Below are 57,671 nucleotides of genomic sequence, written 5' to 3'. Positions count from 1 at the left end.
GTCGTACGGGGTGGCGTATGCCGTGTCGACCGTCGCGTCAGACGGCGGCGGTCACGAGGGGGCTCAGCCCCACCGAGCGCTGCACGGCCGCGGTGTCGCCGCACAGCGCGAGGAAGTTGGCGAGCATGCGGTGGCCGCCCTCGGTCAGGACGCTCTCGGGATGGAACTGCACCCCGTGCAGCGGGAGGTCGCGGTGGCGCACTGCCATGACGAGACCCGAGTCGGTGCGGCCCGTCGCGACGAGCTCGTCGGGCAGGGTGGCCGGGTCGATGGTCAGCGAGTGGTAGCGGGTCGCGGTGAAAGGGCTCGGCAGTCCCTCGAGGACTCCGGTGCCGTCGTGGTGGACGAGCGAGGTCTTGCCGTGGAGCAGCTCGGGCGCGCGGCCGACGACCGCGCCGGCGACGACGCCGAGCGCCTGGTGCCCGAGGCAGACGCCGAACATCGGCTTCGCGATGCGGGCGCACTCCCGGATGATGTCCATCGACACACCCGCGTCCTCGGGAGTCCCGGGGCCGGGCGAGACGAGCACGCCGTCATAGTCCGAGGCGTCGGTCGCCGGCACGGCGTCGTTGCGCACGACGGTGCAGTCGGCACCGAGCTGCTCGAGGTAGCCGACGATCGTGTAGACGAAGCTGTCGTAGTTGTCGACGACGAGGATGCGGGTCGGTCTGGTCATGCGGGGCCTCAGAGTGGTGGTGGGGCGCGCTCAGCGGATCGGCGACGCGTACTGGAAGTCGACCGAGCCCGAGTATGCCGGGAACTCGATCGAGCTGTGCGTGTGCAGGGCGTAGCCGAGGCCGACGGCGTCGACGTACTGCTTGTAGATGTTGACGGAGGCGTCGGCGTCGAGCCCCTGCTGCATGCGGTCGACGTCGCCGATGGCGGTGATCCGGTAGGGCGGGGCGTAGACGCGGCCCTGGAGGATGAGGGTGTTGCCGACGCAGCGAACGGCGCTCGTCGAGATGACCCGCTGGTCCTGGATCATCATCGCCTCGGCGCCGGAGGTCCACAGCGCGTTGACGACGGCTTGGACGTCCTGCTGGTGCACGACGATGTCGTCGGCGTTGAAGCCGTCGGGCAGGGAGTCGGCGGTGCGCTTCGCGTCGTCGAGGGTGACCTCCAACGCAGCACCCCGGACCTTCGTCGTCGCGGCTGACGCGGCCAGCTCGTCGGCGGCGCGGGTCAGGCTCGAGAGGTGCTCGTCGGTCGGGGCGTTCGTCTTCGAGAGCGCCTCGACCTCCTTCTGGAGACCGTCGAGCACACTGGCCTTCTCGGCGACCCTCGAGTCGCCCTCCATGATCAGCTGGGGCAGGTCACGGTCTGCCCGGAGGTCCCGACCCTGCGCCGTCTGGAAGCTCATCGCGAACATGACGCCGGCGGAGGCCATGACGACCGGCACGAGCAGACCCCAGGTGAGGCGGGGCCGACGGCTGGGGGTCGACGCGGTCGCGGCAACGTCGGTGGCGTCCGAGGGGTCGCTGACGCTCTCGGCCGTCGCCGACACGGGCTGCTCGACCTGCTCGGGCTGCTCGGCGTCCTTCATGACTCGTGTCCTCGCTCGCGCGGACCCTCCGCGCCGCCTCCATTGTGCCTCGTCACGGCTCGTGGACCAGCCGGAGGTCAGGCCTCGTGCGTGGAGACCCCGCTGATCTGGGGCCCTCGCGCAGCGCGAGTGAGGCAGCGACGCGGTTGGGCACTCCGAGCTGCGTGACGAGCCGGGAGCGGGCCAGGGTCTCGTGCCAGAGCGAGCGGACGATGATGTGCTGTCCTTGCCTGCCAGCATTCCCGGTTCCGGGCTCAGGTCAACTCCAGGCCGGCGGCCCCGACTGCGTGTTCGTGCAACGGAGGAACATCCGAGGCGACACCGGCCGCCCGTCCTGTCATCCTCGATCCCGTCACCGTGTGGGGAGCGGCGGCGGGCGGGGCGCAGACAGGGGGCGCATCCGCCCGCTCGCCGTGGGCACCCGCGGAGCCACCCGTCGGGATGCCCCTCGAGACGTTCTCGCGGGGCACGTGCGAGCGCAGGGGGCAGCCCGGACAGGCCAGTCCGTCCGAGGGCACCGCCCCGACAGCCGTGCGTGCACGCATGCGCGGGGACGCCGAGCGTGTCATTGGTTACCCTTGCCTCAACTCAGAGCAAGGAGAACGCAGTGCCCGAGTCCAAAGGCCGCGACCACAAGGCGGCGGCATACACCCCGCCGCGCACGAGCAAGGCCGCCGAGCCCAACCCCACCTGGTGGGCGCCCGTCTTCATCACGCTGCTCGTCCTCGGGCTGCTGTGGATCGTCGTCTACTACGTGACCGAGTACAAGTACCCCATCGGGTCCATCGGGGTCTGGAACCTCGGCGTGGGCTTCGTCCTGCTCATGGGCGGGTTCATCATGACCATGCGGTGGCGCTGAGCGCTGCTGAACCCCGCACCACCCGCATCAGAGGGCCGCTCCCGTCACGACGACGGGGCGGCCCTTTTGCACACATCCCTCCCTGCGCCTGCGTCCACACCTGTGGACAGCCGGCGTCCTGTGTCCGCGTCCACAGCTGTGGATGACGGCCGTGCACAACCTCCAGCGCAGATCGCGCGACTTATCCACACCATTGTCCCCAGCTGGGGATGAATGACACGTGTGTAACTACATCCACAGGCTTATCCACACCCGGTGGACAACTCTCACCGTCGCGTGTGGAGAGCAGGTCCCGGAGGCCGTCGGGCCGCATCGGGAGCGCCGGTCGGGCCGAGGGCGCGGGACAGAGGCGCCGGCCGAGGTCGGGAAGAGGTCAGAGCCGCGGCAGGCCGAGCTCGGTGACGACCCGCTCGGCGGTCGCGCGCGCGTCGCCGTGCTCGTTGTCGAGGCGCAGGTGGCGGTGCCCCGCGAGCAGCTGCTCGCCGTCCCGGGCCGGGTCGGTGCTGAACCGGGCCCGCGACTCGAGGTCGACGACGTGGGAGCGCGCCCACTCGACGTCGCGCTTGCTGCGCTTGTGGTCCATCCGGTCAGCGCCACCCTCGCGCGCGAGCCGCACGTCCTGCGGCGCATAGAGCTCGACGACGTCGACGGGGGCGCCGGCTCGCTCGACCGGCTCGACGAGCTCGCGGAGCTGCGCGAGGTCACCGGGGTGGTCGAGGTCGATGGCGAAGGTGAAGACGAGACCGGGCAGATCGGCGACGACGGACTCGGCGATGACCTCGCGACGGATCATCGCGTTGATCCGCGCGAACGACGGCGTGCCGAAGTCGTAGACCCCGAGCAGCGGCTCGATCGACATGTGGTTGTGGAAGAGCCGGAAGCCCGTGAGATCGCACACGGCCCGGCCGACCGTCATCTTGCCGACGGCCGGCGGACCCGTGACGCAGACGAGGTGCATGGCGGCTCAGCCGAAGATGCTGAGCTCGCGGATGACCTCGGGGACCGTGAGGTACTTGACGACGGTGACAACGACGAGCAGCACGAGGACGGCGGCGAGCGCGGCCCACACGAGGTGGCGCACGCCCTGGCGCCGGAAGACGACGATGACCCCGGCGCAGACGACGCCGGTGACGAGGCCGCCGAGGTGCGCCTGCCACGAGATGCCGGGGTAGAAGAAGCCGAAGGCCGCGTTGATGGCGATCGTCGCGTACATCGCCGCCGAGGAGCGCCCGAGGTGCCGGTTGAGCACGAGGAGCGCGCCGAAGAGACCGAAGATGGCCCCGGACGCGCCGACGACGGGGGTCAGCCAGGCGTCGTCGAGGCCGGCCCGCAGACCGGCGATGGTCGGCGAGCCCGCGAGGAGCGTGACGGCGACCTGGCCGCCGATGCCGCTGATGAGGTAGAGCGCGGCGAACCGGGCGCGACCGAGCATCGGCTCGAGGTACTGACCGAGGCTCCACAGCGCGAACATGTTGAGCAGGATGTGGAAGATCGTCGACGGCGAGTGCAGGAAGGCCGCGGTGACGAAGCGCCACGGCTCGGTCCACCCGAGGAACGGCGCGAACGCGAAGTTCTGCGTGACGCTGGGGTTGGCGCGCTGGGCGAGGTAGGCGACGGCGCAGATCGCGATGATCGTGTAGGTGACGACGGGCGTGCCGTAGGTCGCCCGGCCGCCGAAGACGGTGCGGGCGCTGGGCGAGGTGCGCGCGGCCTCACGGACGCAGTCGACGCACTGGATGCCGACGGCGGCGGGCCGCTGGCACTCGGGGCACGCGGGCCGGCCGCAGCGCTGGCAGCGGACGTAGGCCTCGCGGTCGGGGTGGCGCGGGCACACGGACGGACCGGCAGCGGGCTGCGGGACCCCCGGCTCGAGCGGGGGCTGGCCGGGCTGGCCGCTGGGCGGGTTGTCAGACAACGGGGTTCCCCCTGCCGGTCACGTCCGTGGGCGGTGGTGCGGGTGGTGCCTTCGTGCGGTGGTGCGGTCGTGCGATGGACCGGGAGGGTCAGTCCTCGATGGTGACCGAGTTGATGACGACGTCCTCGACGGGCTTGTCGTTGGCGCCCGTGGCGACCGCGCCGATCGTGTCGACGACGTCGCGCGAAGCCTGGTCGGCGACCTCACCGAAGATCGTGTGCTTGCCCTGGAGCCACGTGGTCGCAGCGGTGGTGATGAAGAACTGCGAGCCGTTCGTGCCCTTGCCCATGCGCTTGCCGGCGTTGGCCATGGCGAGGATGTAGGGCTTGGTGAAGTCCTTGTCGGGGCTGATCTCGTCGTCGAACGCGTAGCCCGGACCGCCGAAGCCCTGACCGATCGGGCAGCCGCCCTGGATCATGAAGTTCGGGATGATGCGGTGGAAGATCAGGCCGTCGTAGAACGGGGTCGGGTTGGTCCGGCCGGCGTCGTCCTTGTACTCCTTCTCGCCCTTGGCGAGACCGACGAAGTTCTCCACGGTCTTCGGGGCCTGGTGCTCGAAGAGGTCGATGACGATGTCACCGTGGTTCGTGTGCAGGGTTGCCTTCATGGGCCCAATCCTCGCACGACCGAGCACGTATGCCGTCCGGGCGGGTATGCGCCGTGGGTGGCGGAACGCTGGGGGTGGACCCACCGTTGGCCTAGGAGAAGGATCATCCTCACAGCAGTCGAGGACGCGACCCGATGAATAGCCGGCCCCGAGCCGGCGAGGACGGAGTGCCGATGTCGTTCATGGACAAGCTGAAGAAGAAGGCCGAGGAGCTCGATCTCGAGACCAAGGCCAAGCAGCTGCAGGAGTCCGCCACGCAGGCGGCCAAGCAGGCGCGTGAGAAGGCGGGCGACTACGCCACCCAGAACCGCGAGAAGATCGACGGCTACGTCGAGACGGCCACGTCGAAGATCGACGAGAAGACCGAGGGCAAGTACGCCGACAAGGTGGCCAAGGTCAGGGAGCACGTCGACCGCGGCGTCGACAAGGTCGCCGAGGGCCACACCTCGGGTCCGACGACCGCCACGGGCGCAGCGGCAGCAGCAGGAGCCACGGACGTGACGGGTGGCGAGCCCTTCCCGGTCGACCCCGACGCCCCGGCCCCCGTCTCGGCGAGCCCGCTCGAGGCCCCGGCCCCGATCGACCGCCCGACGCCGGTGGACGAGCGCGCCTTCGACGCGGCGGCCGGCGACGTGCCGGTCCCGACCCGTGAGGCCCTGACCGACACGACGCTCGAGGACACCGTCCTCGGTCTCGACCACCCGCCGACGGCGCCGGTGGGGCACGCGGGCGCGCCGGCCCCCGAGGACGCCGATGCGGCGCCGCGGGTGCCCGGTCCGCCGCACGACGCCACGAGCTGAACGGCAGGGCGTGACCGCATACGCGATCGGCATCGGTGACGATGCCGTCCACGCACGGGAGGCATCCGTGCGGTGCGTGGCCGAAGTTGGCAGGATGGGTAAGGACGAGTGGACTTAGGAGGACGTATGTTCCGAACCAAGCAGTCCCGCACGGAGGCTGCAGTTGACCAGGCACGCTCCGCAGCGGCCGATCTCGGGTCGGCGGCAGGTGACCGGATCGGCACGCTGAGAGACAGCGCCGCTGACACCGCGAGCGATGCCGCCGCGGCCGCCAGGGATCGCGCGTATGCCGCGAAGGACGCCGCGACGCCGGCGCTCCAGGACGCCGCCGACGCAGCGCGTGAGCGGATCGTCGCGGCCAAGGCGGCGGCGACGCCCGCACTGGCGGACGCGGCGGACACGGCCCGCGAGCGCCTCTACGACGCCGCCGACCGCGCCAAGCCGAAGGTGGACGCCGCGCAGTCGACGCTCGTCGACACGGTGCTGCCCAAGGTGGGTGCCGCCATCGCGACGGCCGCAGCCGCGCTCGCGGCGGGCGCCGAGCAGGCTCGCGAGGCGGCCCAGCCGCACCTCGAGCAGGCGGCCGCCCAGGCCAAGGAGACGGCTGCCGTCGGTGGCCACCGTGCCCATGACGCCTACTCGGTGCTCAAGGGTGACGCGGTCGCGAAGAAGCGCGGCGGCAAGGGCAAGTGGCTCATCGCCATCGGCCTGACCGCTGCCGCCGTCGCGGCTGTCGCAGCGTTCCGCAAGCAGAAGCAGGCCGACGACCCGTGGGCCACGCCGCTCGACTCGCGCGCCGGCGCGGGCGCCGGTGGCTCGACGACCTCGGCCCTGGCCTCCGACGCGGCGACGCTCAAGGACAAGGCGGCCGAGCAGGTGGGCCACGCCAAGGACGCCGTCGCCGACGCCGCGAGCAAGGCCAAGGAGAAGGGCTCCGAGCTCGCCGACGCCGCCAAGGACAAGGCCGGCGACCTCGCGGCCAAGGGCCAGGCTGCGATCGCCGACGCGAAGGACCGCTCCGGCGAGGCCGTCGCGGACGCGACGGACGCTGTGGACACGGCAGCGGACGACGCAGCCGACGCGGCGGACGAGGCGACCGACGAGCTCGCCGGTGCTCCGGCGACCGCCGAGGGTGAGGTCACGGCGGTCGACGCCGCGCCCGACTCCGACGCGATCACGTCCGACGCGGTCGAGGGCGGCACGATCAACGGCGCCTCGACGAAGTCGTCCCCGCGCGGCTCGGCCAAGGCCAAGCTCGCCCAGGACAAGGGCGACAGCACGAGCTGACACCCCGGTCGGTGCCGGTCCCTCGGGGCCGGCACGGACCAGGGCACACAGAGAAGGACCCGGATGCCATGGGCATCCGGGTCCTTCTCTGCTTGAGCTGGCTCGCTCCGACAGGGGGACAGAGCGAGCCAGCACATGCAGAAGGGCTGGGCGCGGTTCGTGCGGGCCCAACCCTTCGCTACCACCAGTCTAGACCCTGTCCGGCTGGTTGCGCGAGGGGCTCGATGAAGATTGCATCACATCAAGCGGGTCAGTTCGGTTCCTTCCACGCATCATGCCCACGAGTTCCGGTGTCCCTGAAGGGACTCGGAGATTGCTGCACCACCGAGCATGGCACCAGAGGCCGGGTTGCGCCAGAGGAAGCTCCCGTGGATTCGCTGGGGGGTCCAGGACGGGTGGGAGCTCGTCCCGTCCCGTCCGATTTGCCCTGACCTCTTGACGCCCCTTTGCGCTCGCCCCTACGGTCCTACCCACAGAGGGTGACTGATTGTGAGCGAAAGGATGCTTGAATGAGCAGTTTCAAACACACAGTGCGGAGAGGGGTGGGTGCTCTCGCCGGCGCCACCGTCGCCCTCTCGGGACTCGTGCTCGTGTCCGGACCGGCACAGGCCGCGGACGCCCACCTCGGTGACGTCACGGCATACAGCCGCAGCGGCGACACGTACACGTTCGGCTCCGGCGTCGCGAAGCTGCGCGTCGAGGTCGACGACACCGACCTGCTGCGAGTGCAGGTGGCCCCCGACGGCACCTTCACCGACCCGGCGTCGGCAGATCCCGCCGACCCCGACGCACCCGATGCCGACATCGTCGTCAAGCGCGACTACGCCGGCGGCGCGTCGAGCGTGACGGACACCGGCACGGCATACGTCATCTCGACGGCGAAGGCGCGCCTCACGGTGACGAAGTCGCCGATCACCCTCCGGCTGCAGGACGCGAGCGGCGCCGAGCTGCTGCGCGAGACCGCACCGATGGCGTGGAACGCGAGCGGTATGACGCAGACCCTGGCCCGGGGAGCACAGGAGCAGTTCTTCGGCGGCGGCATGCAGAACGGCCGCTTCAGCCACCGGGACACTGCGATCACGATCAGCCGCGACTACAACTGGGACGACGGCGGCAACCCCAACGCGGCGCCCTTCTACCTCTCGAGCGCCGGCTACGGCGTGCTGCGCAACACGTTCGCGCCGGGCACCTACGACTTCCACGCGCCCGTCCGGACCACGCACCAGGAGCAGCGCTTCGACGCGTACTACTTCGTCGGTGACACCCGGCAGGTGCTCGACGGCTACACCGAGCTGACCGGCCGGCCGCTCATGCTGCCGATGTACGCGCTCGAGCTCGGCGACGCCGACTGCTACCTCCACAACGCGAACCGCGGCGAGCGGGAGACGCTGCGCGACACGACGGCCATCGCCGACGGCTACACCGCCAACGACATGCCGCTCGGGTGGACGCTCGTCAACGACGGCTACGGCTGCGGCTACGAGGACCTCCCCGAGACCCACGAGATGCTCGTCGACCACGGGTCCGAGGTCGGCCTCTGGACCCAGTCCGACCTGACGAACCAGCCCTACGAGGTCGCGAGCGGCGTGCGGGTGCGCAAGACCGACGTCGCCTGGGTCGGCCCCGGCTACCGCTTCGCGCTCGACGCGTGCGAGAAGGCGCGGGACGGCATCGAGAGCAACAGCACCGACCGCGCGACCGTCGTCACCATCGAGGGCTGGGCCGGCACGCAGCGCTGCGGCGCGATGTGGAGCGGCGACCAGTCGGGCACGTGGGACTACATCAAGTGGCAGATCCCGACGTATGCCGGCTCGACCCTCTCGGGGCAGCCGGTCACGACGGGTGACGTCGACGGCATCTTCGGCGGCAGCGCGGACACGTACACGCGTGACCTCCAGTGGAAGATGTTCCTGCCGATGACGTACGCGATGAGCGGGTGGGCGGCCAAGGACAAGCAGCCCTACCGCTACGGCGAGCCCTACACGTCGATCAACCGGAGCTACCTGCAGCTGCACGAGCGCCTGCTGCCCTACCTCTACACGCACACGGTCAACGGGTCCCGCACCGGTCTGGGGCCGACGCGTCCGCTCTACGCCAACTACCCGAAGGATCCTGCGACGTGGGGCGATGCGGCCAAGTACGAGTTCCTCGCGGGTGACGACTTCCTCGTGGCGCCCGTCTACTCCGACACGTCGGTCCGCGACGCCATCTACCTGCCCGAGGGCACGTGGGTCGACTACTGGACGGGCCGGCTCTACCCCGGCAAGCAGACGGTGAACGGCTACAAGGCGCCGCTCGACCGGCTGCCGCTCTTCGTCCGGGCCGGCGCCGTCGTGCCGATGTTCCCCGAGGGCACGCTCGACTGGAAGGCCGGCAAGGACTCCGGCCGGCTCGACGTCGACGTCTACCCGTCGGGCACGTCGACGTTCACGAACTACGAGGACGACGGCCGCTCGCAGGCGTGGAAGTCCGGCTCGAGCGCGTCCCAGCGCTTCGACGTCGCGGCGCCGACGACCGGCAAGGGTCCGGTGACCGTGACCGTCGGGTCGGTGGACGGCTCCTACGCCGGCAAGCCCGCCTCGCGGGGCTACGGCCTGGCCGTGCACACGAACACCGCGCCCTCCGCGGTCGCCGTCGACGGGGTGGATGTCGGGGGCGTGGCGTCGAAGGCGGCGCTCGATGCGGCGGCCTCCGGGTGGTTCTACGACTCGGCCACGGGCGTCATCCACGTCAAGACGGTGTCGATGTCGACCGGGGCCGCGCACACGGTGCGGATCACCGGCGCCGGTGCGGTCGGGGGCGCCCAGCCGGGCGAGCTCGACGTGGCACTGGACGTCAAGGCACCCGTCATCTCGGTGCCCGGTGAGGCGCGCGAGGTGACGGCGACCTTCACGAACTCCACGGGTAAGCCGGTCCAGGTGACGTCGACGTCGGTCGGCGTGCCGGCCGGCTGGACGGCGGTCGCCTCGGGGCCGACGACGGCCACCGACCTCAAGGACGGTGGCACCTTCACCGCCCGCTTCGGAGTGACACCCCCGGCAGGAGCGCAACCCGGGTCATATGCCGTGACGGCCTCGGCGGCATACACCGTCCGGGACGTCTCGCGGACCGTCACCGACGCGACGAAGACGCGCCTGGCGTTCCCGTCGCTCGCGAGCGCCTTCAGCAACGTCGGCGTGACGGCACTGGCGTCGCCGGCTGCTGGCGACATCGACGGTGGCGGCTCGAGCTTCATCGCCGAACGGCTTGCGGCACAGGGTGTCTCGCCCGGTGCGAAGGTGACGGCGAACGGGTTCGACTTCACCTGGCCGTCTTCGCAGCCGGGGACGAAGGACAACGTCTCCTCGGCCGGAGAGACGATCCAGGTCTCGGGGCGCGGCAACGCACTGGCCTTCCTCGGGACGGGGACGAGCGGCGCTGCTGGAGGTGCGGCGACGGTGCACTACACGGACGGCTCGTCGGCGGCGGTGACCGTCGGCTTCCCGAACTGGTGCTGCCTCGCGACCGACACGTACGGCGCGAAGACGGCCGTCACGACGATGGGCAAGAACACGCCCACCGGCGCGGCGTACCCGACGGTCGCGTACCGCCTCTACACGAAGACGGTGCGGCTCGACCCGGCCAAGGAGGTGGCCGCGGTGACGCTGCCGGCCAACTCGGCGGTGCACGTCTTCGCGATGACCGTGGGCACCGAGGACGTCGTGCCGCCGCCGATCGCCGACGGGCAGTACTCGCTCGGCAACGTCGGGTCGGGGCTCGCGCTCGAGGCGCCGGGGTCGAGCTCGGCTCAGCTCGGGACGGCGGCGGTGTCGTCGTCGTCCTCGCAGAAGTGGGTCGTGACGCTGCAGGACTCGGGTGCCTACCAGGTGAAGAACGCCCAGAGCGGGCAGTGCATGGACGTCTTCTCCAGCTCGCAGACGTCCGGGGCACTCGTCGGGCAGTACACGTGCACCGGCACGACGAACCAGCAGTGGACGATCACCCGGTCGGGCACGCAGCTGAAGCTGACGGCCAAGCACAGCGGGCTCTCGCTCGCGGTCGACGGCTCCGGCAAGGTCGTCCAGGTGACCGACACCGGCGCGGCGACCCAGCGCTGGACGGCGACGGCGAACTAGCCGGCGCCGGTCGGAGCCCCGGTCGGGCCCGGTTCGAGGTGTCGCGCGTGGAGACGCGCACGCGAACACCTCGAACCGGGCCTTGGTCCTTTGTTGAGCAGTCAAAGGTTCGTCGCGCGCGTGGCCGACGCCGCTACCATCGAGAGAAGGGGTTCCGGCGCCGTGAGGTGGGCCGATGGGGACGAGCATCGACGTGACGCTCCGCGAGCATGGAGCCGATGCCGCGCGGGTCGACCTGCTGCACCGACAGTTCCGCCAGGAGCTGCGGCACGTCGACGCCGTCGACGTCGCGCCGCTTCCGACAGGGCGCGCCGGACCGACGGAGCCCGGCGCACGCGGCCTCGACCCCGAGACGGTCAACGCCTTGGCCGTGGCCGTGATCGGCTCGGGCGGCCTCGCGGGACTCGTCTCGTCGGTGCGCGCCTGGATCGGGCGGGCTCCCAAGGAGGACAGGACAGTGCGGCTCGAGATCAGCGGCGACGTCATCGAGCTGTCCGGGGCGACCTCGCTCGAGCAGGAGCGACTCCTCGAGGTCTTCCTGGCGCGGCACGAGGCGTCCACGCCATGACTGAGACCACGCCGGCGGGCGCCCGGCGCGCGCTCATCATCGCCAACGACACCTATGACCACACGAGCCTCAGCCAGCTGCGCGCGCCCGAGGCCGACGCGCGGGCCCTCGCAGCCGTCCTCGGTGACCCGGAGATCGGCGGCTTCGAGGTGTCGATCGTGCACAACGCGGCTTCCTACGAGGTCCAGTCGCACATCGATGACCTCTTCACCGAGAGCCGTCCGGACGACCTGCTGCTGCTCCACTTCTCCGGGCACGGCCTCAAGAGCGACTCGGGCGAGCTGTTCGTCGCGGCGCGCAACACCCGCCCGGACCGCCTCGGATCCACAGCCGTGCCGGCGGACTTCATCCAGCGCTGCATGCGCACCGCGCGAGCGCGCACCATCGTGCTCTTCCTCGACTGCTGCTACGGCGGTGCCTTCGGCGAGGGTGTCACCGTCAGGGCAGCCGGCCCGGTCAACGTCATGGAGAGCTTCCCCGCAGGGCGCTTGGGTGGTGGCCGTGGGCGCGCGGTCATCAGCGCCTCCAGTGCCATGGAGTACGCCTTCGAGGGCACGACGCTGACCAGCGACCACGAGGTGCAGCCGTCGGTCTTCACCTCCGCCGTGGTCCAGGGTCTGCTCACCGGCGAGGCCGACCGTGACGAGGACGGCCTGGTGTCGCTGGGCGAGCTCTACGACTACGTCTTCGACCGGGTCCGTGAGCAGAACCCCCGCCAGACGCCCGGTCGGGACGTCGAGATGTCCGGTGACGTCTACCTCGCGAAGAGTCGGCACAAGAAGGTGCGGCCGGTGCCGATCCCGGAGGCGATCGTCGCCGCCCTGCGGGAGCCTGACCCCACCTACCGGCGCGGTGCTGTCGTCGAGCTGCGCGACCGGCTCGGGCACCCCGACCTCGGCGTTGCGCTGGGCGCCCTCGAGGCGCTGCAGGCGGTCGCCCGCGCCGACACGAAGTCCGTCGCTGACGATGCTGCCGCCGTCATCGAGGCCTCGGCACCACGGGTCAGCCCGCCGGCGTTGGACTTCGGCGAGATCGCCTACGGGGCCGCGGTCGCCGTCGAGCGCGAGCTCCACGTCAGCGGCGTACCTCTGGCCCGGGAGGTTCGGGTCGATGCCGACCCTCCGCTCAGCGCTGTCCTGGACCGTTCCGTCGTGACCGTGACCTTCTCCCCGACCGACAGGCCGTATGCCGGGAGCATCACCCTGACGAGTCCCACGGGGTCTGTCATCGTGCCGGTCACCGCCTCGGTCGGTCGCCGGACGGGGTTCCTCGAGTCACCTCCCCGCCCGCCCGAGCCCTCACCGGCCGGCGGGACGGACCCCACCTTCGACTCCGGAGCCGATGACGAGGAGTTCGTCGGGCGACGCCTCCTGCCGGTCGAGACACCAGGCGACGACGCGTCCGTTCCACGACCTGCGTCAGGGGCGTCGCCCACCGTCGTGGGACCTGCCGCTGCCACGGCTGAGCCCGGGCCGGTCCCACGGCCGGAACCGTCCGCTCCCCACGCGACACCCGACGAGCCTGCCGATCGCACCCAGCTTCCCGCGCACTCCGACCCGGTCACGCCCGCAGCCGCAAACCGCATGACGACGCCCGCGTGGCGACGGGTCGCGGGTGGGGTCACCCTCCTCGGCGGGCTTCTCGTCCTCCTGAGCACCTTCCTGCCCTGGTTCGACGGCGGGACCTACGCCGACAACGCACCCGAGCAGATCCCTGCTGCCGTCACCCGCGGCCTACTGGCTCTGGCCGCCGGCGTCACGATGCTCGTTCCCCGGGTCAGGACACCGGTGGCGGTGGCACTGCTCACCTCGACCGGCGCCGCCTGCGGTGCAGGTTCGCTCACCCTCATCGGGGTGTTCAACACGTCCGGAGCCGACCGCGTCGGCATCGGCTGGTCGGTGGCGCTGGTCGGCGAGCTGCTCGTCGGCACGACAGCTCTCGTGACCCTGCTCGCCGTGACCTCACGCACGTCGGTGCCGTTCCGCCGGTTCGACCGGCACACCTGGCCGTCGGGGGTGGCCCTGTGCGTCGGGTTCGCAACGAGTGCCGTCTTCGTCGCCTACGCGATTCACGTCGCAGAGCAGGGGTCGGCGTACTGGGCAGCCGTCGCGCTGGTCTGGGGACTGTCGACCCTGGGGTTCACCGTGTCCGCGGTACTGCTCGAGCCCGCTGTCGGGCGGGTCCTGCTCGGTGGCTGGGCCGTGGGCGCCATGAGCTACGCGGTGTCGGAATGGGTCTTCCTCAACCGCAGGGAGATCGATCCACACGCCGTCCCGGTGCTGACCTTCGGCTGCGGGCTGCTCCTTCTGGCAGCAGTCTTGCTCGGCACCAAGGCGATCGAGGGGACGTCACCTCCCCCCACCTGATCGGGCGCGACGTCGGGCACCGGATCGTGCGCTCGATGTCGTCAGGACGCGCGGGTCGCCCGATCTCGCGCTCGACGAGCGCCGTCCAGCCCGCCAGGCCCTACCCGGAACGCCGGAACGACCCCGTCCACTGGAGGACGAGGTCGTTGCTGGTGGAGCCAAGGGGACTCGAACCCATAACCCCCTGCTTGCAAACTCGGAGCACGCCCATCGCACGCCGTTGGCCTTCACTACGCCACCCCGTGAAACGACGTCTGGGCTCGCATGCTGCGGAACCCGTTGCAGTACTCCACTGCCGTATTGGCGCCATGCCTAGTTCTCGGAGGGACGTTGCGCTCCTGGCACACGGCTTCCGACGCCCGCTGAGTGCGTACGTACACATGGCGTACCGGGGGCCATGTCTGAACTCAGCGGCGTGCCCACGGCGTGTCGAACACCAGTTCGAGCTACGTTATGTCCGAAACTACCCGTCCCGTGAGGCTCGATCATGAGCGCCTGCGTGACGAGGTAGGCGTCGCCTCAGTCCGCGGATCGGTGAGGGACTGGCCTATCGGCGGGCGCGAGGCAGGCGCGGAACGTGCAAGTGTCTCTGCCGAGCGACTGCAGACGCTACCCGATGCGCGTCTTTCTTGAACGGCGCCGGTGCGTAGTCAGCCGCCTCTTCGACCGCATCCGGCAGGCAAGTGCGCAGGTGCTCGACTCGGCCCAGGACCAGTTCAGGCTGCATTTCTAGCGCAGTCCCCACACCGACCCAGTCGTCGACAGTGACGTCGCGAACCTCCCCGGCGCGCCCGACTTTCATCGAACTGTGCACGGCCTCACCGCGCTTCAAGTACGGCGCGTAGCTGGCCGCATCGTAAAGAGGCGCTAGCGCAACCCGGGGGCCTCGCAGCAGCAGACTGTAGTTCTTCGCGTGCGCGTCGGTGCCCCCGACCAGGACGTTGAACGCGAAGGCGTCGAAGAACGCCGTCCGCACCGGCTCGCGGTCGGCCAGCCCCAGCGTGCCAAGCAGCGATGCGACGTTCTTAACGCTTGGGCCCCCATCGGCCTGGTACTTCTTAGACGGCGGGTAACTCATCGCCTGCAACAGATCCTCCTGGTGAAGACGAAGCCACTGGCCATCAGGTGCGCGGCGCCGGTCGTACCGGGTGGAGACCAGCGTCTTCGCGCCGCCGAAATCTACCAAGTCGACGTCAGCGACGCGCAGCCCAAGCAGGCCGGCGGCGCGCAAACACACGAACTCGTTGACATGCAGGTCTTTGAATCGGGTGTCGGCGCGCGTGGGCTTCAGTATGTGTGTCGTCGGGGTGGAGTCGTTCGGCACGCCCCAGTTCCCGTCGTCCAGCAGGTGCAGGGCGACCTTGTTCTGCGCCCCGGCCAGGCTCCAACGTCCTGAACCTTCCCCGACTTCCCAGCCGGCATCGCGCACGGTCAGTTCCCGCAGCATGGCGCAGACCTCGTCGTGGGACAGGCGGCGTACGTCGCCCGTGCGCTGAGCGGCGTCCGGCGGGTCAACGTCAACGGGAAGGACCTGGACGGCTCCAGCGGCATCACGACCTACGTGACGCAGAAGGGCGAAGGGGTTTCGTGCCGACACCTGGAAGCGGCGCCCCCATTCCTCGCGCACGGCCGCGTTATCGGGCAGTAACCCTTCCAGCCATGCCGAGACGACACGGTTGCCGTGGCGTGCGCCGGATAGCGGCATTGACAGTGACAACGGAGTCGCGGAGCGTTGGGCGGTGTAGCTGGCGTCGTAGGTGAAGCTCAGTGCCCCACCGCTCGCCTGCTCCAGACAGCCGGCAAGGACGCCGTCGAGGAAGACGTGCATCTTGGTCATGACGGGTCCCCGAACATATCGGCAAAGGGGTCCGCGTCGGAGCGGGGCTGCGGCGATGGGCCGAGCTTGAAGGCCAGTCCGAGTGCAGCCAGGACGTCAAGCACCTTGCGGAGCTCGGCTCCGGGGTTCGTGCCGGTCTCAAGGCGCGAAAGCCACTGGCGTGACACGCCCGCGCGGTCGGCGAGCGCTTCTTGACTGAGGCCAGCCGCACGGCGAGCGTCGCGCAGGGCGGCGCCCAGGTCTCGCACCGTGGCGGTGAGCATGGCCTCTCCTTGTACAGAATTTTTCGCGATACCGCGACAATTCAGAGTGTCACGGTACCACGACAAAAGTATTTGTCACAGTTCCACGACAAAAGGTATTGTCACGGTACCGCGACAGTCTGGCCTTCCCAGCCTCCAGGCCGTCTCCGACGTAGCCGTTGACGCGGCGCGCTCCAACAGGGGCATCCAACGGGGTCCTCATCCCGGGACGGGTTGGGACCTGCGTGATCCGCGGGGACGAGTCGTCATCGACAGGCAGCCGCATCACGGTCAGCCCGTCACCAGCGACGCCATCCAAGCGCCGAGCTGTCCGCCCGGCCACTGGTCGCCAGCCCAAGCACCGCCAAGGCGATGACCACACGGCCACCGCCCTCATGGCCCTCGCGTATTCGCCCCGCTGCGCCAGGACGAAGAGCATCGTCGCCACCAGGCTCGGCAGTTCCTCGAGTCCTCTCGAGTGACCGACGATCCCACGTACACCGGCTACGTGCTCATGCTGGTCCTGGGCCTCCGTCGCGGCGAACTGCTTGGACTCGGATGGGAAGACCTCGACGTGAACGGTGGAGAGACGCACATCGCTTGGCAGGTCCAGCGAGTCGGTGGAGAGTTGGTACGCCGCCCGACCAAGACTCACTCTTCCGACGCTCCGCTCCCGCTGCCTCACACCTGTGTCGAGGCACTCGCCACCGTCGCCCGGTGCAGAACAAGTTCCGTCTCCCCGCGGGTGAGGCGTGGAACACGAGCGGACTTGTGCTCACAACCCGGTTCGGGGACGCAATTGATCCACGCAACTTCCAGCGGGCGTTCCGTTCGAGCATCCGACGGGCCGGCGTTCCGGTCATCCCCGTGCACTCGACGCGGCGCACCTGCGAGAGCTTGCTGGTGGCGCTCGACGTGCACCCGCGTGTGGCCATGGCCATCCTTCGACACAGCAAGATCGCCGTGACGATGGACATCTACTCCCAGGTGTCCGCCGCATCGACGCGAGAGGCGCTGAAGAGACTAGGGGAGGCCTTCGGATCAGGGTCTTGACGACCGGAACTGCAGTACTTACTTGCAGTACGGGCACGAAAGAGCCCCTCCCCGATGACCGGAAAGGGGCAATGACCTGTGGTGGAGCCAAGGGGACTCGAACCCCTAACCCCCTGCTTGCAAAGCAGGTGCGCTACCAATTGCGCCATGGCCCCGAGTGGGGGAGAGCGGCATCAGGACGAGGTGTTGGCCTCGTCGGTCGCCGTCGGAGCGGTGGCCGGTGCGACGGGCGCCTGCACGTCGTCGGTGGCCTGGGTCCACAGGTCCTGCTCGGCCTGCTGCTGCTTCGCCTTCTTGCGAAGGAAGACGACGCCGGCGATGGCGCCGCCGATGAGGGCGAGACGCTTCAGCATGCGAGGGATCCTCTCCGTGGTGGCGGTGATGGTGGGCCTAGGAGGACTTGAACCTCCGACCTCTTCCTTATCAGGGAAGCGCTCTAACCGTCTGAGCTATAGGCCCATCGTCACCTTCGCGCGGCCGATCCACCTCGTCAGAGATGACGACCGGACGCGAGGGGAAACGTTACCCGATGCACCTCGCCTCATACAAAACGGCCCCCGCCCGCGAGGGCGAGGGCCGCCTGCGTATGCCGTGTGGCCGCGTCCGAGACGCCGGCCGAGGACCCGCCGGGGCGGGTCTCAGTCGTCGGTGAGCGTCAGCTGCACGCCGCCGACGAGCGCCGAGCAGATGTTGTAGAGGAAGGCCATGACGGTCGCGATCGCCGTCATGAGGATGACGTCGATGACGCCGATGACGATCGAGAGCGACACGACGCGGCCGAAGCCGACGTAGTCCTTGATCGAGAACGGGTCGGACGTCGTGGTCTGGAGCGACTGGAGCACGCCCTCGATGTCGGTGAAGACGTTCATCGTCGACAGGATCATCCACAGGACGGCCGTGAGGATGACGCCGGCGATGCCGAGCGCGACGGAGAGCAGGAAGCTCATCTTCATGACCGACCACGGGTCGACGCGCGCGACGGCGAGGCGGACGCGGCGCGGGCCCTTGGGCTTGCGGTGCGCCGTCGTGGTGCGCGCACCTGCAGCGGCCGACGTCGACGCCGCCGCACCGGACTGGCCGGAGCCGACCCGCTGCGTCGGGGCGGTGCGGTTGGTGACCGCCCCCCGCGAGAGCGACGTGGCCTGGTCGGTGCCCGAGGCGCCCGACGTGCTGCCGGACGACCCGCTCGAGGCGTAGTACGAGCCGTTCTGGCCCTGGTCGTCGGTGATGCCGGAGCCGCTGCCCGTCCGAGTCGACGTGCCGGGGCCGCTCACGGAGCCCTCAGGGCTGGTCGCGCTCATTCGTCACCTCCGTTGTCGGTGTCCGACGAGCTCGCCTCGTCACCCGACGTCTGGTCCGACGGTACGCCATCGACGCCGGGAACCGTAGCGGGCGCTCCCGGAGCGGACGACGCGTCGCCGGCCGGAGCGAGGCTCTCACCGTCGGCGCCCTCGCCGTCCTCGACCTCACCGACGACGATCGCGGACTCGGCGTTGCGGGCCACGGCCACGATCGAGTCGCCCTTGTCGGGCGTCGCGAACTTGACGCCCTGCGACGAGCGGCCGGTGTGGCGCACCTCGTCGACGCGCGAGCGCACGATCTTGCCCTTCTCCATGACGACCATGACCTCGTCGGTGTCGATGACGGTCAGGGCTCCGACGAGGTCGCCGCCCTTCTCGGAGAGCTTGGCGACCTTGATGCCGAGACCGCCGCGGCCCTGGAGGCGGTACTCCGAGACCGGCGTGCGCTTGGCGAGGCCGTTCTCGAAGACGACGAAGACGTCGGGGCTCTCGCCCTCCTCGACGACCGACATGGCGAGCAGGTCGTCGCCGTCGCGGAACTTCATGCCCGTGACACCGGAGGTCGAGCGGCCCATCGGACGCAGCGCCTCGTCGGTCGCGGTGAAGCGCACCGACTGGCCCTTGCGCGATACGAGGAGCAGGTCGTCGCGGTTGGAGGCGAGGCCGGCACCGACGAGCTCGTCGCCCTCACGGAGGTTGACGGCGATGAGGCCGCCGGAGCGGTTGGAGTCGTAGTCGGCCAGGCGGGTCTTCTTGACGAGGCCCGCCCGGGTGGCGAGGACGAGGTAGTCGGCCTTGGCGTAGTCGCGGACCGCGAGCACCTGGGCGATCTGCTCACCGGGCTGGAAGGCGAGCAGGTTGGCCACGTGCTGGCCCTTGCTGTCGCGCGAGCCCTCGGGCAGCTCGTACGCCTTGGCGCGGTAGACGCGGCCGAGGTTGGTGAAGAAGAGCAGCCAGTGGTGGGTCGTCGTCGTGAAGAAGTGCTCGACGACGTCCTCGCCGCGCAGCGACGCACCGCGCACGCCCTTGCCGCCGCGCTTCTGCGAGCGGTACTGGTCGACGCGGGTGCGCTTGGCGTAGCCACCGCGGGTGATCGTGACGACGACGTCCTCCTCGGGGATGAGGTCCTCCATCGACATGTCGCCGTCGAAGGGCACGATCGTCGTGCGTCGCTCGTCGCCGTAGCGCTCGACGATCTCGGCGAGCTCCTCGCTGATGATCTCGCGCTGGCGCACGGGCGAGGCGAGGATCGCGGTGTACTCGTCGATGAGGGCCTGCAGCTCGTCGTGGGCCTCGATGAGCTTCTCGCGCTCGAGGGCCGCGAGGCGACGCAGCTGCATGTTGAGGATCGCGTTGGCCTGGATCTCGTCGATCTCGAGCAGCTCGATGAGGCCGTCGCGGGCGACGTCGACGGTGCGCGACCCACGGATGAGGGCGATGACCTCGTCGAGCCGGTCGAGCGCCTTGAGCAGGCCGCGCAGGATGTGGATGTCGGCCTCGGCCTTGCGCAGGCGGAACGTCGTGCGCCGGACGATGACCTCGACCTGGTGGTCGACCCAGTGCCGGATGAAGCCGTCGAGCGGCAGCGTGCGCGGCACCTCGTCGACGAGGGCGAGCATGTTGGCGCCGAACGTCGTCTGCAGCTGCGTGTGCTTGTAGAGGTTGTTGAGCACGACCTTGGCCACGGCGTCGCGCTTGAGCACGATGACGAGGCGCTGGCCGGTGCGGCCCGAGGTCTCGTCACGGATGTCGGCGATGCCCGAGATCTTGCCGTCCTTGACGAGGTCGGCGATCTTGAGCGCGAGCATGTCCGGGTTGACCTGGTAGGGCAGCTCGGTGACGACGAGGCACTGGCGGTTCTGGATCTCCTCGACCTCGACGACCGCCCGCATGATGATCGAACCGCGGCCCGTGCGGTAGGCCTCCTCGATGCCCTTGTGCCCCATGATCAGCGCGCCGGTCGGGAAGTCCGGGCCCTTGATGATGCCGAGCAGCGCCTCGAGGAGGTCCTCGCGCGAGATGTCCGGGTGGTCGAGGTAGTACTGCGCGCCGGCCGCGACCTCGCGCAGGTTGTGCGCAGGGATCTGCGTGGCCATGCCGACGGCGATGCCGGCGGAGCCGTTGACGAGCAGGTTGGGGAAGCGGCTCGGCAGCACGGCCGGCTGCATCGTCTTGCCGTCGTAGTTCGGGACGAAGTCGACGGTGTCCTGCTCGATGTCGCGGACCATCTCCATCGCGATCGAGGCCATCCGGCACTCGGTGTATCGCGGGGCGGCGGCGCCGTCGTTGCCACGGGAGCCGAAGTTGCCCTGGCCGTCGACGAGCGGGTAGCGCAGCGACCAGTCCTGCACGAGGCGCACGAGGGCGTCGTAGATCGCCGAGTCGCCGTGCGGGTGGTAGTGACCCATGACGTCGCCGACGACGCGCGCGCACTTGTTGTAGCCGCGGTCGGGGCGGTAGCCGCCGTCGTACATCGCGTAGACGATGCGCCGGTGCACGGGCTTGAGGCCGTCACGCACGTCGGGCAGGGCGCGACTGACGATGACCGACATGGCGTACTCGATGTAGCTGCGCTGCATCTCGGTGTTGAGGTCGATCGGCTCGACCCGGTCGTGCTGGCCGATGTCGGCCGGCACGACGACCGCGCTGGCGTTTGGGTCGCCCTCGTCCTCGTCCGCGTCGGTGGCGTCCGGGTCGGGCCCGAGGATGTCCTCGATGCTCTGGTCGGGCGTCTCGTCACCGGACGTCTCGGTGTCGGGCGTCTCGTTGACGTCGTCTCCATCGTTGGGAGGCAGGTCGTCGCTCACGTCAGATCCCTTTGTCTCTCAGTCACATTCGTACAGTTCGTGGGGCGCCGGTGATGGCGTATGCCGTCTCGCCCGTTTCACGTGGAACGTCACGTCCCAGCGGGGCGGGCCTGCCGGCATACGCCATCGGTCGGCTAGATGTCGAGGAACTTCACGTCGCGGGCGTTCTTCTGGATGAAGGAACGACGGGACTCGACGTCCTCACCCATGAGGACGGCGAAGACCTCGTCGGCCTTGGCGGCGTCGTCGAGCGTGACCTGGAGCAGCGTGCGGGTGCTCTGGTCCATCGTCGTCTCGCCGAGCTCCTGGTAGTTCATCTCGCCGAGGCCCTTGTAGCGCTGGATCGGGTTGTCCTTCGGCAGGCGCCAGCCCTTGCCCTCGCCGAGCAGGCGCAGGCCGTCCCGCTCGCGGTCGCTGTAGGCGAACTGGTGCTCGGCGTTGCTCCACCGCAGGCGGAAGAGCGGCGGCTGCGCGAGGTAGACGTAGCCGGCCTCGATGAGCGGGCGCATGAAGCGGAAGAGGAGCGTCAGCAGCAGCGTGCGGATGTGCATGCCGTCGACGTCGGCATCGGCCATCAGGACGATCTTGTGGTAGCGCGCCTTCTCGATGTCGAAGTCCTCGCCGATGCCGGTGCCGAAGGCGGAGATGAGCGCCTGGACCTCGTTGTTGGCGAGGATCTTGTCGATGCGCGCCTTCTCGACGTTGAGGATCTTGCCGCGGATCGGCAGGATCCCCTGGGTGTACGGGTCACGGGCCTGGGTGGCCGAGCCACCGGCGCTGTCGCCCTCGACGATGAAGACCTCGGAGATGCTCGGGTCCTTGCTCTGGCAGTCCTTGAGCTTGCCCGGCAGGCCGCCCGACTCGAGCAGACCCTTGCGCCGGGTCGCCTCGCGGGCCTTGCGGGCCGCCATGCGCGCGGCCGCGGCCTGCACCGACTTGCGGACGATGTCCTTGCCCTCGGAGGGGTGCGCCTCGAGCCAGTGGCCGAACTCGTCTGTCATGGCGCGCTGGACGAAGCCCTTGACCTCGGAGTTGCCGAGCTTGGTCTTCGTCTGGCCCTCGAACTGCGGCTCGGCGAGCTTGACCGAGATGACGGCGGTGAGGCCCTCTCGGACGTCGTCGCCGGTGAGGTTCTCGTCCTTGTCCTTGAGGAGGTTCTGGCGGCGCGCGAAGTCGTTGACGAGCTTGGTCATCGCCGCACGGAAGCCCTCCTCGTGGGTGCCGCCCTCGTGGGTGTTGATCGCGTTGGCGTAGGTGTGCACCGACTCGCTGTAGGCGTTGGTCCACTGCATCGCGAGCTCGAGGCTCAGCGACCGGGCCTCGTCCTCGACCTCGATCGAGATGACCTCGGGGTGGACCGGCTCGCTGCGCTTGCTGCCGTTGATGTGGTTGACGTAGTCGACGAGGCCGTTGTCGTAGCGGTAGCTGACCCGCTTGGCCGTGAGCGTCTTCTTCTCGCCGGAGCCGGAGTCGGCGCCCGTGTCGTGGGGTTCGTCGTCCTCGGTCGACTCCACGACGACCTCGAGGTCCTCGTCGAGGTCGTCGAGGTCGACGTCGCGCTCGCCCGCGGGCTGCTCGATGCGCTCGTCGACGAGGTTGATCGTCAGGCCCTTGTTGAGGAAGGCCATCTGCTGCATCCGGGCCCGGATGGTCTCGAAGTCGTAGTTGACGGTCTCGAAGATGTCGGCGTTGGCCCAGAAGGTGATCGTCGTGCCGGTCTCGTCGGTGGCCTCCTGCTTCTCCAGGGGCCCGTCGGGCACGCCGTCGGTGAAGCTCATCCGGAAGACGTGGCCCTTCTGGCGGACCGCGGCCTTGAGCCGGGTCGAGAGGGCGTTGACGACGGAGCTGCCGACGCCGTGCAGGCCGCCGGAGACCTTGTAGCCGCCGCCACCGAACTTGCCGCCGGCGTGCAGCTGGGTGAGGACGAGCTCGACGGCGCTGATCTTCTCGACCGGGTGGATGTCGGTCGGGATGCCGCGGCCGTTGTCCTTGACGCGGACGCCGCCGTCGGCGAGGAGCGTGACGTCGATGGTGTCGGCGTAGCCGGCGAGCGACTCGTCCACGGCGTTGTCGACGATCTCGTAGACGAGGTGGTGCAGACCGCGGGGACCGGTCGACCCGATGTACATGCCGGGCCGCTTGCGCACGGCCTCGAGACCCTCGAGGACGGTGATCGCGCTCGCGTCGTAGTCGACGCCGTTGGGCCGGACGTCGGCCGGGACCGCGGGTGCCGGGGGTGCCGCAGGAGGCGTGGTGTCGGAAGTCGCTGTGTCGGGTGCTGCCACGGAGTCGGATCCGGTGGAACTGGGGGTGGTGCTGGTGGTGATCGGCTCGTCAGCGTCGGACACGGCTCTCCTCGGTGGTCAGACCTCATGCGGGCGGCTCGACGTGGACGTCGAGCCGCAACCTCATCAGTCTAACGGTCCGGCGCCGGAAACCGTGCCCTCAGACGCGCGAAACGGCCACTTTCCGGCCCGAGCACCCGTGGATCCGAGGGGAGGATCACGCCCGGGGGCTCCAGCGCCCCTCAGGCACCCTCACCCGCCGCATCGCCGTCGGGCGCCTCGCGGCTGCCGCCGCCGCCCATTCTCCTCCGTACCGAGCGCGCTGACACCCGTCGTCCACAGGTCGTCCGGCTTCGCCGGAACCTCGCCGGAACCTGCCGGAACCGCGCCGGAACCTCGCACGACCCGCGCACGACCCGCGCACGAGCCCGTGACGCGCGTATGCCGGAAGGCCGGGTCCCAGCGGAACCCGACCTCCCGGCATCCGTCCTCGGTGGGGTGGACCCCCGGCGATCAGAGGATGCCGCGAGCCTGGAAGGCCGCGCGGACGGTGGCGGCGTCGGTCGAGCCGTAGAGGGCCGTCGCGGCGTCGACGGTCTTCTGCGCTGCAGCGGCCCAGGTCGTCGACGGGGCGTAGGAGAACTGGGCCTCGAGGATGATCCGGGTCGCCTTGTCGCGGCCGAGGGCCTTGTTGACGTCCCAGAGCGCGTGGCTCCAGATCTCGCCGTCGTCGTGCACCTCGCCCGTGCGGTTGGCCACGGTCTTGGTCGTGTCGAGCCGACGGATGCAGTGCGGGGTCGTCGACGTGTAGGACGTCGAGTCCCAGTCCATGACGCAGGCCCACGGGGTCGTCGCCGTGTCGGCCGAGTTGGCCTGCGACATCGTCGCCGCGAGGTAGTCACCGAAGCCCTCGCCGATGGCGCCGGCGTCCGAGCTGCTGCCGAAGCCGGGCACCTGGTCGTCCTGGACCGCGTGGCCGTACTCGTGCCACACGACCTCCTGGTCCTCGCCGTCGTCGACGCCGCCCGTGCCGATGGTGATGGTGTCCTGGCTCGGGGTGTACCAGGAGTTGTCCTGCGTCGTCGTGTTGACGCTGAGGTCCTGGGCCTCGTGGTTGACGTCGGCGAAGCCGAGCGACTGGATGTAGGTCTGCACCCGGTCGACCGCGTAGTAGCTGTTGACCTGCTCGAAGCGCGTGTCGCTGCGCGTGTAGGGGAAGGACAGCGTCGACGAGAAGGCGGCGGCGTTCTTGCCCTTCTTGCTGTTCGTGACGGTGGCCCAGCTGCCCTTGAGGTAGCCCGAGCCGTCGAGGTTGGCGAGCGTCACCGTCTTGTAGGCCGACGCCGGCACGGCCGAGTCGGCGTTGTTCGCGTCCTTGAGCGACTCGTTCTGCAGGGCGACGACCGGGTTGGGGTCGAAGACCTTGCCGGAGCCGCTGGCGAGGACGCGCTCGTCGGTGACCTTCGTGACCCGGCCGCTGCGCGCGTCGACGAGCACCTGCTTGTCCCGGTCGGTCGTGACCTCCCAGGCCAGGGTGGCCGGGGCTCCGGCGGCACCGGGCACGACGACGAGCCGGCTGGCGCGGGCGTTGCCGTGGCCCTTCGCGGCGGTCGCTGCGGACGCCCGCGCGAGGCCCGGCGAGACCGAGGTGAGGCCGGTGACGGCGCGACGACCGTCGTCGGTCGAGGCGGAGGCACCCGTCGTGTGGACGGCGTACCAGCCGCCGAGCACCGGGACGCCGCGGTAGGTCTGGGCGTACCAGCTGTGCGACCCGAGCAAGCTCTGGCGCACCTGGACGAGGGTGAGGTCCGCGGGCACGGAGGCGCCGGCGGCGGCGGGCAGGGGCGCTGCGACGGAGCCGGTGGCCGCCGTCGACAGGAGGGCTGCCACCGCGGCGACGACCGAGGCGGTGGCGATGAGAGGCGTACGACGCATGTCGAACCTTTCGAGAAGTGGGGCCAACGACACAGGCAACCACGCGCGGGAGGTCCGCGTCCGGAAAGGATTCGTAAAGACTTCCCCTCGTTTCGGCAGGGCCGACCCCCGGGTCGGGACGAGCCGGGCACATCGCTCGGATCGTGACCCCCGACAGCGCCCGGCGAACGGCTCCGCGGCGGCGGCGTCCCCGGGTCGGGCTGGTCCCGGACGGGGACGTTCTGCTGCGGGGCGAGGTGTGGCGGTGGCTCAGTCGTGGGCGAGGGTGCGCTCGAAGAGGGAGTGGATCGCCTCGGGCAGGTGCGGCTCCTGGAGCGTCACGTCGCACCCGGCCTCGTCGCAGACGACGGAGTAGATGTAGGCGTCGGGATGGGTGCGCTCGGTCGAGGCGGCGATGCGCTGGAGCGTCGGCGCCTCGAGCAGGTGCTGCCAGTCCTTGGCGTCCCGCTCGGACAGGTCGCCGAGGGCCAGCCGCCGCTCGCGCACCTGGCCGGCGAACCCGCCGGTGCGCCGGAGCACCACCTGGGTGTCGGCGCCCGGCGCCTGCCCGGAGGTCCCACCGCCGGCCGGTCCCGGCGCGGGGACCGCACCCCCGGCGCCGTCCGCCCCACCCGCCGGCCCACCCGCGTCCTCGGTGAGCACGCCGACCTGCTCCCACGCCGAGCGGACGGCCGTCTGCTCGGCCGATCCCTCGCCATGGGCGCTGCCCGCGGCGGCCACCGTGAGGCCGGCGAAGGTCGCGAAGTCGCAGTCAGCCTTGATCCCGTCACCCGACACGACGGCGTACCAGATGGCGCCCGGGCCCTCCCACGCGTTGCCACCGATCGCGTCGGCCGCGAGCACGAACGCGCGGTTGGGGATGCCGGAGTTGATGTGGACGCCGCCGTTGTCGTCCTGCGTCTCGACGTAGTCGTCCATGTGGGCCGGCTGCGGGTCCGTGCCGAGCCGTGGGTCGTCGTAGGCCGTGCCGGGGTTGCGCATGTCGCGCAGCGCTCGGCCCTTGACGGAGGCGTTGAGCAGGTCGGCGCCGACGAGCCAGTCGGCCTGCGCCGCGCTCTGCCCGAGGGACTTCTGCTTGACGAGGACCCCGAAGACGTCGGAGATCGACTCGTTGAGTGCGCCCGACTGGCCCTGGTAGAGCAGGCCGGCGGTGTGCTCGGTGACGCCGTGCGCCAGCTCGTGCCCGATGACGTCGAGGCTCTGGGTGAACCGCTCGAACACGACGCCGTCCCCGTCGCCGAACACCATCTGCGAGCCGTCCCAGAAGGCGTTGTCGTAGTTGCGGCCGTAGTGGACGGTCGCGAGCAGCGGCATCCCCTTGCCGTCGAGCGAGTCCCGGTCGTAGGCCGTCGACCACAGCTCCCAGGTCGCGCCGAGCCCGTCGTAGGCCTCGTCGACGGCGACGTCGCCGGTCGAGGCCGCGCCCTCGGTGCGCACCGTCGTGCCCGGTGTCGTCTGGGTGCCCTTGGCGTCGGCGATCGTGCGGTGCGGTCCCGTGCCGTGGGCCGTGGGCGAGCCGACGTCCTCGCGACGCGGTGCCCGGCGCGTGGTCGGGCGGGCCATGGGCGTGCGGCGCGAGGAGCGCAGGTCCTGGTCGTGACGCAGGGCCTCGCGCGCGTGGGCGGCGAGGGCCGGCTCGTCGCTGGCCGCCATGGCCTCGAGCATGTAGGGCGGGACGATCGTGCAGTGCGGCGTCCTGGTCTGCGTCGAAGGCTGCGTCGAGGTCATGACGACAGTCTGCGTCGGAACACCGACACCCGCCCTCCGAGCCGTCCTGCAGTTCGCAGCGTGATCAGGATCAACGTCGGGGGTCCGCTCGCGCTGGGGTGGATCATCATCGCCGCCACCGTGCTGCTCGTCGCCACCGTGGTCCTCATCGGACTCTCCGGGGTCTGAGCGCGGCCGACCCTCGACGCCGACCTGCCGACCTGCCGAACGGCCGGTCATCCAAACAGACCGGTCAGCCGTAGGTGTCGCGCGGTCCCCGCGAGTCGGGGGAGCGGCGGGCACCGCGGTTCCACGACGGCGCGCTCGGACCGACGACCCTGAGCTCGCTGACGGCGCCGGCCCCGATCTCCTCGTCGATCCGGGCGAGCAGCGACGACGCGAGCAGGCGCATCTGCGTGGCCCAGGCCGTCGAGTCGGCGCGCACCGTGAGGATCCCGTCGACGAAGGTGAGCGGCTCGACGTGCCCGGCGATGTCGGGGCCCACGATCTCGGGCCAGCGGCCCATGACCGAGCCGACCGCGACGTCGACCTTCCAGCCGCGGTCGAGCAGCAGCCGGTCGAGCTGGTCACCGAGTAGGGCCGGGTCGCGGCCGTCGCGTGCCGAGCCCGACAGCACCGGCGCGTTGCCGATCGGGCGGCGGCGCTTCTTCGGCCGCATCCCGGGGCGCAGCCCCTTCTCGGCCGCGCCCGCCCGCGCCCGCGCCAGCGCGGACGCCGCGGCGTCGGCGATGCGGGTGTCCTCGTCGGTGGGCTCGGGCGCGTCCTCGGAGGCACCCGCCGCCTCGGGCCCCTCGGCCCCGGGCGGCTCGTCACTCATCGTCGTCCTCCCCACCGGACTCCTCGACGACGGCATCGTCCACGACATCCTCCCCGGCATCCTCCCCGGCATCCTCCACGGAGGTCGGGGCGGACCCGGCGGACTGCACCTGACCGAGCACGACGGCATACGTGGTGCCGTTCTCTCGGAGCACGTCGGGCACGTCGGCCCCGACCGCGGCCGTGATGAGCACCTGCTCGCAGTCGGCGACGAGCGCCGCGAGCCGCTCGCGCCGCCCGGAGTCGAGCTCGGCGAAGACGTCGTCGAGCACGAGCACCGGGTCGTCGCCGAGGTCTCGCCGCAGGAGGCGGTATGCCGCGAGCTTGAGTCCCAGGGCAAAGCTCCACGACTCGCCGTGGCTGGCGTAGCCCTTGGCGGGCAGCTCGCCGAGCGAGAGGACGAGGTCGTCACGGTGCGGCCCGACGAGGGAGATGCCGCGCTCGATCTCGCTGGACCGCACGTGCTCGAGGGTCTCGAGCATCCCGGTGCGCAGCTCGTCGATCTCGGGGACCTCACCGGCGGCGAGCCGCTTGGCGAGGTCCTCGTGGAGCGAGCTCTTGTAGGTGGCGCGGGCGTTCGACGAGGCAGCACTCACCGCGTCGTAGCACTCGGAGAGGTCGGGGACGAGGTCGCGCAGCAGCCGCAGCCGCGCGTAGAGCAGCTGGGCACCGACCGAGGCCAGGTGGTCGTTCCACACGTCGAGCGTGTGCAGGGCCGCTTCGCGGGCCTCGTCGAGCGGCTGCTCGCCGTCGCGCGGCGGGCGGGGCGGTCGCCTGGACCCCTTGCGGAGCACCGGCGCCGCGGACTTGAGCAGGGCGTTGCGCTGCTTGAGGATCTTGTCGTAGTCCGACCGCACGCCTGACCACCGCGGCTGGCGCTGGACGAGCAGCTCATCGAGGAAGCGCCTCCGCTCCGACGGGTCGCCCTTGACGAGGGCGAGGTCCTCGGGCGCGAAGAGCACCGTGCGCACCGTCCCGAGCACGTCGCGCGGTCGCGAGACGGGGGAGCGCCCGAGCCGGGCCCGGTTGGCGCGCCCCGGCGTGATCTCGAGCTCGACCATCGTCTCGCGGTCGTCGCGGACGATGGCCCCACGCACGATCGCCTGCGCCGCGCCGAACCGCACGAGCGGCTGGTCGGTCGCGACCCGGTGCGACCCGAGCGTGGCGAGGTAGCCGACCGCCTCGACGAGGTTCGTCTTGCCCTGACCGTTGAGGCCCACGAGCGTGGTGACGCCCGGCGTCAGCGCGAGCTCGGCGCTCGGGTAGCTGCGGAAGTCCTTGAGGGTCAGGTGACGGACGTGCAAGGAGGGTGCGGCGCTCTGCTCAGGCCTTCTTGGCGGTCTTCTTCGCCGCGCGCTTCTGGCCGCGCGCGGAGTCGGCCATGTCGGTGGCCTGCGTGGACGACGCCCGTCCCGAGGAGGCCGCCTTCTTCGCGGCACCGACGTTGGCCTTGGACGCCGTCGACGCCGCCTTGGCGCTGGCCTTCTTCGCCGATCCGCGCTTGGCGGCCTGCTTCGTGGGTGACTCCTTGCGGGCGGAACGCTTGGCCGTCGCCGGCACGTCGCCCTGGCGCAGCTTCTCGCCCTCGGCGATCGTCATGACCTGGTGCCCGCCGAACTGGCCGCGCAGCGCCGCGACGGCCTGCATCGTGGGCGAGCTCGACTGGCGCGAGGCGAACCGCGCGAAGAGCGAGGCCGAGATGACCGGCATCGGCACCGAGAGGGCGATGGCCTCCTCGACGGTCCAGCGACCCTCGCCGGAGTCGTTGGTGTAGTCGGACACGTCGTCGAGGTGCGGGTTCTCCTCGAGCGCGTCGACCATGAGGTCGAGCAGCCAGGACCGCACGACGGTGCCGCGGCTCCACGCCTTGAAGGCGCCGGGGACGTCGGTGACGATGTCCTTCTTCTCGAGCAGCTCGTAGCCCTCGGCGTACGCGGCCATGAGGCCGTACTCGATGCCGTTGTGGACCATCTTCGTGTAGTGCCCGGCGCCGACCTTGCCGGCGTGGACGAAGCCCTCCTCGCGCGGACCCTCGGGCCGGAGCGCGTCGAAGATCGGCATCGCCTTGGTGACCCACTTCTTGTCACCGCCGCACATGAGGCCGTAGCCGTTCTCGAGGCCCCAGATGCCACCGCTCACGCCGCAGTCGACGTAGCCGATCTTCTTCTCGCCGAGCAGCTTGGCGTTCTCGAAGTCGTCGGTGAAGCGGGAGTTGCCGCCGTCGATGACGAGGTCGCCCGGCTCGAGCAGGTCGGCGAGCTTGGCCACGGTCTCACGGGTCGGGTCGCCGGCCGGCACCATGACCCACACGACGCGGGGGGCGTCCAGGGCCTTGACGAGGGCGGGCAGGGTGCGCACATCGGCGACGTCGGGGTTGCGGTCGAAGCCGACCACCTCGTGACCCGCGCGACGCAACCGCTCGCGCATGTTGCCGCCCATCTTGCCGAGACCGATGAGACCGAGCTGCATGTCGCGAGCCTTTCTGCGGGGGAGTCTGCGTGAAGCGTGCGGGGCGGATCAGGTGGCGCGGTTCGAGGCTACGCCAGCCCGGCGGCATACGGCACCGGGTGCCGGGAGGCGCGTGAGCTCGGTGCGGGGAGGGTCGTCAGGTGGTTCGTCAGGTGTGGGTCGTCAGCTGGCGAAGCGGACCGGCATGAGGACGTAGCGGTAGCTCGTGTCGGGCTCGGAGTCGGCCTCGGCCTGGCCGGTCAGGACGGCCGGGCGGCTCGGCTGGGTGAAGGACAGCCGGCTCCACGCCGTGCCGACGGCGTGCAGGCCGTCGAGGAGGAACTGGGGGTTGAAGGCGATCTGGATCTCGGGCCCGTTGAGCGTCGCCTCGACGGCCTCGGAGGCCTGCGCGTCGTCGCCGGTGCCGGCCTCGATGGCGACCTGGCCGTCGGTGAACTTCAGCAGCACCGGGGTGTTGCGCTCGGCGACGAGCGCGACGCGCTTGACCGCCTCCTCGAGCGCGGCGGTCTCGACGACCGCCTCGGTGTCGACGGAGGTCGGGAAGATCGAGGTGACCTTGGGGTACTCACCGTCGAGCAGGCGCGTCGTCGCGCGACGCTGGCCGGCCTCGAAGCCGATGAGGCCGTCGCCGCCCTGGCCGAGCGCGAGCTCGACCGAGCCGGACGCCCCGAGGGCACGCGCCGTGTCGGAGAGCTGACGGGCCGGGATGAGCGCCACGTGGCTCGCGTCGGTGGCCGACGGGCTCCAGGAGAGCTCGCGCATCGCGAGGCGGTATCGGTCGGTCGCGAGGAGCGTCACCTTGTCGCCGTCGATCTCCATGCGCACACCGGTGAGGATCGGCAGGGTGTCGCCCTTGTCGGCGGCGATCGAGACCTGGGCGACCGCCTGGGTGAAGACGTCACCGGCGATGGTGCCGCTCGTCTCGGGCGAGAGCGGCAGCGTGGGGTAGTCGGCCACAGGCATCTCGCGGAGCGCGAAGCGCGACGAGCCACAGGCGACGTTGACCTTGCTCCCGTCGGTGCTCACGTCGATCGGCTTGTTGGGCAGGTTGCGCGAGATGTCGGCGAGCAGGCGCCCGAGGACGAGGACCTGGCCGGCCTCGGCGACGTCGGCCGGCACGGTGATGCGCGCGGACACCTCGTAGTCGAAGGCGGACAGCGTCAGCGTGCCGTCCTCGTTCGCGTCGACGAGCACGCCCGCGAGCACCGGAACCGGCGGGCGCGCCGGGAGCCCACGGGCCACCCAGGTCACGGCCTCGGCCAGGACGTCTCGCTCAACCCGAAACTTCACGGTGCACTCACTTCGACAGGAACGACATTGGGGCTCAGACACTAGTGCCTGGCGGTGACTGGCACCACAGACACTCCCCGAATCGCCGACGTGGCGAAATCACGCGATTCCCCGCCAGGTCCTTCGACCCTCAGAGGCCGGGCCGGGGCGCGAGGACAGACCCTCGTTGTCGGGGCTCCCCTCTATGACTGGGATCTCGTCATAGTCATAGGTGCTGTGGATGCTGTGGACAACCCACGTCGGTGCTGGTCAGCCCGTCGATGGGGGTGTGCACGGCGTGTGGGGCCAGGTCGGACGGGGCGGCTCCGCCCTGTGGACGGATTTCGCCCGTGCACATCGTCCTCACAGGTGGCCCGGGGGTTGTCCGCAGCTTTACGCCCGTCGTCCACACGTTTCCACAGAGGCGTGTGGAAGACGGGTCTGCATATGTCCGATTTGAATGGATTGCTGACTAGTCACCTGTGCACGGCGCGAGCCCCTGCTTCCACAGAGTTGTCCACAGGCGGTGGACAACTCTGGCGTTCCCCATCCCGTCGCGTCTGTGCACCCCGGGTCACGGGGAGGTCACGCTGTGCACACAGGTGTGGACAAGCCTGTGGACAGATGTGGACGTATGCCGTGTGCCCGGCGAGGTGCGGCCGTCCCCGAACGAGGCGACTAGTCACCAACGGGCGCGATGACGCAGCGACGGGAGACGGCGAGGAGGGACTCGAAGAGGGCCTGACCGTCCGGAACGGGCCCGAGCTGGGCGAAGATCTCGCTCGTCACGGCGCCGAGCAGGAGCGTCCAGGCCGCCAGTCCCTGGGCCAGGGTGACGGCGTCGAGCCCGGTCGCCTCGAACATCGGCGACTCGAGCATGTCCCCGACGCCGGCCTCGGCGCGCGGCCGCTCCAGGCCGAGACGGTCCGGGTCGGCGAGCCGCCCGGCGAGCCGGACGTCCTCGAGCAGGGCGACGAGGAGCACGAGGACGGCGGTGCCCGGCTCCGGGGTGCGCTCGGCGGGAGCCTCGTAGTCCGGGACCGGGGAGCCGTAGATGAGGGCGAAGTCATGGGGTCGGTCGACCGCCCACGCCCGCAGGGCACCTCCGATGGCGTCCCACCGTGCCTCGAGGTCGTCACCGGGGACGGCGTCGTGGGCGCAGCGGACGGCCGTGGCGAGCGACCAGTACGAGTCGATGATGAGGCGGGTGAGCAGTTCGTCGCGGCTCTCGACGTAGCGGTAGATCCCGGACGACACCATGCCGAGGTCGCGGGCGACCGCGCGCAGGCTGAGGGCGGCTGCGCCGTCGGTCGCCAGGTGCTCGCGGGCGACCCGCAGGATGTCGGCCTCGACGGCGAGGCGGTTGCGGGCGCGCTTGCCCAGCGGCGCGGCCGGGGCGTCAGCACGAGTCTCGGCAGGAGTCTCGGCAGGAGCGTCGCCATGAGGGCCGGTGGGCGTGATGTCGAGCGGGTCCATGGGTCGAGCCTGCCACAGGTCGGGAGAAAATGTGAGCAGTGCTCTTGCTTTTGTGGTCTCGGGATGTCACGATTGAAATGTGAGCGGTGCTCACACCTTGACCGAAGGAGCAGACCATGACCCACCACCTCGTCCTCGGCGCCGGAGGCGTCGGCCGCTCGACGACCGCCGCCCTCGTGGAGCTCGGCCACACGGTGACGCTCGCGTCACGCTCGGGCCGTGTCAGCGAGCGGCCGTGGCACGACTCCCACCCCGACGCCGTCGAGGTCGTGGCCGTCGACGCGGGCGACGCAGCCGCCCTGACCGCCCTGGCTCGTGGCGCCGCGAGCATCGTCAACGCCGTCAACCCGCCGAGCTACATGTCGTGGGACACCGACTGGCCGCCCGTCGCGGCCGCCACGCTCGCCGCCGCCGAGTCCTCCGGCGCCGGACTCGTCATCATCGGCAACCTCTACGGCTACGGCGAGGTCGAGGCACCCATGCACGAGGACGACCCGATGCGCCCGACCGGACACAAGGGTCGGATCCGCGCCGACATGTGGACCGAGGCCCTGGGCCGCCACGAGGCCGGTCGCCTGCGCGTCACCGAGCTGCGCTCGAGCGACTACTTCGGTCCGGGCACGACGCCACGCACGAGCTACCTGGGCGACGTCGTCATCGACGCGCTGCTCACGGGCCGACCGCCCGTCGTGCCAGCGGGCCGCGCCGACGCGCCGCACTCCTGGACCTACGTCCCCGACGTCGGCCGCCTCGCAGCCCGGGTCGCCGCCGGTGACGACGGCTGGGGTCGCGCCTGGCACGTGCCCACCGCTCCCGCCCGCACCTTCGACGAGGCCGCCGCCGACGTTGCGCGCCTCGCCGGCGTGACACACCGCCGGGTACACGTGCTGCCCCGGCCGCTCGGCACCGCGGCGGGTCTCGTCGTCCCCTTCATGCGCGAGCTGCGCGAGACCCGGCACCAGTTCGAGCGGCCCTTCGTGCTCGACTCGGACCTCACCCAGCGCACCTTCGACCTCGCCCCGACCCCCTGGGACGAGGCACTGGCGGCGACGATCGCCGCCCGGCGGTCTGTGAAGACTGCCTCCGGGGGAGCCGCGGCCTGACGCCGACGCGGCCCGACGGCATACGCCATCGGGCCGCGTCAGCGGACGTCAGTGGGGCTGGGTGGAGCTCAGTGCGACTGCTGGCGGATCCGGTTGGTCAGCTCGGTGACCTGGTTGTAGATGGCGCGGCGCTCACCCATGAGCTCACGGATCTTGCGGTCGGCGTGCATGACCGTCGTGTGGTCACGGCCGCCGAAGTGCTGCCCGATCTTCGGCAGGCTCAGGTCGGTCATCTCGCGGCAGAGGTACATCGCGATCTGACGGGCCGTCACGAGCTGGCGCGAGCGGCTCGAACCGCAGAGGTCCTCGAGCGTCACCGCGTAGTAGGCCGCGGTCACCGCCATGATCGTCGCCGCCGTCACCTGGTTGGGCGTCTCGTTGGGCAGCACGTCCTTGAGCACGATGACCGCGAGGGGCAGGTCGACCGCCTGGCGGTTGAGGTTGCTGAAGGCCGTGACGCGGATGAGGGCGCCCTCGAGCTCGCGGATGTTCGTGCTGAAGTTCGTCGCGATGTACTCGAGGACGTCGTCCGGGACCTTCATCCGGTCCTGGATCGCCTTCTTGCGCAGGATCGCGATGCGGGTCTCGAGGTCGGGCGGCTGGACGTCGGTCAGCAGCCCGGACTCGAAGCGCGTGCGCATCCGGTCCTCGAAGCCCGACAGCTCACGCGGCGGCAGGTCACTGGTGATGACGATCTGCTTGTTCGCGTTGTGCAGCGTGTTGAAGGTGTGGAAGAACTCCTCCTGCGTCTGCAGCTTGCCCTGGAGGAACTGGATGTCGTCGATGAGCAGCACGTCGACACTGCGGTAGCGGTTCTGGAACGCGCTCGCCTTGTCGTCACGGATGCTGTTGATGAAGTCGTTGGTGAACTCCTCGGAGTTCACGTAGCGCACGCGGACGTTCGGGAACATCGTGCGGGCGTAGTGCCCGATCGCGTGGAGCAGGTGGGTCTTGCCCAGCCCGGACTCGCCGTAGACGAAGAGCGGGTTGTACGCCTTGGCCGGGGCCTCGGCGACCGCGACGGCCGCCGCGTGGGCGAAGCGGTTGCTCGCGCCGATGACGAAGGTGTCGAAGGTGTACTTCGGGTTGAGCCGGGTGTCGCCGGGCGAGCTGGGCTCGGGGCGCTGCTGCAGGCGTAGCGGCCCGCTCTCGCCACCGCTCAGCGGGTCGGGACCGAGCTCCATCCGCGTCTGCACGTCGTATGCCGGCTGGCGCGGCTCGTCGAGGTCGGCGCCGTTGAGCGCGGGCGCGCTCTCGGCGAGGTCGCGCAGCGGGTTGGCCGTCTGCCCGTGGCCGCCACCGTTGTGGTGGCCACCGATGACGCCGGAGCCGTTGCCGGCGGCAGACGTGCCGCCTCCGCCAGGACCGGCACCCTGACCGCCCGCCTGACCGCGCGAGCCGTCGTGGACCTGACCGCTCGGCTCGTCGGTGATGACGCCGAGGTCGGGCTCGAGGCTCTCGTCGACGGACACGGCGAGCTGCACCGGGTGGCCGAGCTGGCTGGCGAGGGCCTCGTGGATCTGCTCACGGACCCGCTGCTCGAGGAAGTCCTTGGTGAACGTGTTGGGCGCGCGCACGAGCGCCGTCTGGTCGAGCACGCCGACGAGGCGGCACAGCCGGACGAAGGCGCGCTCCTGGTTCGACAGGCCCACGGAGTCGAGGGTGCCGAGCGTCTGCTGCCAGATCTGCGCGTAATCGACGCCTGTCTCGGCCACCTGATCCCACCTGCCCCTGACTCAATTCCGTTGCACCTGTTGCGTTCCCGGCTCGGTTCGGCGCGAGCGCGGGGCTCGAGCCTGCCGGGTCGGACCTACGGGGTCCGTCCGTGTCCTGGTGAACGATGCCCTGTTGTCCACACGTTTGTCCACAGCCTGTGCATGGGGTGGCGAGGATCGTGAGAGTCGAAAACCTACAGCCGCAGGCTCGCTGGTGACAATCGAGTCCTCCACAGATCTTCGGCTTCACGGCGTGTCGCCTTGCAATCGCCGCGGGACCTTCGAGGATCGTGGGTTTTGGCGTCCTCGCCCGCGCGGCTCCGTCGGTTTGACCCTCTCTCGGCGGCTCCCGTATCGTTGACCGAGCGTGTCTGCGACCTCTTTCGCATGCCCATGGCCCCGAGCCCGGCCCAGCCGGACCATCTCGACCCTCCACGGGCTTGCCGATTGCGGTCGCAACGGCCACCACTAGCCCCACAACGGGAGCCGGGCTGGCGTCGTCATGACGTCGGACGGGCCCCTGCAACCTACGGAGAACCTCGTGAGCAAGCGCACCTTCCAGCCGAACAACCGTCGCCGCGCCAAGACGCACGGCTTCCGCCTGCGCATGCGCACCCGCGCCGGCCGCGCCATCCTCGCCCGCCGCCGCAGCAAGGGCCGCGCCGAGCTCTCGGCCTGAGCAGCCGGAGGCCGCGGCGTGCTGCCGGCACGTCACCGACTGCGTGAGCGGACGGACTTCACGACGGCAGTACGCGGGCCCGGCGCCAGCAGAGCAGGCGGGCGACTCATCGTCGTGCATGCCAACCGGACCGATGCGCGTGCGGAACTTCCGCCGCGCGTCGGTTTTGTTGTGTCCAAGGCCGTCGGCAACGCCGTCGTGCGCAACCGGACCAAGCGCCGGCTGCGCGCCAGCGTCGCGACCCGGCTGACCGGCATACCTGCTGGTCTCGACCTCGTCGTGCGGGCCAACCCTGCCGCGGCCGACGCGACCTGGGACGAGCTCGACCTCGCGGTCGGACGCCAGCTCGAGAAGGCGTGCCGGTCATGAGCGCCCGCCTCAACCAGGTGCTCGCAGCACCCCTGGTGATCGCGGTCAAGCTCTACCAGCGTTTCATCTCCCCCCTCTCGGGTCCCAGCTGCCGCTTCTACCCGAGCTGTTCGGCGTATGCCGTCACCGCGCTCACCCGGTTCGGCCCGGTTCGTGGTGGTTGGCTCGCGATCCGCCGGCTCGGCCGCTGCAACCCGTGGAACCCGGGCGGGGTCGACCCCGTTCCGATGACGTGGGCCACGCGCAACGACGTGCGGCCCGAGGACTTCCGCCCCGCTGGACCTGCCGATGGACCTGCCGAGGACGAGCACGACCACCAGCACGACGCGCACCCCCCGCACGCAGTCCCGCACCGGGAACCCACGACCTGACCAACCGGCATATGGTTGCCGATCAGTGGTGAGTGGCCCAGACACCTCGAGCCCGAGCTGAACCGGCCGACCCACCAGACCACAGAGGAAACACGTGATCGACTTCTTCAACACCCTGCTCTATCCGATCAAGCTCGGTGAAGCCTGGGTCATGTACGGCTGGCACTGGCTCTTCGACAAGATCGGCCTGAACGGCGACCTGGCCGGCTGGGCCTGGGCCATGTCGATCGTCGGCCTCACCGTCGTCGTCCGGATCCTGCTCATCCCGCTCTTCGTGCGGCAGATCCACTCCTCGCGGCGGATGCAGCTCATCCAGCCCGAGATGCAGAAGATCCAGAAGAAGTACAAGGGCAAGCGCGACCCGGAGTCCCAGAAGGCGCAGCAGGCGGAGATCATGGATCTCTACCGCCGCACCGGGACCAACCCGTTCAGCAGCTGTCTGCCGATCCTCATCCAGAGCCCCTTCTTCTTCGCGCTCTTCCAGCTGCTCAACAACCTCAAGGCCCAGGCCGAGGGCGTGCCCGGTCACGACGCGATCGGCCCGATCACCCGCGAGGTGGCGGCCCAGATCGAGAGCTCGACGATCTTCGGAGCCAAGCTGTCGGACTCGTTCCTGACGCCCGGCGCCAGCCTCAACGTCAAGATCCTCACGGCCGTCCTCATCATCCTCATGTCGGCCACCACCTTCACGACCCAGTACCAGCTGATGCGCAAGAACATGCCTGCAGCTGCCTTGGACAACCCGTTCGCCAAGCAGCAGAAGGTGCTGCTCTACCTGATGCCGATCTTCTTCGCGATCTCCGGCATCAACTTCCCCATCGGTGTCCTGATGTACTGGCTCACGACGAACCTGTGGACCATGGGCCAGCAGTTCTACGTCATCCGCAACATGCCGGCTCCCGGCTCCGAGGCCGAGCGCGCTCGCCGCGAGCGGATGAAGCGCAAGGGCAAGGACATGCAGGAGCTGACGGTGCCGGGCCTCGAGTCGACCGAGACGGTCCCCGACGACGCGCCCAAGTCCGGCCAGCGCCAGCAGCCCAAGGGCAAGAAGCGCACCCGCACGCAGCCGACCAAGAACCGCCGCTGAGCTTCATCCACACACTTGTCCACACTGCCTTGGGGTCTCTGAACTGCGGAAACGTGAGTTGTCCACAGATCTGCCCCCGGTGACCGAAGGAGTTTCCATGAGCGACACGCAAGCCACGGACGTCGAGACGCCCGCCGACGCATCGGCTGAGACCACGCCCCCGCAGACCGAGCAGCCCGAGCAGCGCGAGCAGCCCGAGCCCACCCAGGTGGACGACACCGCGGCGGCGGAGGCCGCCGGCCAGGCGCAGACCCCGCAGGACTCCGGCGACGCAGAGCCGGTCGAGACCGGTGAGACGGCCGACGAGTCCAGCGAGTCCAGCCACTCCGACAAGCCCGAGACGGGCGACAAGAAGACGCGCGTCCGTCAGCTCGAGCGTGAGGGCGAGGTGGCGGCCGACTTCCTCGAGACGCTCCTCGACATCGCCGACCTCGACGGGGACATCGACGTGGACGTCGATGGCGACCGCGCCGCCATCGCCATCGTCGACTCGGACGAGGGTCGCGTGCCGCGACGGCTCGTCGGCACCGACGGCAAGGTCCTGGAGGCGCTCCAGGAGCTGACCCGACTGGCCGTACAGGTCGAGACCGGTGAGCGCAGCCGCCTCATGCTCGACATCGCGGGCCACCGCGCGCAGCGCCGCACCGCGCTCGTCGAGCTGGCCAAGGTCGCCATCGCCGAGGTGCAGGAGTCGGGGACAAAGCGTTCACTCGAGCCGATGACGGCGTTCGAGCGCAAGGTCGTCCACGACGAGGTCGCCGCTGCTGGTCTCGTCTCGGAGTCTGAAGGCGTTGACCCGCACCGGCACATCGTCATCCTGCCTGCCTGACCACCCTCCCGTTTCACGTGAAACGGGACTCGACCCGCTGCATCCGAGACGGTATCCACGAGGAGTGAGAGCGCGTGACCCACGATGCTCTCGACCCGGCGGAGCTGCCCGCCACCCCGGCAGCCGCGCCCGCCGTCTTCGGTGACCGGCTCGACCTGGCCGAGCACTTCGTGGCGATCCTGGCCGACACCGGGATCAGCCACGGCCTCATCGGTCCCCGTGAGACGCCTCGGCTCTGGGACCGCCACGTGCTCAACTGCGGTGTGGTCCACGAGGCGATCCCACGCACGGGGGAGGCCCAGCAGGTCGTCGACGTGGGGTCGGGTGCCGGCCTCCCCGGCCTGGCTCTGGCCATCGCCCGTCCCGACCTGGACCTGCACCTCGTCGAGCCGCTCGCCCGGCGCACCGGGTGGCTCTCGGGCACCGTCGCGCAGCTCGGCCTGACGAACGTCACGGTGCACACGGCGCGGGCCGAGACCATGTGGGACCGGCTCCATGCCCCGTGGGTCACGGCCAGGGCGGTGTCGCGCATCGTCCAGCTGGCCGAGTGGACCCTGCCGTTGCTCGAGGCGGGCGGCAGCCTGCTCGCTCTCAAGGGGAGCCGTGCCGCGGAGGAGCTGGCGGAGGGTCGCACGGCGCTGACCCGTCTCGGCGTCGTCGAGGCCGAGGTGCACGAGTACGGCGGCGACCTGCTCGATGAACCCACCATCGTGCTTCGAGCCACCGTCGGTGAGGTCGTGGACCGGCGGCGGTTCCGCTCTCGCCAGCCTTCCAGCGCCGGATCGGCCCGACGACGGGCTGATCGCCCTCGCGGTTCGCGACGCTCCGGCCCGGAAGCGGGCGGGCGTCCGCGCCATCAGCCATGATCGTGTCCAGACCATTTCGATGGACGCCCCACGCAGATCTCGTCGCGGGCCGTCCCTCAACCCCGGAGGTGCACTCCCTGTGACGATGTCGACCAACCTGGGCTGGCCGAGCGAACCCGAGCCGGGACCGGAGCACCGACGTCTCGGGTGGCTGGCGCGCATGTTGGGCGTTTCACGTGAAACGAACGACGCGACTCAGGCTGAGGCGGGTCACGAGACCCCGCAGGCGACCAAGGACGAGACAGCAGCTGCGCTGGAGCAGCCGACCACCTCCAGCACCGTCGAGGAGGAGTCCCCGGTGGACACCACGACGGAACGGGACGACGAGGAGACGCCGGCCGCTGACGACGTCGTCCACGCCGAGGACGGACTCGAGGCCACGGCTGACGGCGGAGCTGCCTCGGCAAGCCTCGAGTCTCCAATCGAGCCGGCGGAGCCGACGGGCGACGGGACGGTCTCGGACACCGAGGCGCCCGGCGTGCAGCCCGCCCCGGTCGAGTCTGCTCATGACGCGGTTCCGGCGGACGACGCTCCGCCCCCGGCCGAGATGGTGACGGCGGTCGACAGCTCGGACCCGGCTCCGACCGACGAGGCGGACTCCGACGCGGGATCCTCGAGTGAGGCCCCGCCGTCCGACGAGGCCGGTGGCGCGACGCCCGAGGCCGGCCTGCCGGAGGTCGGTGACGCGCAGTATGCGGCTTCCGCACCTGTGGACAACGCGGTGGACGACTCTTCGGGAAATGCCCGCGTTGAACGGGAAAACACTGCGAACGAGGCTGGGGACAACGTTGTGGACGAAGCCAGGCGCGCCTCGGAGCTCACGGCAGATCATGCGGATCGTGAGGCCCTCGCCGCAGCCATCCCGACTGCCGGTCAGGACACGCCCCTGGCGATGGAGCTCGCCGAGAACGCCCGTCGGCGCATCCAGCTGACGGGTCGTCCGTTCCCGAAGCCGGTGGGCCCTCGGGTGCTCACCGTGGCCAACCAGAAGGGCGGTGTCGGCAAGACGACCACGACGGTCAACGTGGCCGCAGCGCTGGCGCAGTCGGGACTCAAGGCACTCGTCATCGACCTCGACCCCCAGGGCAACGCCAGCACCGCCCTCGGGATCGACCATCACGCCGAGGTGCCGTCCATCTACGACGTGCTCGTCGACGGGACCCCTCTGCTCGACGTGGTGCAGCGGTGCACGACGGTCGAGAACCTCTACTGCGCGCCGGCCACGATCGACCTCGCCGGCGCCGAGATCGAGCTCGTGTCGCTCGTGGCACGCGAGTCGCGTCTGCAGAAGGCGATCGCCGCAGCCGCGGAGTCGGGGCACGAGTTCGACTACATCCTCATCGACTGCCCGCCCAGTCTCGGGCTGCTCACCGTCAACGCGATGGTGGCGGCCAGTGAGGTCTTCATCCCGATCCAGTGCGAGTACTACGCCCTCGAGGGCCTGTCCCAGCTGCTCAAGAACATCGACCTCGTCAGGCTCCACCTCAACCCGGCGCTCCACGTCTCCACGATCCTGCTGACGATGTACGACGGCCGCACTCGCCTTTCGGCTCAGGTCGCCGACGAGGTGCGCGAGCACTTCCCCACGGAGGTCCTGCGCACCTCGGTGCCGCGCTCGGTCCGGGTGTCGGAGGCGCCGAGCTTCGGTGAGACCGTCATGACCTACGACCCGGCGAGCAGCGGCGCTCTCGCCTACCTCGAGGCGGCGGGGGAGATCGCTGACCGTGGCGCGGCGGGTCGCACCTGACGGACCGGACACCATCTTCTCGCGGGGCCGTCACCATCGGGTGGCGGCCTCGTTTCACGTGAAACGCACGGATCGCCTCGCGCGGGTCCAGACGCGTCCACAGGGAGAGGAGCGGCGCGATTCGTGCGGACGTGTTTCACGTGAAACGAGGACGTGACGTGGTGGTCACAGCGCACCTGCCAGGAGCGCCGCTCGACTGTACGGGTCGTTTCACGTGCAACTCAATCGAGCGTCGGTGACGGCCGGGGGTCCGAAGATCGTCTAGCGGCTGACGTCGCACCCAGAGGCTCGAAGGGCACCCACAGGCACGCGACGAGGCCGAATGTTCCACGTGAAACGTCGTGTCCATACCGACACCGGCAGCGTTCCACGTGAAACGTGAGCCGCTGACGCCCCACGATGCGGCGCGACATGGCGCCGGGTGCGCAAGCTCGCCGCTCGCCAGCACCTAGACTGACCGACGGACGCGATGGCCGCGTCGGAGATGACGAGGGGTTGTCGAATGGCGGAGAAGCGTCGAGCACTGGGTCGAGGCCTCGGGGCACTCATCCCGAGCGCGCCGAGCGGAGGCGCGGGTCGACCCGTTGACGTCTTCTTCACCGAGCAGAAGCAGGCAGAGCCCGCCGTGGCCGGCGCCGCGCACGGTAGCGGCCCGACCGCCCCGGCCACACCGTCCGCTCCGACGGACCATGGCGGCGCGAGCACGCCTGAGGCTGCCGTCGACTCGGCCCCTTCGGTCGATTCGGCCGGCTCGGCCGGCTCGGTCGAGCCTGCTGCCGCGACGACGAGCAGCGGACTGGCTGTCGTCCCGGGCGCCGAGTTCGCCGAGCTCGACATCGAGTCGATCCGTCCGAACCCGAAGCAGCCGCGCACGGTCTTCGACGAGGACCACATGGCCGAGCTCGTCCACTCGATCCGTGAGATCGGTGTGCTGCAGCCCATCGTCGTGCGGCGCATCCCCGCCGACCAGCTCGACGAGGCCGAGGGCAAGACCTTCGAGCTCATCATGGGCGAGCGTCGCTGGCGAGCGTCGCAGGCGGCCGACCTCGGTGTCATCCCGGCCATCATCAAGGACACGAGCGACGACGACCTGCTGCGCGACGCGCTCCTGGAGAACCTCCACCGCAGCCAGCTCAACCCGCTCGAGGAGGCTGCGGCGTACCAGCAGCTGCTCGACGACTTCGGGTGCTCGCACGAGCAGCTCGCGACGCGCATCGGTCGCTCGCGACCCCAGATCTCCAACACCCTGCGCCTGCTGAAGCTCCCACCGCTCGTCCAGCGCCGCCTCGCAGCCGGAGTGCTGAGCGCTGGACACGCACGTGCCCTGCTGGGCATGGCTGACGGCGCCGCGATGGAGCGGATGGCTCAGCGCATCGTGGCCGAGGGCCTGTCGGTGCGCAACGTCGAGGAGCTCGTTGCCCTCGGTGAGGGCAACGATGCCCCCAAGCCCCGACGCCCGCGTGCGGGAAGCCGCCACCCGCAGCTCGACGACTTCACGTCCGGGCTCTCGGACCACCTCGAGACCCGGGTCGCCATCGCCCTGGGCCAGCGCAAGGGCAAGATCACCGTCGAGTTCGCCTCGATGGAGGACCTGCGCCGCATCCTCGGCCTCATGGGCATGTCGTCCCCGTCGCGGGAATGACGAGCCCGCTCGCCGCAGGCTGCCGTCAGAGCCAGGCCGGCGGCCGCGGGATGCGCACGACCGTGAGGCCGTCGACGCGGAGGACATCGGCGTGGGGATCCTGCTGCACCGCCCGGGCGATCGCCGCGCACTCGGCCGGAGCGCACCACCGCGGGTAGAGGCCCTGCTGGTCGTAGAGCATCGACCGGACCGTGACCGCCGTCATCGTCCCCTGGGCCGTTGCCTTCCAGCGAGGCTCCATCCACATGACCACCGCGTCGTCCGGGTGCTGACCCGCCACGGCTGCCGTGTCGCTGACGATGACGTCGTACTGGTCTCGTGTCGCTCGGTGCTCGCCGAGGTCGGTGCGCCAGGAGAGCACGCCGACGACGGCGATGATCGCGAGAGCCACAACGCCCGCGATCCGTGACGGCCGAATTCCCTTGAGCAGCAATGCTGCCGGCATGCAGACCGCGGGCCACGCCCAGAGCGATGCCCTCGTCCCCGTGACGACGCCGGAGTAGATCGTGAGGCCGGCCTCGAGTCCGACGACGAGGAGGACGGCGCCGAGCACGACCACGGCCGCCCGCCGCGTCGAGGCGTCGACGAGCGCCCAGACGAGGCAGACGACCGCGACCACGGCCGCCCACCCGAGGAGTCCCATGAGGGAGGCGAACTGGGTGCCGTAGCGCGCGAGGTTGGTCACGAGGTCGTCGAGACTCTCGAGGGGGTTCGGTCGACGCCAGGCCGAGATGGTCAGGCCGAACGTGCCGAACGCGAGCCAGTTGAAGGCGTAGACCGTCAGGATGCCGACGCCGTACGCCGCGACGAAACCGGCCGCACCGACGAGGAGGCGTCGCACCGACCGGTCGAGCTCCGTCACGACGAACGTCAGGAAGACGAGTGCCGCCACGGGAGGGTAGGAGAGGACCGCCAGGACGACGGAGAGCAGCATCCACACGGCGAGCGTCCAGCGGCGCCTCCGGGCCCAGGGGAGCGTCCACACCGCTGTGGCGGCGACGATCATCGAGGCCGAGAGGGTCCCGGGCCAGTAGACGAGACGGACCCAGATCGCCGACACGAAGACGGCGAACGTCAGGACGAACGTCGAGAGCCGGTTCGGCGGGGCCAGGGCGCGCACGAAGCCCCACACGAAGGCTGAGTAGGCCACGACGAAGACGGTGGAAGCCACGACGATCGAGGTCCGTTGCCCGATGACGTACCAGTAGACCGTGTTGAGCCAGCGCCCCTCGTAGAGGTTGCGGCTGAACTGCGCCGCCGACCCCGGCTCACGCCTGGCCAAGGTGAACGGCCAGTCGTCGTGGCGGATGAACGGGTGGGCCACCTGCAGCACGGCCCCGGTCACGACGAGCGCGAGCCCCAGAGCCGCCAGGACCACGAGCCACTCCGGCACGGCGCGGCGAGTGACCCACGGCGGCCGTCTGCGCACGGCGGACTCCACCTCGACGTGCGCGGTGTCGGTCATGCGGCTCCCCGGGTCCGTTCGAGTCGGTCAGGCGTTCGCAGCCCCTGACTGTGCTCCGCCCCCACGGTAACCCCGAGACCTGCGCGGTCTCTGGCACGTCGGTGCGAGGACCCGGTGCGTCGCGGATCGGGTACGTCCTGCAGGATCGAGGCACAGGGTGCACAGAGAGGACGAGGATGCCCGAGGGTCACACCATCCACGCGCTCGCCGATCGCCTCGACCGAGCCTTCCGGGGCCATGCAGTCGAGGCCACGAGCCCCCAGGGCCGGTTCGCGGCCGACGCAGAGCGTCTGGACGGACGCGTGTTCGAGCGGGCCCAGGCCTGGGGCAAGCACCTCTTCGTCGACATCGGAGACGCCACGCTGCACGTCCACCTCGGCCTGATCGGGATGTTTCCCGTGAAACATCTCGACGGAGCCGTGCCGCCGGCGCCCGTGGGAGCTGTTCGGCTGCGCCTCGTGGGCCCCGAGCACTGGGCCGACCTCCGCGGGCCGATGATCTGCACCCTGGTCGACGACGCACGCCAGCGTGAGATCGTCGCGACGCTCGGGCCGGACCCCCTGCGGCGCGGACAGCGACCGGAGCCGGGGTGGGAGCGGGTCCACCGGAGCCGGCGCACGGTGGCGGAGCTGCTCATGGACCAGTCCGTCGTGGCAGGCGTCGGAAACGTCTACCGCTGCGAGGTCCTCCATCGCCTCGCCGTGGACCCCCTCACCCGCGGCCTCGACGTGTCGGAGCAGGTCTGGCGTGAGATCTGGGACGACCTCGTGCTCCTCATGCCCCTCGGTCGTGCGTTCTCGCAGATCATCACCATGCCGGACCAGGTGGAGGCCGCCGCCCGGGCCAGGCGCTCGGGACGGGCACGAACGATCAGCCGACGTCTGACCGGAGAGCGGCTCGGGGACACCTTTGAGCGGCGGTTCCTCGTCTACAAGCACACTGGTGAACCCTGCCCGAGATGCTCGAATCCCTTGCAGGAGAAGGAGATTGCCGGAAGACGACTCTACTGGTGCCCGGCGTGCCAGGTGCGGCACTGAGCTCCGCGGCACGACTCACCAGCCGGTGAACGGCTCACGGGCCAGCACGGGGATCTCGACGTAGTCGTGGCAGCCGAGGACAGGCAGCATCAGCCGTGGTGGCTGCGGCATCCGGGAGTGGCCCTCGTCCTCCGTGAGGTCGACCGGTGCACCCAGGGTCAGGACCTCGTGGCGCACCCGCATCCGTCCGCCACGAGCGGCTCGCAGGTTGGCGAGCCAGTCGACCCCTCGTCCGTAGGTCAGGGCGATCGTCACGACGTCGCCCCGGTCGAAGGCCATGATCGGCACCCGGAAGGTGCGTCCGGAGCGGCGCCCGACGTGCTCGAGCTCGACGAACCATCCATGGCCGGCGAGATGGACGAGAGCCTTGTTGAGGTATCTCTTCTTCAGCTGCGTGACGGCACGGGGAATCGGCATCGGGACCTCCGCCTCCAGCCTCGCACCGCAGACGCACGCCGGCACCCCGGAACGCCACGACCCCCCGAGCCCCTCAACCGGGTGACCCGGCCGGCTCACGTCCCCGCCTAGGCTGGCGCCATGGCCCTCACCGGATCACGGCCCGCGCCGACCCACGTGCTCGCCCACCTGTCCGACCCGCACCTCATCGCCGGCGCCGGCCTGCTCGCCGGGCACATCGACACGGAGGCGCAGCTGCGCAGGGCCCTGGCGCGCGTCGAGTCGTCGGGGGAGCGGATCGACGCGCTCGTCATCTCGGGTGACCTCGCCGACAGCGGCGACCCCGCGGCGTACGACCTGCTGCGCGCCGTCGTCGACCCCGTCGTCGAGCGCCTCGGCTGCGCGCTCGTCCTGACCGGCGGCAACCACGACGAGCGCCGGCCGATGGCCCGCACGCTCTACGGCATCGACACCGACGCGCCGCAGGACACCGTCACCGACTGCCACGGACTGCGCATCATCGCGATCGACTCCGCAGTGCCGGGCTTTCACCACGGCGGGTTCTCCGACGACCAGTATGACTGGCTGGCAGGGGAACTCGCCGCACCAGCCGAGCACGGCACGATTCTCGTCATCCACCACGCGCCCATCACCTACCGCTCCCCGGTCATGCAGCTGCTCGACTTCGACGACGTGGACCGACTGCGTGGGATCGTCGAGGGCGGCGACGTCCGTGCGGTCCTCAGTGGCCACCTCCACGTGACGAGCTTCGGCACGCTCGGCTCGGTCCCGGTCCTCGTCGCCGGCGGCGTCAGCTACGTCGACGACGTGGGAGCCCCGCGTGAGCTGCTCATGGGTGTCGACGGCCCCCAGTCGTGGAACCTCGTCGAGGTGCACGCCGACCAGGTCGTCGCCACCGTCGTGCCGGTCGAGCAGCACACGACGTGGCCCGCGCTGTCGGAGGCGGTCACGGAGTTCATGGAGACGGTGCCGGAGAGCGACCGGCGTGAGGTCTTCTCCCGGAAGCGCACGTGACTCGGGCAGACACTTCGACAATCGAAGTGTCGAGTCGGGGGCTCCCCGATCGACATGGAGGTGAGGGCCCGACAGGCGGGCCGCGCACACCGAGGAGTCACCCATGAGCCAGCTCGAGAAGGCCACATCGGCCGACGGCACCACCATCGCCTACGAGGCCTACGGCACGGGACCGGTCGCGGTCGTCGTCGGCGGCGCGTTCTGTGACCGGGGGGCGTTCCGCGACGTCGCCCAGGCGCTCGGCGAGCTGGGGATGACGGGCGTGACGTACGACCGTCGGGGCCGTGGCGACAGCGGCGACACCCAGCCCGGAGCCGGCGCTCAGCGCCGGGACGTCGTCGCCCGCGAGATCGAGGACCTCACGGCCGTCATCGCCGCGACAGGTGAATCCGGCTCTCCTGCCTACGCGTTCGGTGCATCCTCCGGTGGCGCCCTCGTCATCGAGGCCATCGCAGCCGGGACGCCCATCGCGAAGGGGGCGGCCATCGAGGTGCCCTACCGCAGCGACGCGTGGCCGGCTCCGGACGACTACATCGGCACCCTCGAGCGCTTCGAGGAGGCGGGTGACCGCGAGGGCATCCTGCGCTACTTCAACAACATCGTCGTCGGCATGCCCGACGAGATGGTCGAGGGCATGAAGGGCACGCCGATGTGGGAGCCGATGCTGGCGATGACCTACACGGTCAAGTACGACGGCTACTGCCTCGGTGGCGACGACCAGAGCCTGCCCACCGAGACCCTGCGCCGCGTGACCGTGCCCTTCCTGTCGATCTGCAGCAGCGGGACGATGATGCCGGCGCTGCACGACTCGGCAGCCGTCCTCGCCGACGCGCTGCCCAATGGCCGCGCGGTCGAGCTCCCCGGCGACTTCCACCAGGTGCACGCGGACGTGCTCGCTCCGGTCCTCGTGGAGTTCTACCGCGCCTGAAGCACGTATGCCGGTGGGTCGCCTTGCGTGACAAGGCAACCCACCGGCATACGGCACGTGCCGGCTGGTCAGCCGGCCAGCATCGCGAGCACGGGGTTGTGCTCCGGCGGCACCACCTCGCGGGGCGGTCCCGGCGGCGTGCCGTCGCCGAACGGCGACCCGCCCAGCTCCTCGCGTCCGTGCGGCGTCGCCCAGTTCTCGAGCGCGGGACCGAGGGGCACGACGCCCGTCGGGTTCACGTCGGTGTGCACGACGTAGTAGTGCCGCTTGATGTGCGCGAAGTCGACGGTGTCGCCGAAGCCCGGCGTCTGGAAGAGGTCGCGCGCGTAGCCCCACAGCGCCGGCATCTCGATGAGCTTGCTCCGGTTGCACTTGAAGTGGCCGTGGTAGACGGGGTCGAAGCGCACGAGCGTCGTGAAGAGGCGCACGTCGGCCTCGGTGATGTGGTCGCCCACGAGGTAGCGACGGGTCGACAGGCGCTCCTCGAGCAGGTCGAGGTTCTCCCACAGCCGGCGGTAGGCCTTGTCGTAGGCATCCTGGGTGCCGGCGAAGCCGCAGCGGTAGACACCGTTGTTGACGTAGCGGTAGATCGGCTCGCTGACCGACTCGATCTCGTCGGCGAGGGCATCGGGGTAGAGGTCCGGCGCGCCCTCCCGGTGGAGGTCGCGCCACTCGGTCTCGAGGTCGACGGTGATCTGCTTGAAGTCGTTCGTCACGACAGCACCGGTCGGCACGTCCACGATCGCGGGCACCGTGATGCCACGGGGGTATTCGGGGTCGCGCTTGAAGTAGGCGTCCTGGATGCGGGGGATCTGCAGCACCGGGTCGAGGCCGCCCGGATCGAGGTCGAAGGTCCAGCTGCGCCGGTCGTGCGTCGGGCCGCAGATCCCCATCGACAGTGCGTCCTCGAGCCCGAGCAGCCGGCGCACGATGATCGCGCGGTTGGCCCACGGGCACGCCCGGGCGACGACGAGACGGTAGCGCCCCGCCTCGACGGGGAAGCCGTCGCGTCCGTCCGCGGTGATGCGGGTGGTGATGTAGTTCGTGTCGCGCTTGAAGCTCTTCTCGACATAGGTGCCCGGCTCGCTCATGCTCCCCACCCTAATTCGGTATGCCGTCCGGCCCGGGGAGCGCCCGCCGCCGCCCCGCGCCCCTCGACACCGCCCAGACACGGTCGCGACACGGTCGCGACACGGCCTCGACACGGTCGCGACACGGCCTCGACACGGCGGTTCCCGTGGTCCTGGTGCCGTCCGGCGGGCGGCGGGTCAGAATGGGGGCATGAGGGCTGCCCGGAGACGCGATGCGTGAGCTCCGGCCCCTCACGCCCGACCTCGTCCCCGACCTCGTCGGCGCGTGCGCGCCGTGCACGTTCTGGCAGACGGTGCCGCACAACGGCCACGGCGACCCGGACGACCCGCACGACCTGCTGGCCGAGTGGATCGAGACGGTGACGGCCGACTGGGGTCCGCCGGGCCGCGTCGCCTACGTCGACGGCACGCCGGCGGGGCACGTCGTCGTCGCACCGGCGAGACACGTCGCACGGCTCGCGGCCTTCCCGACCTCACCGTCCGACCCGTCGACGCTCATGCTCGTCACCGCGATCACGACACCCGAGTGCGCGGGCAGTGGACTGCGCAAGGCCCTGGTGCAGTCGGCCGCCAAGGACGCCCTGCGCCACCGCATGCGCTCCCTCGAGGCGGTGGCCGCGCGCCCGCTCGCGGTCTCGAGGCACACCTGCGTGCTCGACGTCGGCTTCCTCGAGAAGGTCGGCTTCCGGGTCGAGCGCGACCACCCGGCATACCCCCGCCTGCGGATCGACCTGCGCACGGTCGTCACGCTGCGCGACGAGGCGGCGGCCGCGATCGCGCGGGTGCTGGACCGGGTCCCCGGGGTCAGGCCGGTGCCCGAGACGCACCCCAACGGCTCGAGCCACGCGCACGTGACCGACCGCGGCTGAGCCCCGCAGGGGGCACGAACCGCGGGGTCAGCCGACGGTGCGCTCGGCCCCGACCTGCTGCGCGCGCATCGTCTCGAGGTGGCGGCGGAGGTCGTCGAGGCGCAGGACGCCCGTGCGTGACGTGTCGGCCTCGCCGAGGTAGACGCGCTGGAGGGCCACGACGACGGCCTCGGCGACGTGGTCGAGCGTCTGGGCGTTGGACAGGGCCGCGGCGTCGCCGTCGTGGTTGAGGTAGCCGAAGTCGAGGCGGACCGCCGGCATCCGGGTGCGGCGCAGCAGCGGCCACGTGCGCGCGTGCGCGCGGCAGTCGGTCAGTCCGGTGCGGGCCACGACCTCGCGCAGCAGCAGGTCGGCGAAGCTCTCGCCGATGACCGACCAGTCTGCGTGGGCGGCGTTGTCGGGGTGGCCGTAGAAGTACGTCGCCGCCCCGTGGGCCGAGCCGGTGACCGAGTGGTCGGTGTGGAGGGAGAGCACGAGGTCGGCCTCGCAGGAGTTGGCGAAGGCCGCCCGCTCCTCGTCGGTGCCGCCGTCGGTGGCCTCGGTGCGGGTGAAGACGACGCTGACACCGTGGGCGGACAGGCGCCCCTCGATGCGACGCGCGAGGTCGAGCGAGAGACGGCCCTCGACGAGACCGCGAAGGCCGTGGGCTCCGGAGTCGCCGCCGCCGTGTCCGGGGTCGAGCACGATGGTGCGCCCGCTGAGGCTGTAGCCACTGCGCCGGATCTGCTCGCGCTCGCGCAGGGCGTTGGCCGACCCACCGCTGACCGAGCGCCGCAGGCCGGCGAAGGCCCGCATCGTCTCGGGTCCGACGGTGCCGTCGGGGACGAGCCCGACGGCGGCCTGGAAGGCACGCAGCGCGGAGTCGGTGCTCGGGCCGTGGAGGCCGTCGACCTTGCCGGGCGTGAAGCCGAGCTCGACGAGGCGGGCCTGCAGGGCCACGACGTCGTCGCCCTCGACGAAGTGCTCGGGGACGTAGCGCAGCACACGGTCACCGAGCGCCCAGCGCGCACCGTCGAGGACGGCATACGTGGAGCGGCCGACGATGCCGTCGACGATGAGGCCCCGCCGCTGCTGGAAGGACTTCACGGCCTGCTCGACGTGCTCGTCGTAGACGGGGTCACCGAAGCGGTCGCTGTGCCCGGAGCCTCCGGGGAGGTCGCCCGAGAGGACGAGCCGCTCGCACACGGCGGCCACGGCCGGGCCGGAGTCGCCGCGCCGGAGCACGACTGACTGCTGTGGGGTCATCTCGGCTCCTTTCCTTGGAGGGCTCCGGAGGGGTCGCGGGTGGCTGTGCGTCAGTCCGGAGCGGTCGGGCGCCGTCAGCAGCGTAGTACGCGAAAGGGGTGGCACCGTGACGGTGGACCACCCCTTCGACGTTTGCCGGTCAGGCGATGAACTCCTCGAGCTCGCGGAGCAGCTTCGGCTTCGGGTGCGCGCCGACGATCGTCTTGACGACCTCGCCCTTGACGTAGACGTTGAGCGTGGGGATCGAGACGACGCCGTAGCGGGCGGCGGTGTCGACGTTGGCATCGGTGTCGAGCTTGACGATCTCGATCTTGTCGCCGTACTGCTCGTTGATCTCCTCGAGGATCGGAGCGACCTTGCGGCACGGGCCGCACCACGTCGCCCAGAAGTCGACCAGCACGGGCTTGTCGCTCATGAGGACGTCGTCGGCGAAGGTGGCGTCCGTCGTGTTCTTCAGTGCCATGGAGATTCCTTCTCGTGTTGGCTCGGGTTGCCAGGGGCGGCGGGGCTGGGTCGTGCGTTCGGGTGTCGGTACCGACGTTAGGCGTCGGCGCCGACGGTGACGCGCGGGTCGGGGATCTCGCCCGAGTCCGTCTCGTCGATGACCGCGGCCTCGGCGGCAGCCTGGGCGGGGGAGGCGGTGTCCTCGAGCGCGGCGAGGTAGTGCTCGGCGTCGAGCGCGGCGGCGCAGCCGGAGCCGGCGGCGGTGATGGCCTGGCGGTAGGTGTGGTCGACGAGGTCGCCGCAGGCGAAGACGCCCGGCACGTTGGTGCGGGTGGAGCGGCCGTCGACGAGGACGTAGCCGGCGTCGTCGAGCGCGACGGACTCGCCGTCGGTGCCCTCGCGGTGGACGAGGAGCTCGTTGCGGGGGTCGTGGCCGATGGCGACGAAGAGCCCGGTGACGGCGAGGTCGCGGGTCTCACCGGTGACGGTGTCGCGCAGCGTGATGCCGGAGAGCTTGTCCTCGCCGTGGATCTGCGCGACCTCGGAGTTCCAGGCGAAGCGGATCTTGTCGTTGGCGAAGGCGCGGTCGGCCATGATCTTGCTGGCGCGCAGCTCCTCGCGGCGGTGGATGATCGTGACGGTGCGGGCGAACTTCGTCAGGAAGGTCGCCTCCTCGATGGCGGAGTCGCCGCCGCCGACGACGGCGATGTCCTGGTCGCGGAAGAAGAAGCCGTCGCAGGTGGCGCACCAGGAGACGCCGTGGCCGGAGAGCTCCTTCTCGCGGGGCAGGCCGAGCTCGCGGTAGGCCGAGCCCATCGCGAGGATGACCGAGCGGGCGCGGTGGAGGTTGCCCTCGCCGTCGGTGACGGTCTTGACCTCGCCGGTCAGGTCGACGGCGGTGACGTCGTCGGTGACGAGCTCGGCGCCGAAGCGTTCGGCCTGGGCGCGCATGCCGTCCATGAGGTCGGGGCCCATGATGCCGTCCTTGAAGCCGGGGAAGTTCTCGACCTCGGTGGTGTTCATCAGTGCGCCACCGGCGGTGACGGCGCCCTCGAAGACGAGGGGCGCGAGGTTCGCGCGGGCGGCGTAGACGGCGGCGGTGTACCCCGCAGGGCCCGAACCGATGATGATGACGTTGCGGACGTCGGACATGTGGGCTGCTCCTCGTGAAACTCGTGTCGTGGCCGCTCGTCCCCGCCCCGAGACCGGCGCGAACCGGTACGGCGGGAGGCCGCGAGCCGCATAGGCCTCAACCGATCCTAGGCGGTTGTTGTTCCCGCGCCCGTCAGCCCGCAGGGCAGCGCCCGTGTGGCGGGACCACGCGTGGTTCCAGCGCCCTCGTGGGGCTCACGGGACGGGCGTGGCGCCCTTGAGCAGCCCCGGGGCGCCGGTCGTGCAGCTGCGCTCGACGGCCCAGGCGGTGCTGGCACCGGCCCGGGTGACGACGACGACGACGGCAGGTCGCCCGTCGAACGTCGCCAGGTCCGCGGAGACCCCTTCGGGGGCCGGGTCGGTGGCACCGATCGCGCCGATCTCCTCGAGGCAGGCCTCGAGGCCGATGGGCGTGGCGATGGGCCCGATGGCGGGTGACTCCGCCGCGAGGTCGCGGAGCGGCTGGCCGGGGTCGTCGAGCAGGGCCCGGGCCTGCGTGGCGAGCGTGCCGGCGGTGTATGCCGTCGTGCTGAGCTGGATGTGCAGCCCGGCGGGGCTGGACGGCTGGCCCGACGGCTGGCTGGACGGGGAGGTGGCGGCGCCCGAGCCGTACGTGTCGCCGACGACCGCGGCGCCGTTGGGTCGCTTGGTCACGTGCAGGGCCGAGGCGCCCACGGCGACGACGGCCGCCGCGGCGGCGACGGCGGCGACGAGGTAGATCGGCTTGGGACCGTCGCGCCGGGCGGGCATCGCGAGGACGGTGCCGTCTGCGACAGCGCCCGCACCTCCCGTGGCGGCCATGTCCGGGCCAGACGCCGAGGCGGACAGCGGCCCGGGGTCGACGCGCAGCCGCGACGCGTCGAGCAGGGCGCCCGAGATGCGTTCGGAGACCTCGTCAGGCATCGGTCCCGGGTCGGCCGCGCTGACGAGCAGGGACCGCACCTGCTGCTCGACGTCCGCATCGAGCTGGGGCGGGGGGCCGTCGTCCTCGATCTCGTGGTCGGGGTCGACGGCCGGGTGGACGGCCGGGATGACCGGTGTCGGCTCGCTCGCGGCACGCCCGCCGGGGTCGCGGACGCGAGGGTCGTGCTCAGGGGTGTTCGCGGACTCGTCCACGGATGTGGTCCTTCGGGCAGAGCGTGCGGTGGTCGTACGGGCAGGCAGGGGTATGCCGGTCGCCGTGGTTTCGACGGCCCCCTGTGGCCGTCGGGTTCCACCGGATTCAACCATTCTTCGGCCGGTGCCCGGGTGGCGACCCGGCGAGCGCTCGGCTCGACCGGTCCCCAGCCTCCCGTACCCCGTGGGGTCGGGCGCGGACCGTGGTCAGTCCTGCTCGACCGGCCGGACGCCCGGCGTCAGCCCCAGGTGCTGGGCCAGGGCAGCGCGGCCGCGCGCGCAGCGCGACTTGATGGTCCCCTCGGCCACGCCGAGGATGACGGCCGCCTCCGCCACGGGGACCGCATGCATGTCGACGAGCACGAGCGCCGCCCGCTGCCCTTCGGGAAGCTTGGCGAGGGCCTCCTGGATGTCGAGGCGCACCTCGGTGGAGGCGTGGTGGTCGTGCCGGTCGGCGAGCTCGTACTCGGGCAGCTCGGCTGTCGGCTTGCGCCGGCGTAGCCGGTCGAGGCAGGCGTTGACGATGATGCGGTGCAGCCAGGTGGTGACGGCCGCCTCGCCGCGGTAGGACTCGGCCCGGCGGAAGGCTGCGATGAAGCCGTCCTGGACGGCGTCGGCAGCGAGCTCGGGGTCGCGGACGGTGCGCAGCGCGACGGCCCACATCCGGTCCTTGTGGCGTCGGAACAGCTCGGCGAAGGCATGGTCGTCGCCGTCGACGTGCAGTGCCAGCAGCTCCCGGTCGCTCAGATCGGCGATCGGGGCGGCAACCCCCGGACTCACGGTCAGCGCACCGTCACTTCGCTGATCTGCGCGCGGTAGTGGTTCGCGGCCTCGGCGGGCGCCGCCTTCGTGACGAGGACGAGGAGCTTGCTGGCGGGCTGGAGGTCCCCGCTCGCCTTGATGACGACGGTGCCGTTGGCGTTCTTGGCCGAGCCGACCTTCTGGGCACCGTCGAGCGAGTCGGTCGAGCCGGAGTCGGTGAGGTAGACGGTGACGTTCTGCTCGGCGGGAAGGACGAGCTCGACCTCCTTGACGGCGGTCGGCGCGCTGAGGTCGAGCAGGACCCCGACGCCGTCCTTGTCGCCGTTGAAGGACGCCGTGCCGTACCAGCGCGACTCCCAGCCCGTGCCCGGGTCGCCGTCGGCGACGTTCTTGACGTTGCGGTCCGACTCGGTGCCGTCCTGCGGGTCGAAACCCGTGCCGCCGACGATGCTCACCGGCGCAGCCGGCGGCGCCTGGGTCGTCGTCGGGGGTGCCTGGGTGGACGTGGCCGGAGGCTGGGTGGCGCTCGGCGTGCGCGTCTTGGTGACGGTGACGGCGGTCGCCGGACCGTCGTGCTGGCCGATCTTCATGACGTTGCTGATGCCGATGACGAGGGCGACGAGCACGAGCACCCCGACGATCGCGAGGGCGATGCGGGACTGGGCGCCGCTCGGGGCCTCCGGGGCCTCGCGACCGAAGACCGGCAGCGGCGGCTCGAGACGGGTCGTGGGGGCCTCGTCGAGCGCGTCGACGAGGCCGATGTCCTCGCCGTCGAAGTCGTCGTCGTGGGCGGAGCGGCGCTCGGCGGCCCGGGCTGCGGCCTTGTCGGCGGCGGCCCGGGCGAACGAGCCGACCTTGTCGCCGATGGCACCGGCCACCCCGGCCGCAGCGGCTCCGGCCGCGGCGATGCCGCCGTGGGTCCGCTCGGTGGTGGTGTCGCGAGAGGTCGGGGTCTCCCCGAGCTGCGCCTCGGAGACGCTGTCGAAGAAGATCGTGCTGGACTGGCTCGGGTTGCCGGCGCCCGCGACCGACGTCGTCCCGGCCGCCCCGGCACCAGCCGCGGCAGCCCCGGCAGCCCCGGCGGCGCCGACGGCGGCAGCCCCTGGGGCCCCGGCGCGCACCGACGGCATGACGCGCGTCGGCTCGAGGGACTCGCGGTCGTCCCGGCTGCGCAGGCCGATCCCGGTGGCCCCGTCGGACGTCGCCTGCTCGCTCGACCACGGCGCGATCTGGAGGGCGAGGTCGCCCGGCGACACGGGTCCGCGCCGCCCACTGCCGAGGGTCATCCGGCAGATGAGGTCGAGGTCGTTGGGCACGCCCACGGCGATCTCGGAGGGGGCCGCCACGCCGCCGACGATGGTCGGGGCCGCCTCGAGGCCCACCGGACCGCCCGCGGGAATCAGCCCGTCGTCGACGGACACCATGGGCCAGCGACCGGTGAGGCCGGCATACGCGATCTTGACGAGCCCGACGGCGTCGGCGCGGGACGCGCGCTCGTCGGAGAGCCGGTCGGCGTCGGTCAGGGCGGCCTCGGTGGCGAGGCCGCGCACCTTGACGGCGCCGTCGGACATGCGCAGCACCGAGCTCGGCGTCAGGGCGAGGTGGTGCAGGCCGCGGTGGGTGGCCTTGTCGAGGGCCGTGGCGGCCTCGCCGGTCAGGCGGCGCACCTCGTCGGGTGACAGGCCACCGCTCTGCAGCAGGTGCGAGAGCGGGACGGCACCGGTCAGGGGCTCCTCGACGATGAAGCCGACACCCTGGTCGGTGCCTACGTCGAGGACCCGCACGAGACGGGAGTCCTCGATGCCGGCGGCACGGCGGGCGGCATCGAGCGCGGCGGCGGCGACCGACGAGCCGGCCGGGAAGCAGACGAGCACGACTTCGCGCTCGAGCGTGTGGTCGTTGGCCCGCCAGCGTTCGTGGTGGACGCCCTCGGAGGTGCGCAGCGTGACCGCGTAGCGGCCGCCCAGGACGGATCCGGGTCCGACTCCCTGCACGTGCGTCACCCTCCCTCGTCATGTCGTGCGCGGATGCGTGGCTCGCCACCCATCCTAGGCGGACTCAGGTGCGATCCCCGTCGTCCGCATCGCCGAGCGCCTCGTGTGCCGCGGTCACGGCCTCGATGTCGGCGATCTCGTCGACGCGCGAGGTGCCCTTGACGACCGCGCGGACGACGCCGGCCAGCAGGACGAGCCCGACGAGGATGCCGCCGACCCAGTAGATGGCGCCGTCGAGCGGGTTGGCGGCCACCGGGATGGTGGCGGGCGAGCCGATCTGGGTGCCGTCGGCGGTCGTGAGGAAGGCCCGGATCTCGGCGCGGCCGGCGGCCACGGCGGCGACCTCGACGGGCACGTTGGTGCGCGACGACGGTCCGATGGTCACGGGGGCGGGCTGCTCGACGATCCGGATGCGCGGATTGTCCGGGACGAGCCGCAGGCGGATGTCCTC

General features: G+C 70.7%; 49 protein-coding genes and 2 tRNA genes (1 of these 51 running past the window's edge). 20 read left to right on the top strand and 31 right to left on the bottom strand.

All coding sequences use genetic code 11. The features are described 5' to 3' along the window. Positions 1-37: 37 nt before the first annotated feature. Complete coding sequence (locus tag ACSSS0_RS10885; RefSeq protein WP_487231166.1) at positions 38-676, bottom strand: aminodeoxychorismate/anthranilate synthase component II; 639 nt, start codon at positions 674-676, stop codon at positions 38-40. A gap of 30 nt (positions 677-706) precedes the next feature. Then, the gene (locus ACSSS0_RS10880; protein WP_487231165.1) at positions 707-1,543 is read right to left on the bottom strand and encodes a DUF881 domain-containing protein; all 837 of its coding nucleotides are present in this window, start codon (positions 1,541-1,543) and stop codon (positions 707-709) included. A 607-nt stretch (positions 1,544-2,150) separates the two neighbouring features. Here ACSSS0_RS10880 and ACSSS0_RS10875 point away from each other — a divergent pair. Next, complete coding sequence (locus ACSSS0_RS10875) at positions 2,151-2,402, top strand: cell division protein CrgA (RefSeq protein WP_020141592.1); 252 nt, start codon at positions 2,151-2,153, stop codon at positions 2,400-2,402. 373 nt (positions 2,403-2,775) lie between these two features. Here the strand turns inward: ACSSS0_RS10875 and ACSSS0_RS10870 are convergent, their stop codons facing one another. From ACSSS0_RS10870 to ACSSS0_RS10860, 3 genes are all read right to left on the bottom strand, one after another. After that, the gene (locus tag ACSSS0_RS10870) at positions 2,776-3,360 is read right to left on the bottom strand and encodes a DEAD/DEAH box helicase family protein (protein ID WP_487231164.1); all 585 of its coding nucleotides are present in this window, start codon (positions 3,358-3,360) and stop codon (positions 2,776-2,778) included. A gap of 6 nt (positions 3,361-3,366) precedes the next feature. Further along, positions 3,367-4,317, bottom strand: coding sequence for a rhomboid family intramembrane serine protease (locus ACSSS0_RS10865; RefSeq protein ID WP_487231163.1), 951 nt, complete (start codon positions 4,315-4,317; stop codon positions 3,367-3,369). A gap of 88 nt (positions 4,318-4,405) precedes the next feature. Next, positions 4,406-4,924 (bottom strand): peptidylprolyl isomerase, encoded by a 519-nt coding sequence (locus tag ACSSS0_RS10860; RefSeq protein ID WP_435988039.1) that lies wholly within the window; start codon positions 4,922-4,924, stop codon positions 4,406-4,408. Between the two features lie 182 nt (positions 4,925-5,106). Between ACSSS0_RS10860 and ACSSS0_RS10855 the strand changes: the two genes are divergently transcribed. The 5 genes from ACSSS0_RS10855 (at position 5,107) to ACSSS0_RS10835 (ending at position 14,060) form a co-directional block, all read left to right on the top strand. Beyond that, positions 5,107-5,724: an antitoxin gene (locus ACSSS0_RS10855; RefSeq protein WP_487231162.1), complete on the top strand. Its 618-nt coding sequence runs from the start codon at positions 5,107-5,109 to the stop codon at positions 5,722-5,724. A 126-nt stretch (positions 5,725-5,850) separates the two neighbouring features. After that, on the top strand, positions 5,851-7,011 hold the full coding sequence (locus ACSSS0_RS10850; RefSeq protein WP_487231161.1) for a hypothetical protein: 1,161 nt from the start codon (positions 5,851-5,853) through the stop codon (positions 7,009-7,011). Positions 7,012-7,520: 509 nt separating this feature from the next. After that, positions 7,521-11,126, top strand: a complete 3,606-nt coding sequence (locus ACSSS0_RS10845) for an RICIN domain-containing protein (protein WP_487231160.1) — start codon at positions 7,521-7,523, stop codon at positions 11,124-11,126. Between the two features lie 175 nt (positions 11,127-11,301). Further along, positions 11,302-11,694, top strand: a complete 393-nt coding sequence (locus tag ACSSS0_RS10840) for an effector-associated constant component EACC1 (protein WP_487231159.1) — start codon at positions 11,302-11,304, stop codon at positions 11,692-11,694. Beyond that, on the top strand, positions 11,691-14,060 hold the full coding sequence (locus ACSSS0_RS10835; RefSeq protein ID WP_487231158.1) for a caspase, EACC1-associated type: 2,370 nt from the start codon (positions 11,691-11,693) through the stop codon (positions 14,058-14,060). Before ACSSS0_RS10840 ends, ACSSS0_RS10835 begins: the two co-directional genes overlap by 4 nt. 547 nt (positions 14,061-14,607) lie before the next feature. On the opposite strand, the gene ACSSS0_RS10830 is transcribed toward ACSSS0_RS10835, so the two are convergent. Together ACSSS0_RS10830 and ACSSS0_RS10825 are read right to left on the bottom strand one after the other, a co-directional pair. Next, positions 14,608-15,897 (bottom strand): type II toxin-antitoxin system HipA family toxin, encoded by a 1,290-nt coding sequence (locus ACSSS0_RS10830; protein ID WP_487231157.1) that lies wholly within the window; start codon positions 15,895-15,897, stop codon positions 14,608-14,610. After that, positions 15,894-16,160 (bottom strand): helix-turn-helix transcriptional regulator, encoded by a 267-nt coding sequence (locus tag ACSSS0_RS10825; protein WP_487231156.1) that lies wholly within the window; start codon positions 16,158-16,160, stop codon positions 15,894-15,896. The genes ACSSS0_RS10830 and ACSSS0_RS10825 overlap by 4 nt, the downstream gene beginning before the upstream one ends. A gap of 696 nt (positions 16,161-16,856) precedes the next feature. Here ACSSS0_RS10825 and ACSSS0_RS10820 point away from each other — a divergent pair. Continuing rightward, on the top strand, positions 16,857-17,192 hold the full coding sequence (locus ACSSS0_RS10820; RefSeq protein WP_487231155.1) for a tyrosine-type recombinase/integrase: 336 nt from the start codon (positions 16,857-16,859) through the stop codon (positions 17,190-17,192). 79 nt (positions 17,193-17,271) lie between these two features. On the opposite strand, the gene ACSSS0_RS10815 is transcribed toward ACSSS0_RS10820, so the two are convergent. The 13 genes from ACSSS0_RS10815 to ACSSS0_RS10755 form a co-directional block, all read right to left on the bottom strand. Continuing rightward, positions 17,272-17,347: transfer RNA gene (locus ACSSS0_RS10815), tRNA-Ala, on the bottom strand. A gap of 18 nt (positions 17,348-17,365) precedes the next feature. Beyond that, positions 17,366-17,545 (bottom strand): DLW-39 family protein, encoded by a 180-nt coding sequence (locus ACSSS0_RS10810; protein WP_487231154.1) that lies wholly within the window; start codon positions 17,543-17,545, stop codon positions 17,366-17,368. A gap of 29 nt (positions 17,546-17,574) precedes the next feature. After that, a tRNA-Ile gene (locus ACSSS0_RS10805) sits at positions 17,575-17,651 on the bottom strand. A gap of 179 nt (positions 17,652-17,830) precedes the next feature. After that, positions 17,831-18,493, bottom strand: coding sequence for a DUF3566 domain-containing protein (locus ACSSS0_RS10800; protein WP_487231153.1), 663 nt, complete (start codon positions 18,491-18,493; stop codon positions 17,831-17,833). Next, positions 18,490-21,300 carry a DNA gyrase subunit A gene (gene gyrA / locus ACSSS0_RS10795; RefSeq protein WP_487231152.1) on the bottom strand — a complete coding sequence of 937 codons (2,811 nt, stop codon included), beginning with the start codon at positions 21,298-21,300 and terminating at the stop codon, positions 18,490-18,492. The genes ACSSS0_RS10800 and gyrA overlap by 4 nt, the downstream gene beginning before the upstream one ends. A 134-nt stretch (positions 21,301-21,434) precedes the next feature. Next, on the bottom strand, positions 21,435-23,585 hold the full coding sequence (gene gyrB, locus ACSSS0_RS10790) for a DNA topoisomerase (ATP-hydrolyzing) subunit B (RefSeq protein WP_487231151.1): 2,151 nt from the start codon (positions 23,583-23,585) through the stop codon (positions 21,435-21,437). A gap of 513 nt (positions 23,586-24,098) precedes the next feature. Beyond that, positions 24,099-25,520 carry a M4 family metallopeptidase gene (locus ACSSS0_RS10785; protein ID WP_487231150.1) on the bottom strand — a complete coding sequence of 474 codons (1,422 nt, stop codon included), beginning with the start codon at positions 25,518-25,520 and terminating at the stop codon, positions 24,099-24,101. Positions 25,521-25,769: 249 nt separating this feature from the next. After that, positions 25,770-27,248 (bottom strand): protealysin inhibitor emfourin, encoded by a 1,479-nt coding sequence (locus ACSSS0_RS10780; RefSeq protein ID WP_487231149.1) that lies wholly within the window; start codon positions 27,246-27,248, stop codon positions 25,770-25,772. Between the two features lie 232 nt (positions 27,249-27,480). Beyond that, positions 27,481-28,065 carry a DciA family protein gene (locus tag ACSSS0_RS10775; protein ID WP_487231148.1) on the bottom strand — a complete coding sequence of 195 codons (585 nt, stop codon included), beginning with the start codon at positions 28,063-28,065 and terminating at the stop codon, positions 27,481-27,483. Continuing rightward, positions 28,058-29,368 (bottom strand): DNA replication/repair protein RecF, encoded by a 1,311-nt coding sequence (recF, locus tag ACSSS0_RS10770; RefSeq protein ID WP_487231147.1) that lies wholly within the window; start codon positions 29,366-29,368, stop codon positions 28,058-28,060. Before recF ends, ACSSS0_RS10775 begins: the two co-directional genes overlap by 8 nt. Positions 29,369-29,387: 19 nt before the next feature. Next, positions 29,388-30,533 carry a phosphogluconate dehydrogenase (NAD(+)-dependent, decarboxylating) gene (gene gnd / locus ACSSS0_RS10765; RefSeq protein ID WP_435983980.1) on the bottom strand — a complete coding sequence of 382 codons (1,146 nt, stop codon included), beginning with the start codon at positions 30,531-30,533 and terminating at the stop codon, positions 29,388-29,390. Between the two features lie 162 nt (positions 30,534-30,695). Next, positions 30,696-31,823 (bottom strand): DNA polymerase III subunit beta, encoded by a 1,128-nt coding sequence (gene dnaN, locus ACSSS0_RS10760; protein ID WP_028785240.1) that lies wholly within the window; start codon positions 31,821-31,823, stop codon positions 30,696-30,698. A 657-nt stretch (positions 31,824-32,480) separates the two neighbouring features. Continuing rightward, positions 32,481-33,278, bottom strand: coding sequence for a TetR/AcrR family transcriptional regulator (locus ACSSS0_RS10755; protein ID WP_487231146.1), 798 nt, complete (start codon positions 33,276-33,278; stop codon positions 32,481-32,483). Positions 33,279-33,394: 116 nt separating this feature from the next. Between ACSSS0_RS10755 and ACSSS0_RS10750 the strand changes: the two genes are divergently transcribed. Continuing rightward, positions 33,395-34,381 carry an NAD-dependent epimerase/dehydratase family protein gene (locus ACSSS0_RS10750; RefSeq protein ID WP_487231145.1) on the top strand — a complete coding sequence of 329 codons (987 nt, stop codon included), beginning with the start codon at positions 33,395-33,397 and terminating at the stop codon, positions 34,379-34,381. Positions 34,382-34,449: 68 nt separating this feature from the next. On the opposite strand, the gene dnaA is transcribed toward ACSSS0_RS10750, so the two are convergent. Beyond that, positions 34,450-36,096 (bottom strand): chromosomal replication initiator protein DnaA, encoded by a 1,647-nt coding sequence (gene dnaA / locus ACSSS0_RS10745; RefSeq protein WP_487231144.1) that lies wholly within the window; start codon positions 36,094-36,096, stop codon positions 34,450-34,452. Positions 36,097-36,637: 541 nt separating this feature from the next. On the opposite strand from dnaA, the gene rpmH reads away from it, so the two are divergent. The 8 genes from rpmH to ACSSS0_RS10705 all read left to right on the top strand — a co-directional run bounded on the left by rpmH (position 36,638) and on the right by ACSSS0_RS10705 (position 43,686). After that, on the top strand, positions 36,638-36,775 hold the full coding sequence (gene rpmH / locus ACSSS0_RS10740; protein WP_020141619.1) for a 50S ribosomal protein L34: 138 nt from the start codon (positions 36,638-36,640) through the stop codon (positions 36,773-36,775). 18 nt (positions 36,776-36,793) lie between these two features. Then, a complete protein-coding gene (rnpA, locus tag ACSSS0_RS10735; RefSeq protein WP_435983984.1) occupies positions 36,794-37,144 on the top strand; it encodes a ribonuclease P protein component in 351 nt (116 codons plus the stop codon). Continuing rightward, the gene (gene yidD / locus ACSSS0_RS10730) at positions 37,141-37,515 is read left to right on the top strand and encodes a membrane protein insertion efficiency factor YidD (RefSeq protein ID WP_487231143.1); all 375 of its coding nucleotides are present in this window, start codon (positions 37,141-37,143) and stop codon (positions 37,513-37,515) included. The genes rnpA and yidD overlap by 4 nt, the downstream gene beginning before the upstream one ends. Positions 37,516-37,609: 94 nt before the next feature. After that, positions 37,610-38,602 (top strand): membrane protein insertase YidC, encoded by a 993-nt coding sequence (gene yidC / locus ACSSS0_RS10725; RefSeq protein WP_435983986.1) that lies wholly within the window; start codon positions 37,610-37,612, stop codon positions 38,600-38,602. 97 nt (positions 38,603-38,699) lie between these two features. Next, positions 38,700-39,431 (top strand): Jag family protein, encoded by a 732-nt coding sequence (locus tag ACSSS0_RS10720; RefSeq protein ID WP_487231142.1) that lies wholly within the window; start codon positions 38,700-38,702, stop codon positions 39,429-39,431. Positions 39,432-39,505: 74 nt separating this feature from the next. After that, positions 39,506-40,297 (top strand): 16S rRNA (guanine(527)-N(7))-methyltransferase RsmG, encoded by a 792-nt coding sequence (rsmG, locus tag ACSSS0_RS10715; protein WP_487231141.1) that lies wholly within the window; start codon positions 39,506-39,508, stop codon positions 40,295-40,297. Between the two features lie 85 nt (positions 40,298-40,382). After that, a complete protein-coding gene (locus ACSSS0_RS10710; protein ID WP_487231140.1) occupies positions 40,383-42,044 on the top strand; it encodes a ParA family protein in 1,662 nt (553 codons plus the stop codon). Positions 42,045-42,546: 502 nt separating this feature from the next. Further along, the gene (locus tag ACSSS0_RS10705) at positions 42,547-43,686 is read left to right on the top strand and encodes a ParB/RepB/Spo0J family partition protein (RefSeq protein WP_487231139.1); all 1,140 of its coding nucleotides are present in this window, start codon (positions 42,547-42,549) and stop codon (positions 43,684-43,686) included. A gap of 25 nt (positions 43,687-43,711) precedes the next feature. Here the strand turns inward: ACSSS0_RS10705 and ACSSS0_RS10700 are convergent, their stop codons facing one another. Further along, complete coding sequence (locus ACSSS0_RS10700) at positions 43,712-45,151, bottom strand: hypothetical protein (RefSeq protein ID WP_487231138.1); 1,440 nt, start codon at positions 45,149-45,151, stop codon at positions 43,712-43,714. Between the two features lie 176 nt (positions 45,152-45,327). Between ACSSS0_RS10700 and ACSSS0_RS10695 the strand changes: the two genes are divergently transcribed. After that, positions 45,328-46,188, top strand: a complete 861-nt coding sequence (locus tag ACSSS0_RS10695) for an Fpg/Nei family DNA glycosylase (protein WP_487231137.1) — start codon at positions 45,328-45,330, stop codon at positions 46,186-46,188. Positions 46,189-46,203: 15 nt separating this feature from the next. On the opposite strand, the gene ACSSS0_RS10690 is transcribed toward ACSSS0_RS10695, so the two are convergent. After that, positions 46,204-46,605, bottom strand: coding sequence for a nitroreductase family deazaflavin-dependent oxidoreductase (locus tag ACSSS0_RS10690; RefSeq protein ID WP_487231136.1), 402 nt, complete (start codon positions 46,603-46,605; stop codon positions 46,204-46,206). A gap of 120 nt (positions 46,606-46,725) precedes the next feature. Here ACSSS0_RS10690 and ACSSS0_RS10685 point away from each other — a divergent pair, with 120 nt between their 5' ends. Then, positions 46,726-47,619 (top strand): metallophosphoesterase, encoded by an 894-nt coding sequence (locus tag ACSSS0_RS10685; RefSeq protein WP_487231135.1) that lies wholly within the window; start codon positions 46,726-46,728, stop codon positions 47,617-47,619. A gap of 103 nt (positions 47,620-47,722) precedes the next feature. Next, positions 47,723-48,547 (top strand): alpha/beta fold hydrolase, encoded by an 825-nt coding sequence (locus ACSSS0_RS10680; RefSeq protein ID WP_487231134.1) that lies wholly within the window; start codon positions 47,723-47,725, stop codon positions 48,545-48,547. A gap of 68 nt (positions 48,548-48,615) precedes the next feature. Here ACSSS0_RS10680 and ACSSS0_RS10675 read toward each other — a convergent pair whose 3' ends face one another. After that, positions 48,616-49,638 carry a glutathione S-transferase family protein gene (locus tag ACSSS0_RS10675; RefSeq protein WP_487231133.1) on the bottom strand — a complete coding sequence of 341 codons (1,023 nt, stop codon included), beginning with the start codon at positions 49,636-49,638 and terminating at the stop codon, positions 48,616-48,618. Between the two features lie 212 nt (positions 49,639-49,850). Here ACSSS0_RS10675 and ACSSS0_RS10670 point away from each other — a divergent pair, with 212 nt between their 5' ends. Further along, positions 49,851-50,507, top strand: a complete 657-nt coding sequence (locus tag ACSSS0_RS10670; RefSeq protein ID WP_487231132.1) for a GNAT family N-acetyltransferase — start codon at positions 49,851-49,853, stop codon at positions 50,505-50,507. Between the two features lie 27 nt (positions 50,508-50,534). On the opposite strand, the gene ACSSS0_RS10665 is transcribed toward ACSSS0_RS10670, so the two are convergent. The 7 genes from ACSSS0_RS10665 to ACSSS0_RS10635 form a co-directional block, all read right to left on the bottom strand. Beyond that, on the bottom strand, positions 50,535-51,752 hold the full coding sequence (locus ACSSS0_RS10665) for an N-acetylmuramoyl-L-alanine amidase (RefSeq protein WP_487231131.1): 1,218 nt from the start codon (positions 51,750-51,752) through the stop codon (positions 50,535-50,537). Positions 51,753-51,891: 139 nt separating this feature from the next. Continuing rightward, complete coding sequence (gene trxA / locus ACSSS0_RS10660; protein WP_142180546.1) at positions 51,892-52,215, bottom strand: thioredoxin; 324 nt, start codon at positions 52,213-52,215, stop codon at positions 51,892-51,894. 77 nt (positions 52,216-52,292) lie between these two features. After that, the gene (gene trxB / locus ACSSS0_RS10655; protein WP_487231130.1) at positions 52,293-53,348 is read right to left on the bottom strand and encodes a thioredoxin-disulfide reductase; all 1,056 of its coding nucleotides are present in this window, start codon (positions 53,346-53,348) and stop codon (positions 52,293-52,295) included. A 195-nt stretch (positions 53,349-53,543) separates the two neighbouring features. Beyond that, positions 53,544-54,464 carry a hypothetical protein gene (locus ACSSS0_RS10650; protein ID WP_487231129.1) on the bottom strand — a complete coding sequence of 307 codons (921 nt, stop codon included), beginning with the start codon at positions 54,462-54,464 and terminating at the stop codon, positions 53,544-53,546. A 207-nt stretch (positions 54,465-54,671) separates the two neighbouring features. Beyond that, positions 54,672-55,244 (bottom strand): RNA polymerase sigma factor SigM, encoded by a 573-nt coding sequence (gene sigM, locus ACSSS0_RS10645; RefSeq protein WP_435984001.1) that lies wholly within the window; start codon positions 55,242-55,244, stop codon positions 54,672-54,674. Positions 55,245-55,246: 2 nt separating this feature from the next. Further along, complete coding sequence (locus ACSSS0_RS10640; RefSeq protein ID WP_487231128.1) at positions 55,247-57,220, bottom strand: protein kinase family protein; 1,974 nt, start codon at positions 57,218-57,220, stop codon at positions 55,247-55,249. Between the two features lie 64 nt (positions 57,221-57,284). Continuing rightward, positions 57,285-57,671 carry the final stretch of a DUF6049 family protein gene (locus ACSSS0_RS10635; RefSeq protein WP_487231127.1) on the bottom strand. The gene runs 2,043 nt beyond the window's last position, so the window shows 387 of its 2,430 coding nt (coding positions 2,044-2,430); its start codon lies off the right edge, out of view; it ends in the stop codon at positions 57,285-57,287.

Source organism: Terrabacter sp. R4-6, from assembly GCF_057529065.1.
This window is presented reverse-complemented; position numbering and strand designations above follow the sequence as displayed.

Coding starts and splice junctions, on each gene's coding strand:
- ACSSS0_RS10885 (WP_487231166.1), bottom strand. CDS start 676: ATGACCAGACCGACCCGCATCCTCGTCGTCGACAACTACGACAGCTTC.
- ACSSS0_RS10880 (WP_487231165.1), bottom strand. CDS start 1,543: ATGAAGGACGCCGAGCAGCCCGAGCAGGTCGAGCAGCCCGTGTCGGCG.
- ACSSS0_RS10870 (WP_487231164.1), bottom strand. CDS start 3,360: ATGCACCTCGTCTGCGTCACGGGTCCGCCGGCCGTCGGCAAGATGACG.
- ACSSS0_RS10860 (WP_435988039.1), bottom strand. CDS start 4,924: ATGAAGGCAACCCTGCACACGAACCACGGTGACATCGTCATCGACCTC.
- ACSSS0_RS10855 (WP_487231162.1), top strand. CDS start 5,107: ATGGACAAGCTGAAGAAGAAGGCCGAGGAGCTCGATCTCGAGACCAAG.
- ACSSS0_RS10850 (WP_487231161.1), top strand. CDS start 5,851: ATGTTCCGAACCAAGCAGTCCCGCACGGAGGCTGCAGTTGACCAGGCA.
- ACSSS0_RS10845 (WP_487231160.1), top strand. CDS start 7,521: ATGAGCAGTTTCAAACACACAGTGCGGAGAGGGGTGGGTGCTCTCGCC.
- ACSSS0_RS10840 (WP_487231159.1), top strand. CDS start 11,302: ATGGGGACGAGCATCGACGTGACGCTCCGCGAGCATGGAGCCGATGCC.
- ACSSS0_RS10835 (WP_487231158.1), top strand. CDS start 11,691: ATGACTGAGACCACGCCGGCGGGCGCCCGGCGCGCGCTCATCATCGCC.
- ACSSS0_RS10830 (WP_487231157.1), bottom strand. CDS start 15,897: ATGACCAAGATGCACGTCTTCCTCGACGGCGTCCTTGCCGGCTGTCTG.
- ACSSS0_RS10825 (WP_487231156.1), bottom strand. CDS start 16,160: ATGCTCACCGCCACGGTGCGAGACCTGGGCGCCGCCCTGCGCGACGCT.
- ACSSS0_RS10810 (WP_487231154.1), bottom strand. CDS start 17,545: ATGCTGAAGCGTCTCGCCCTCATCGGCGGCGCCATCGCCGGCGTCGTC.
- ACSSS0_RS10800 (WP_487231153.1), bottom strand. CDS start 18,493: ATGAGCGCGACCAGCCCTGAGGGCTCCGTGAGCGGCCCCGGCACGTCG.
- ACSSS0_RS10785 (WP_487231150.1), bottom strand. CDS start 25,520: ATGCGTCGTACGCCTCTCATCGCCACCGCCTCGGTCGTCGCCGCGGTG.
- ACSSS0_RS10780 (WP_487231149.1), bottom strand. CDS start 27,248: ATGACCTCGACGCAGCCTTCGACGCAGACCAGGACGCCGCACTGCACG.
- ACSSS0_RS10775 (WP_487231148.1), bottom strand. CDS start 28,065: ATGAGTGACGAGCCGCCCGGGGCCGAGGGGCCCGAGGCGGCGGGTGCC.
- gnd (WP_435983980.1), bottom strand. CDS start 30,533: ATGCAGCTCGGTCTCATCGGTCTCGGCAAGATGGGCGGCAACATGCGC.
- ACSSS0_RS10755 (WP_487231146.1), bottom strand. CDS start 33,278: ATGGACCCGCTCGACATCACGCCCACCGGCCCTCATGGCGACGCTCCT.
- ACSSS0_RS10750 (WP_487231145.1), top strand. CDS start 33,395: ATGACCCACCACCTCGTCCTCGGCGCCGGAGGCGTCGGCCGCTCGACG.
- yidD (WP_487231143.1), top strand. CDS start 37,141: ATGAGCGCCCGCCTCAACCAGGTGCTCGCAGCACCCCTGGTGATCGCG.
- ACSSS0_RS10720 (WP_487231142.1), top strand. CDS start 38,700: ATGAGCGACACGCAAGCCACGGACGTCGAGACGCCCGCCGACGCATCG.
- ACSSS0_RS10710 (WP_487231140.1), top strand. CDS start 40,383: ATGTCGACCAACCTGGGCTGGCCGAGCGAACCCGAGCCGGGACCGGAG.
- ACSSS0_RS10705 (WP_487231139.1), top strand. CDS start 42,547: ATGGCGGAGAAGCGTCGAGCACTGGGTCGAGGCCTCGGGGCACTCATC.
- ACSSS0_RS10700 (WP_487231138.1), bottom strand. CDS start 45,151: ATGACCGACACCGCGCACGTCGAGGTGGAGTCCGCCGTGCGCAGACGG.
- ACSSS0_RS10695 (WP_487231137.1), top strand. CDS start 45,328: ATGCCCGAGGGTCACACCATCCACGCGCTCGCCGATCGCCTCGACCGA.
- ACSSS0_RS10690 (WP_487231136.1), bottom strand. CDS start 46,605: ATGCCGATTCCCCGTGCCGTCACGCAGCTGAAGAAGAGATACCTCAAC.
- ACSSS0_RS10685 (WP_487231135.1), top strand. CDS start 46,726: ATGGCCCTCACCGGATCACGGCCCGCGCCGACCCACGTGCTCGCCCAC.
- ACSSS0_RS10680 (WP_487231134.1), top strand. CDS start 47,723: ATGAGCCAGCTCGAGAAGGCCACATCGGCCGACGGCACCACCATCGCC.
- ACSSS0_RS10675 (WP_487231133.1), bottom strand. CDS start 49,638: ATGAGCGAGCCGGGCACCTATGTCGAGAAGAGCTTCAAGCGCGACACG.
- ACSSS0_RS10670 (WP_487231132.1), top strand. CDS start 49,851: ATGCGTGAGCTCCGGCCCCTCACGCCCGACCTCGTCCCCGACCTCGTC.
- ACSSS0_RS10665 (WP_487231131.1), bottom strand. CDS start 51,752: ATGACCCCACAGCAGTCAGTCGTGCTCCGGCGCGGCGACTCCGGCCCG.
- trxA (WP_142180546.1), bottom strand. CDS start 52,215: ATGGCACTGAAGAACACGACGGACGCCACCTTCGCCGACGACGTCCTC.
- trxB (WP_487231130.1), bottom strand. CDS start 53,348: ATGTCCGACGTCCGCAACGTCATCATCATCGGTTCGGGCCCTGCGGGG.